Consider the following 56,083-nt stretch of genomic DNA (forward strand, 5'->3'; position numbering starts at 1 on the left):
CCCTCGGTCACCGATCCCTCCAGGCCGAGCGGGCTGCCGAGCGCGAGCACGGTGTCGCCCACCTGCATGTCGGCGCTCCGGCCGAGGGTGGCGGGCTTGAGGTCGTCGACGCCGGTGACCTTGACGACCGCCAGGTCCGTACGCGGATCGGTGCCGGTGATGGTGCCCTCGGCCTTCTTGCCGTTCGCGAAGATGACCGTGACGGTCTTGCCCTGAGCGGTGGCGACCACGTGGTTGTTGGTCACGATGTAGCCCTGCTCGTTGAGGACGACGCCGGAGCCCTCGCCGGTACCGGTGGTGATCGAGACGACGCTGTCCTTGACCGCCGCGACGATCTGGGCCAGCGACGACCGGTCGACGACCCGGGTGACGGACGAGTTGGCGCTCTGCACGGTAGCCGTGGCGTGGTCGTCGTCGAAGGCCAGCGCGGTCGCCGCACCGACCCCGCCGGCGGCGAGAGCGATCAGCACGGCGGCCGCCCCGGTCACCAGGATGCGGCGCCCCCGGCCGGCCCGGGCGGGATCGCGCTGCGGTTCGGTCCCGACGGAGGTTGCCCAGATCGGGGCATCGGCGCGCGGGGCGCCGTTCCACGGCTCCTGGCCGCCCGGGTAAGCCCCCGCGTAGGCCGGCTGCGGAGCGGTCTGCGGGTACTGCTGGCCCGGGTAGGCCTGGCCAGGGAACGGCGGCTGACCAGGCTGGGCGGGTTGAGCTGGCTGGGCGGGCTGGGCGCCCTGCTGCCACGGCGAACCGGGCCACTGGCCGGGCTGCGCCCCGGATACGGGCTGGGGCTGGCCGGGATGCGCCCCCGACACGGGCTGGGGCAGGCCGGGCTGAAGCTGGCCCGGCTGCGCCTCGGGCGCCGGGTGGGGCTGCCAGGACGCCGGCTGGCCGAGTGCGGGCTGCTGAGCCGTCGTGTCGGACTGTCCCCGCTCCGGGCTGCTACCTGCGGGAGAGGCGTCCGCGGGCCGGTGCGACGGCTCCTCGGGCGAGGAGTTCTCGTGCCGCTGCGGGTTGGTCTCGTACTCGTTCATGGGGACAACATTGCCCCCGACCGCTCCGACTGACCTGTGCTGACCCTGAAGGTTTTCTGTGAATGGCGAAGCGCCGGGAATCTCAGGATTCGTCGGGTACGAGCGCAGGCAACGAGACCCGGAAGACGGCACCCCGGCCGGGTTCGCTGAGGACCTCCACGGTGCCGTGGTGGGCCCGTACGATCGCCGCCACGATGGCCAGCCCGAGCCCCGTACCGGTGGCTTCCCGGTCGGTACGCCGGGTCCGCGCCTCGTCCGCCCGGTAGAACCGCTCGAAGACGTGTTCGCGCTGCTCAGGCGTCAGCCCCGGGCCGGTGTCGGCGACCTCGACGACCGCCCGGTTGCCGTCCGCAGTGGAGAGCGACAGGGTCACGGAGGCGTCCGGCGGGGTGTGCACGATGGCGTTGGTCATCAGGTTGCCGATCACCTGCCGCAGCCGCGCATCGTCCCCGTACGCGACCAGTTTCTCCGGCGCGTCCCGGATGTCCAGCTCGATCGTCCGGTCGGGCGCGGTGGCCTGCGCCGCCTGCACCGCGTCCAGCGCAAGCACAGGAAGCTCCACCGGCGCCAGCGTCACCGGCCGCTCCCGGTCCAGGCGTGCGAGCAGCAGCAGATCCTCGACCAGCAGCCCCATCCGGGCCGCCTCGTCCTCGATCCGCCGCAGGATCTTCGCCGTGTCCCCGGGATCGGCCACCGCCCCCTGCCTGTACAGCTCGGCGAACCCTCGGATAGAGGTCAGCGGCGTACGCAACTCGTGCGAGGCGTCCGCGATGAACTGCCGCATCTTCTCCTCGGAGCGCACCGCCCGGCTTTCCGACGCCAGGGCCGCGTCGGCGGCGTCGCGGGCCTGCGACTCCGCGGCGCGTGCGGCCGTCTCGGAAAGGGCGCGCGCGGTGAAGGCGGCCTCGATCTGCGCCAGCATGGCGTTGAGCGCCCGGGACAGCCGGCCCAGCTCAGTCTGCGGCTCGCCCTCGTCCGGCTCGGGGTCGGGCACCCGCTGGGTGAGGTCCCCGGCGGCGATGGCCGCCGCCGTGCGCTCGATCTGCACCAGCGGGATCAGGCTCTGGCGGACGATGGCGGCACCGATCGCCGCGAGAGCGAAGAGCACCCCGGCGCCCACCAGGGTGTCGACCCAGATGAGGCGGCTGATGGCGTCGTCGATGCCGACCAGCCGCTGCCCCACGTGCAGGACCGACCCGTTGCGCAGCTGGGTGACCAGCATGCGCCAGTGCTCGGTACCGTCCTTCGAAGGCGTGGTGTAGGGCTTGTCGAGGTGCTTGTTGACGTCCTCCACGCCGCTGACCATCGGGGGCAGCTGCTCGGGCGCCAGGCTGCCGTCGTACTCGGGCGAACCCACGCCCTGGACCGTGGTGAGCGCCACGTAGTACTCGCCCGGAAGCTTCAGCTCTTCGTAGGCCCGCAGGTTCTCGACGATGTGGGTCAGCTGCTCGAGCTGCGCATCGACGCGGCTAATCATGTAGCTGTGCAGGGCGTACGTGCTCGCCGCGCTGATCAGGGTCAGCGCCGCGAACACCAGGGCGAGCACGGACGCGACGAGCTTGGTGCGCAGCGGCACCCGGCGCAGCCCGGTCTGCAGCGGGACGTGACTGCGGACCCGGTCGGAGAGGGTCACCGGGGACTCAGGCTGCCGGTTTGCGCAGGACGTACCCGACGCCGCGGAGCGTGTGGATCAGACGGGGTTGCACGTTGTCCACCTTGCGCCGCAGATAGGAGATGTACGACTCCACGATGTTGTCGTCGCCCCGGAAGTCGTACTTCCACACGTGGTCGAGTATCTGCGCCTTGGAGAGCACGCGGTTGGCGTTCAGCATGAGGTAGCGCAGCAGCTTGAACTCCGTAGGCGACAGCTGCACGCGCTGGCCGGCGCGGTAGACCTCGTGCGTCTCCTCGTCGAGCTCGAGGTCGGCGAACACGAGGCGCGAGGGCTCCTCGTCACCGGCGCTGGTGCGGCGCAGCACGGCCCGGATGCGGGCGGTGAGCTCCTCCAGGCTGAACGGCTTGGTCACGTAGTCGTCGCCGCCGAGGGTGAGCCCCCGGATCTTGTCGTCGGTGCCGTCGCGGGCGGTCAGGAAGACCACCGGGGTGCGCTGGCCGCCCTCGCGCATCAGCCGGATGACCTCGAAGCCGTCGAGGTCGGGCAGCATGACGTCGAGGACGACGAGGTCGGGGGTGGCGTTCTTGGCCGCGCTGACGGCGGCGCTGCCGCTGGTCGCGGTGCTGACGTCGAACCCGGCGAAGCGCAGGCTGGCGGAGAGCAGCTCGAGGATGTTGGCGTCGTCCTCCACCACGAGGAGCTTCGCTTCGCTCTGCTTGCCCTGGGTCTGTGTGGCGGCCATGGCCTCCATCTTCACCCAGGCCGCTGCACCTCCGCTGCACGGTGCCTGAAAGTTTTCTGTGAGCGCTCTAGGCGGCGAGTCCGAAGGTGGCGGTGCGCACTCCCGCGGACGCCTGCGCCGCTCGCGCCAGCGACCGGCGGTCCGCACCCGGCTCCGGCCGCAGTGCCGCGGACCCGACGAGCGTCACGGTCAGCCCGCGCAATCCTGCCACGCGGCGTACCGATGCCCACAGCGTGTCGTCACCGATGAACGATGCCGACGGGACGCGTACCGGATGGCGATCGGCACGACCGGGACGCGGGCGTCCACCGCGGCCTGGAACACCGCGGGCCGGAAGCGGCCGGCCTCCGCGCCGCAGAAGGTCGTACCTTCCGGGAAGACCGCGACCGAGCGACCGGCCCGCAGCGCCGCGGTGATCTCCGAGACCGTCGCCGGCAGGCGCTTCGGCCGTGCGCGGTCGACGAAGATCACTCCGACCGCCCTGGCCGTCGCGCCGACCGCCGGCCAGGCGCGCACCTCGCGCTTGGCGACCAGCGTCATCGGCGCCACCGCGAGCAGCGCGAGCACGTCCAGCCACGACACGTGATTGGCCACGAGCAGGCTGCCCGGTCGCGGCGCCGGGCCGCGCCACACCAGCTTCACCCCCAGGGCCGCGAGCAAGGCGCGGGCGACGGTCCGCGGCGCGCGGCCACGCAGCAGCGGCATCACCATGAGACCGCTGATAAGTACGGCGGCTGCAGTCACCAACCGCACCACCGTGGCGACCCCGCTCACGGCGTCGTCTCCCCCGGGGCGGCACTGCGGACCGCACGCCGACACGGGCTGCCAGATCATCGCGTGGCTCCGAGGAAGTGCCGCCGGTAGCGGGGGTCCATCCGGTCCATGGAGAACAGCACGTAGAAGTCCGCGCAAGCGAAGTCCGGGTCGTACGCGGGCTCGCCGCAGACCCAGCTGCCCAGCCGCAGGTAGCCCTTGAGCAGCGGCGGCGCCGGCACCTTGGGGTCGCCGACGAGGGTGCTGCCGGCCAGCCAGTTACGTCGCGGCTGGACCCGCAGTGCGGGCGGCGACATGTGCCGGCTCTGCACCCGCGCCCAGACGCCCGCCGCGGTGTGGCCGCCGTCGTCCAGTGGGACCGACGCGCAGCCGCCCAGCCAGCGCAGGTTGTTGAGGTGCAGGTAGCGGGCGATGCCGGCCCACATGAGGTTGACCACGGCGCCGGAGCGGTGGTCGGGGTGCACGCAGGAGCGTCCGGTCTCCACGAGCTGGTCGCGCAGCAGGCGCAGGCCGCTCATGATGAACTCGCCGTCGCCGTAGCGGCGGCCGGCGCGCTCGGCGCCCCTCGGGGTCATCATCCGGTAGGTGCCGACCACGGCGCCGGTCGCGTCGTCGCGGACGATCAGGTGGTCGCAGAAGTCGTCGAACTCGTCCACGTCCCGCCCGTCGGGGGTGGCGCCGCGCAGGGTGGCGCCGAGCTCGGTGGCGAAGACGTCGTGGCGCAGGCGCTGCGCGGCCGCGACCTGGTCGGCGTCGTCGGCGATGAGGAGCGAGTAGCCGCTGGTCCCGGTGGGTGCGGCAGCGGTCATCAGTACCGTCATGAGAACTGTGTAAGGCTCGCGATTGCCGGTGGCGTGGCGCACCGGGTGGCGGCGGATGACCGCTGAGTGAACGACTTTGTGTCGTACGTCCGTGAGAGGGTCGCGGCATGCTGATCCCCGCCCGTTTTCACGGGCCGCCCACCTCGGGCAACGGCGGCTGGTCCGCCGGGGCCTTCGCCGTCGCCTCCGGCGCCGGCACCGACGGCCGGGCCTTTCAGGTGACCCTGCGTGTGCCGCCTCCGCTGGAGACCCCGCTGACCGTGGCGGACGGCAAGGTGCTGGACCCGTCCGGCACGCTCGTCGCCGAGGTCGAGCCGGACGCCGACGCCGGCCCGGGAGTTCCGCTCGCCGACCCGGCCGACGCCGGCCCCTTTCCCGGGCACATCGAGCACCCCTTCCCGACCTGCTACGTCTGCGGCCCGGACAATCCCGACGGCCTGCGGATCTTCCCGGGCCCACTGTCCGACGGCCGGCTGGCCGCGGCGTGGGAGGTCCCCGGCGACGTCACGGTGCAGACGATGTGGGCCGCGCTCGACTGCCCGGGCGGCTGGTCCGCACTGCAGAGCGGCAGGGTCTACCTGCTCGGCCGAATCGCGGTGGCGGTCGGCGCACTCCCGGCTCCGGGCGACCGCTGCGTGGTCGTCGGCGCGCCGGTCAGCACCGAGGGACGCAAGGCCGTGGTCGATTCCGCCGTGTATTCGCAAGACGGCACGCCGCTTGCACGCGCAAGGGCCACCTGGGTGGCGCTGAACCGGTAGGTTGATCCATCAGCCGACGGGGAGGAGTGCGCGTTGACCGCCGGGACTGGGGAGATCACCGTCTCCCACCTCACGAAGCACTACAAGAAGCTGCGTGCGGTCGATGACCTTTCCTTCACCGTACGGCCGGGCCGGGTGACCGGATTCCTCGGCCCGAACGGCGCCGGGAAGACGACCACGCTGCGCATGCTGCTCGGCCTGGTCACCCCTACCGCCGGCACGGCGACGATCGCGGGCCACAAGTACACGGAGCTGACCGATCCGATCCGCACGGTGGGGGCCGTTCTGGAGGCGTCCAGCGCGCACCGCGGCCGCAGCGCGCGCAACCACCTGCGGATGATCTGCCGCGCCGCCGGCCTGCCCGACACCCGGGCCGACGAGGCCCTCGCCATCGTGGGGCTGACCCCGGCGGGCGGGCGGAAGTTCAAGGGCTACTCGCTGGGCATGAAGCAGCGGCTGGGCATCGCCGCCGCGATGCTCGGTGACCCCCGGGTGCTGATCCTCGACGAGCCGGCCAACGGGCTCGACCCGGAGGGCATCCGCTGGATGCGTGACCTGCTCAAGGCGCTCGCCGGCGAGGGGCGGACGGTCCTGGTCTCCAGCCACCTGCTCGGCGAGATGCAGCAGCTGGCCGACGACGTGGTGATCGTGGCGGCCGGCCGGCTGGTCCGGCAGGGCCCGGTCGACGACGTCCTCGGTTCGCTGGGCACGGCCCAGGTGCGGGTCCGCACCCCCCAGCCGGAACAGCTGGTCGCCGCTCTCGACGCGCTGAACGCCACCTCGTCCCCCCAGCCCGACGGATCGCTGCTGGTCAGCGGCGCCAGCCCGGCGGCGATCGGGCATGCCGCGTTCACCGCCTCGGTCGAGCTGCACGAGCTGACCGGCGAGCGCGGCGATCTCGAGCAGGTGTTCCTGCAGCTCACTGCCGGGAAGGCGGGCATCCGATGAACCTGGTCCGCGCCGAACTGTTCAAGGTCCGCACCACCTCGCTGTGGTGGGTCATGGGTCTGATCCTGGTGCCGCTGTACGCGGCCAGCCTGCTGTTCAACTGGGCGACCGCCAGCGCGGGCTCGCCGCCGCCGGACTCCGGGGTCTCCGACAGTCAGCAAGCCCAGTTCGACGCCGTGATGCAGCCGATCAACGTGGCCACCAATCTCTACACGAGCGGGCAGTTCATGGGCGTGCTCATCGTCCTGCTGCTCTGCGCCATCATCGTGACCAGCGAGTTCTTCCACCTGACGGCGACCACCACCTTCCTGGTCACGCCCCGGCGGGAGGCGGTCATCCTGGCGAAGTTCGGGGCGGCGGTCGTCATCGGCCTGGTGGTGTGGGCGCTCACCACGCTGCTCAACCTGATCTTTGTGCCGCTCATCCTGAACTCGCTGGACTACGGCAGCCAGCTGGGCGAGCCGGCGGTCTGGCGGGCGATCGGGCTGAACGCGCTCGCGTTCGTGCTCTGGGCCGTCCTGGGCGTCGGCGCCGGCGTGCTGATCCGCAGCCAGATCGCGGCGACGCTGACGCTGGCCATTCTCTACACGGTCGGCACGTCGGCGGTGGGGCTGATCTTCTTCCTGCTCACCGAGCACGTCGCCAAGTGGTTCGAGAACCTCCAGGTGCTGATCCCGACCACGGCGTCGCAGCTCATGATCTCGGGCACCGAACTGCCCGCAAACCCGCCCCGCTGGGTCGGTGCGGCGGTGCTGATCGGCTATGCGCTGCTGGCGGGCGGCCTCGGGACGTGGATCACCAAGAATCGCGACATCAGCTGACGTAACCACCAGGTGACACATCTCTCTTGAGCCTCATCCGTTGGTCACAGTCCGGACGTGCGCATGGCTACGCCGATCCCACGGCGTAGCCTTGACGCCGAAATCCTTCGTCCTCGGTGACGAACGTCGCGTGCTGACAACATGGTGAAAGAGGCGAACACGGAAGTGTCGACCCAGCAGACTTCGCATGAGAATCCACTCGCGGACTTCGGTCCCAACGAGTGGATCGTCGACGAGATGTACCAGCGGTATCTGGCCGACCCCACGAGCGTCGACCCCGCCTGGCACGACTTCTTCGCCGACTACAAGCCGGCCACGGCAGCGGGCTCGATCGTCACGCCCGACGAGGCCACGGCCGCCAACGCGAAGGCTACGGCCGAGAAGGCCGGCACCGATGCTCCCGCCGCCTCGACCGTCGCGCCCGTCAAGCCGACCGTCCCGGCCACGCCCGCGCCGGCACCCAAGCCGGCCGCCGCGCCCGCCCCCGCCGCCCAGCAGGCCGCCCCGGCTCCGGCGCCCGCCAAGGCCGCCGCCAACGGCAGCGCCCCGGCCGGCGCGAAGGTCACCACGCTGCGCGGCGTGGCCGCCCGCATCGTGCAGAACATGGGCGCCTCGCTCGAGGTCCCGACCGCCACCTCGGTGCGCGCCGTCCCGGCCAAGCTGCTGGTCGACAACCGCATCGTGATCAACAACCACCTCGCCCGGGGCCGCGGCGGCAAGGTCAGCTTCACCCACCTCATCGGCTGGGCGCTGGTCCGCTCCGTCATGGCGCACCCGGAGATGAACAACTCCTTCGCCGAGATCGACGGCAAGCCCGCCCTGGTCCAGCCCGAGCACATCAACCTCGGTATCGCCATCGACCTCGCCAAGAAGGACGGCTCCCGCGCGCTCGTGGTGCCCTCTATCAAGAACTGCGAGCAGATGGACTTCCGGCAGTTCTGGCAGGCGTACGAGGACGTGGTCCGGCGCGCCCGCCGCAACGAGCTGACCATGGACGACTACGCCGGCACCACCATCTCGCTGACCAACCCGGGCGGCATCGGCACGGTGCACTCGATCCCGCGCCTGATGACCGGGCAGAGCGCGATCATCGGCGTCGGCGCGATGGAGTACCCCGCGCCGTACTCCGGCATGTCCGACGAGATGCTCACCGACCACGGCATCAGCAAGATCACCACGCTGACCAGCACCTACGACCACCGGGTCATCCAGGGCGCGCAGTCCGGCGAGTTCCTCAAGGCGGTGCACGAGTTCCTGCTCGGCGAGCACTCGTTCTACGACGACATCTTCACCTCGCTGCGGATCCCGTACGAGCCGGTGCGGTGGGTGCGCGACGTCGCCCGTACCTCCGAGGGCCAGATCGACAAGGCCGCGCGGGTGGTCGAGCTCATCCACGCGTACCGGGTGCGCGGTCACCTGATGGCCGACACCGACCCGCTCGAGTTCGAGATCCGTCGGCACCCTGACCTGGACATCCTCCAGCACGGCCTGACGCTGTGGGACCTCGACCGCACCTTCCCGGTCGGCGGCTTCGGCGGCAAGCAGAGGCTGAAGCTGCGCGACGTGCTCGGCGTGCTGCGTGACACCTACTGCCGCCGGGTCGGCATCGAGTACATGCACATCCAGGGTCCCGAGGAGCGGCGCTGGATCCAGGACCGGATCGAGATCAAGTACACGAAGCCGGACCAGGAGGAGCAGAAGCACATCCTCAACCGGCTCAACGCCGCCGAGGCGTTCGAGACCTTCCTGCAGACGAAGTTCGTGGGCCAGAAGCGGTTCTCCCTCGAGGGCGGCGAGTCGCTGATCCCGCTCCTCGACGCCGTCCTGCAGTCCTCGGCCGAGGCGGGCCTGGACGAGATGGTCATCGGCATGGCCCACCGCGGCCGGCTCAACGTGCTCGCGAACATCGTCGGCAAGCCGTACGAGAAGATCTTCAACGAGTTCGAGGGCCAGATGGACCCGAAGTCGGCGCACGGCTCGGGCGACGTGAAGTACCACCTCGGCCAGACGGGCAAGTACACGACACCCGACGGCGAGAACGCCACGACCGTCAGCGTGGTCGCGAACCCGTCCCATCTGGAGGCCGTCGACCCGGTGCTCGAGGGCATCGTCCGGGCCAAGCAGGACCGCCTCGACCTAGGTCTGCACGGCTACACGGTGCTCCCGATCCTGGTGCACGGCGACGCCGCGTTCGCCGGACAGGGCGTCGTGGCCGAGACGCTGAACCTCTCCCAGCTGCGTGGCTACCGCACCGGCGGCACGGTCCACGTGGTGGTCAACAACCAGGTCGGCTTCACCACCGCCCCGGAGTACAGCCGCTCGTCGCTCTACTCGACCGACGTGGCGCGCATGATCCAGGCGCCGATCTTCCACGTGAACGGCGACGACCCCGAGGCCGTCGTCCGGGTGGCCAAGCTCGCCTTCGAATACCGCCAGGCGTTCAACAAGGACGTCGTCATCGACCTCGTCTGCTACCGGCGACGCGGCCACAACGAGGGCGACGACCCGTCGATGACCAACCCGCGGATGTACCAGATCATCGACACCAAGCGCTCGGTCCGCAAGCTGTACACCGAGGAGCTGATCGGCCGCGGCGACATCACCGTGGACGACGCCCAGGAGCAGCTGCGCGACTACCAGTCGCAGCTCGAGAAGGTGTTCAAGGCGACCCGCGACTCCGCCGGTTCGCCGCCGCGGGTGCGTCCCACCCAGAGCGAGGAGCCGGAGCCCAAGGCGGACACGGCGGTCGACGCGGCCATGGTCAAATCCGTCGGCCAGGCGCACCTCGACCTGCCGGAGGACTTCACCCCGCACAAGCGGGTCCAGCAGCTCCTCGAGCGCCGCGCCAAGATGTCCACCGAGGGTGGCATCGACTGGGGCTTCGGCGAGCTCGTCGCGTTCGGCTCGCTGCTCGCCCAGGGCGTGACCGTCCGCCTGGCAGGGCAGGACTCGCGCCGCGGCACCTTCACGTCGCGGCACGCCTCGATCGTGGACGCCAAGACCGGCGACGACTTCCTGCCGCTGTCCACGCTGGCCACCGGCAACGCCCGCTTCTTCGTGCACGACTCGCTGCTCAGCGAGTACGCGGCGATGGGCTTCGAGTACGGCTACTCGGTGGAGAACCCGGACGCGCTGGTCCTCTGGGAGGCGCAGTTCGGCGACTTCGTCAACGGCGCCCAGTCGATCGTCGACGAGTTCATCTCCTCCGGCGAGGTGAAGTGGGGCCAGCAGTCATCGCTGGTGCTGCTGCTCCCGCACGGCCAGGAGGGCCAGGGCCCGGACCACTCGTCCGGCCGGCCCGAGCGGTTCCTGCAGCTCTGCGCGCAGGACAACATGCGGGTGGCCAACCCGACCACCCCGGCCAACTACTTCCATCTGCTGCGCCGCCAGGCGCTGTCCAGCAAGCGCAAGCCGCTGGTCGTCTTCTCGCCCAAGTCCCTGCTGCGCCACAAGCTCGCGGTGTCGTCGGTCGCCGACTTCACCAACGGCACGTTCCAGCCGATCCTGGGCGACGCGGGGGTCAACGGCAAGCCGCTGGAGGCCTCGGCGGTCAAGCGGGTCCTGCTCTGCTCCGGCAAGGTCTACTACGACCTGTTCCAGGCTCGCGCCGAGCGTGGCAACACCGACACTGCGATCATCCGGATGGAGCAGATCTACCCGCTGCCCGTCGAGGAGCTCAAGGCCGTGCTCAGCCAGTTCCCCGACGCCGAGGACTTCGCGTGGGTCCAGGAGGAGCCGGCCAACCAGGGCGCCTGGTCCTTCGTGGCGCTCAACCTGCTGGAGCACCTCGAGGGCGTCCGGCTGCGGCGCATCTCCCGCCCGGCGGCGGCCGCCCCCGCGGTCGGCTCGGCGAAGATGCACGAGGCCGAGCAGTCCGCCCTGGTCGAGGCGGCGCTTCCCCGCCCCTGATCTCGAATTGACGCAGCGCCCCGTCGGTCTCCGGCGGGGCGCTGCTGCATAGGATCCGCACATGTACTTCACCGATCGAGGCATCGAAGAGCTGGTCGAACGGCGCGGCCAGGAGACCGTGACGCTGGAGTGGGTGGCCGAGCAGCTGCGCACGTTCGTGGACGTCAACCCGGAGTTCGAGACCCCCATCGAGCGCTTCGCGACCTGGTTGGCCCGCGACGACGAGGACGATGAGGAGTAACGCGCGTCCCATCAGGCGCGTGGAGCTGGATCCGGACGCTCTGATCGACCGGAGCGCATGGTGGGCCCGGATACCGGCGGTGGCGGCGCTGCTGGAGCACGGCCTGAACATCCCGGCCGGAGTGACGTTCCTGGTCGGCGAGAACGGGTCCGGCAAGTCCACCCTCGTCGAGGCGCTCGCCGCCGCCCACGGGCTCAACCCCGAGGGAGGCTCGCGCGACGCCAGGCACAGCAGCCGGGTCACCGAGTCACCGCTGGGCGAGGCGCTGAAGGTGATCCGGACCCCGGGGCGGCGCGCGAACGCGTACTTCCTGCGCGCCGAGACGATGCACGGGCTGTACACGTACCTGGAGAACCTGCCGGGGTCCCCGGACGGTGACCTGCACGACCGCAGCCACGGCGAGGGCTTCCTCGAACTGCTCGCCCGCAAGTTCCGCGGCTACGGCTTCTACCTGATGGACGAGCCCGAGGCGCCGCTGTCCTTCACCGCGACGCTGGGGCTGCTCGCGCGGCTCGACGCGCTGCGGAACGACGGCGCCCAGGTCGTCGTCGCGACGCATTCTCCGCTGCTCACCGCCCTGCCCGGCGCGACGATCCTCGAGCTGGACGCGCAGGGCATCCGGCGTACGAGCTGGGCCGAGCTCGAGATCGTCTCGCACTGGCGACGGTTCCTGGACGGCCCGGAGGGATACCTGCGCGCCACCCTCGGCTGATCCTTTCCCCGGCCCTCGGCCTTCCTGGTTTTGCCCCTGAATCCCGGCCTTCCGGGCGTTGTCCACAGGGTCGGGCGACGCCCCGGCACGATCATGGTGAGGCCGGTAGGTTGGGAGCCGTGGCAAGCAGCGTCTACGTCGCCGGCCTGGGTGCCGGTGTCGGCAAGGGAACCGTCGCGCTCGGGTTGGTCGAGCTCCTGTCCCGGCAGGTCGCCCGCATCGGGGTGTTCCGCCCGCTGGTGCCCGGGTCCGGCAAGGACCCGCTGCTCACCCTGCTGACCAGCCGCTACCCGCTGGCCGCCGGCCATGACGACGCCTACGGCGTCACGATGACCGAAGCCGCCACGCTGGTGGCCGACGGCCGGCGGGAGGAGCTCATCTCCCGCATCGTCGAGCGCTACCGTGCCCTCGAGCGGCGGTGCGGGTCGGTCGTCGTGGTGGGCAGCGACTTCTCCGACGGGCAGGACGACAGCCACGACGAGCTGCCGCGCGAGCTGGCCTTCAACGCGCGCCTCGCCACCGAGTTCGGCAGTGTGGTGGTGCCCGTCGTCAGCGGGCAGGGGCGGAGGGCCGATCTCGGGGCCGCGGTGCGCTCGGCGTACCACTCGCTCGTCGATCTCCAAGCGACCGTGCTGGCCGTGATCGCCAACCGGGTGCCCGACGGTGTTCCCACGCCGGACGGCCTGCCCGTGCCGGTGTGGACGATCCCCGAGGTGCCGGCCGTGGCCGCACCGACCGTCGCGGAGGTCGCCGCCGCGCTCGACGCGACCGTCGTGACCGGCGGCGAGGCCGCGCTGGACCGAGACGTGCTCGACTACATCGTCGGGGCCGCGCACGTGCCCGCGGTGCTCGACCACCTCACCGACGGGGCGCTGGTCATCACCCCCGGCGACCGCGCCGACCTGCTCGTCGCCGCGAGCGCCGCCCACTCCGCCGGCAGCGTCACCCTGGCCGGCCTGGTGCTGACGCTCGGCGAGTTCCCCGACCCGCGTGCCGTGCGGGTGATCGAGCGGCTCAACACCGGGCTCGCGATGCTCGTCGTGCAGACCGACAGCTACACCACGATCAGCGCCGCGGGCCGCATCCAGGCCCGACTCAGCACCGGCACACCGCGCAAGGTCGAGGCGGCGCTCGGCGCGTTCGAGGAGCACGTCGACACCGCGGAGCTCACCCGGCTGCTCGACGTCACACGTTCGAGCCGAGTGACCCCGCTGATGTTCGAGAACGACCTCATCGACCGCGCCCGCGCCGACCGGCGCCACCTCGTGCTTCCCGAGGGCACCGACGAACGCATCTTGCGCGCCACCGCGACCCTGCTCCGGCGTGGAGTCGCCGACCTGACCCTGCTGGGCGATCCGGCCGAGATCACCCGGCGGGCCCGCGAGCTGGGCATGGAGATCGGCGCCGCCCGGCTGGTCGACCCGGCGACGAGCGGCCTGCGCGACGACTTCGCCGAACGCTACGCGGAGCTGCGCAAACACAAGGCCGTCACCCTCGACCTGGCCTACGACGTGGTCCGCGACGTCAACTACTTCGGCACCATGATGGTCGCCGCGGGCCTCGCCGACGGCATGGTCTCCGGCGCCAACCACACCACGGCCGCCACCATCCGGCCGGCCTTCGAAATCATCAAGACGGTCCCCGAGGTCTCGGTCGCGTCGAGCGTCTTCTTCATGCTCCTGGCCGACCGCGTCCTCGTGTACGGCGACTGCGCCGTCAACCCGGACCCGGACGCTGCTCAGCTCGCCGACATCGCCCTCTCGTCGGCCCAGACAGCCGCGGCCTTCGGCATCGAACCCCGCGTGGCGATGCTGTCCTACTCGACGGGCAGCTCAGGCGCGGGCGCCGACGTCGAAAAGGTGGCGGCGGCAACCGCCCTGGTCCGCGAACGCCGCCCCGACCTCCCGGTGGAAGGCCCCATCCAGTACGACGCCGCGATCGATCCCGCGGTGGCGGCCACCAAGCTCCCGGACAGCACGGTGGCGGGCAAGGCCACGGTCTTCGTCTTCCCCGACCTGAACACGGGCAACAACACGTACAAGGCGGTCCAGCGCTCAGCCAATGCGGTCGCGGTAGGCCCGGTCATGCAGGGCCTCCGCCGCCCGGTCAACGACCTCTCCCGCGGCGCGACGGTGAAGGACATCGTGAACACAGTGGCCATCACGGCGATCCAGGCGCGGTCATGAAGATCCTGGTACTGAACTGCGGCTCGTCGTCGGTCAAGTACCGCCTTTTCGAGCAGCCCTCGTACTCCTCGTCTCCCCCTTCCTCGCCGCCCACTTCTTCGCCGCCCTCCTCCTTGCCGCGCTCATCCTCCCCTGCCTCTTTTCCTGCCTCTGCCTCTTATCCCGGCCCTGGCTCTTCCTCCGGCGCCGGTGTTTTCGATGCCGGGTCGACGCTGGCGAAGGGGCTCATCGAGCGGATCGGCGAGGCCGGCGGCGAGGCAGCCGACCACACCGCCGCGCTGCAACGGGTGATGGAGTCGGTAGACCTGTCCGGCCTCGGCGCGGTCGGCCACCGGGTGGTGCACGGCGGCAACCTCTTCAGCGCCGCGACCGTCATCGACGACGAGGTGGTCACGGCGATAGAGGGCCTGGTGCCCCTGGCACCCCTCCACAACCCCCCGGCGCTGAGCGGCATCGCCGTCGCGCGCAAGCTGCTGCCCGACGCTCCGCAGGTGGCCGTCTTCGACACGGCATTCCACCAGAGCATCGCCCCGGAAGGCGTCACCTACGCCATCGACTCCGAGCTCGCGGCCCGCTGGCAGATCCGGCGCTACGGATTTCACGGTACGTCGCACGCGTACGTGGCCCGCCGTACGGCAGAGCTGCTCGGCCTGCCCCCGGACGCAGCCAACGTGATCACGCTGCACCTCGGCAACGGCGCCAGCGCCTGCGCGGTCCAGGGCGGCCGCAGCATAGCCACCTCGATGGGCATGTCACCCCTGTCCGGCCTCGTGATGGGCACCCGCAGCGGCGACATCGACCCCACGGTGATCTTTCACCTGCACCGCGTGGCAGGCCTGCCCATCGAAGAGATCGAAACCTCACTCACGCGCGGCGCCGGCCTCCAAGGCCTTGCCGCCGCCAACGACATGCGAGAAATCCAACGCCGCCGCGCCGAAGGCGACCCCGCGGCGACCCTCGCCTTCGACGTCTACTGCCGGCGCCTGCGGGAGTACGTGGGCTCGTACCTCGCGCTCCTGGGCCACGCGGACGCCATCACCTTCACCGCCGGTGTGGGCGAGAACTCCTCGGAAGTCCGCGCCGCGTCCTTGAAGGGCATGTCCGCCCTGGGCATCGAGGTCGACCCGACCCGCAACGAACGCGCCGACCCCATCATCTCCCCGGACGGCGCGCGGGTGAAGATCTGCGTGGTGCCCACGGACGAGGAAGCGGAGATCGCGGAGCAGGCACGAAAGGCACTGAGCACCTGATCCGCCTTATGGACCGGCTAGACGACGTGTCGGTAGCCAGATCGCCACCGCATGTCCGCCCCGTGCCCGCCTCCGCTACCGACCACCGCGTGCCCGCCCGGTGGCGGCCCGGCATGAGCCGCAGCCGACTCGCGAACCGGCTGGACGACGTCTGGATAGCCGTACCGACCTCCGCGTTGCCGCCCGGTGGCGGCTCGGGCGGCACTGGTCGGTCGCCGGCTGGAAGCGCGACGCTAGCTCAGCCGACAGCAAGCCATGCGATGACCGCGATCAGTACGACCGCGACCACAACTCCGCCGATGATCAGCGGAGTCTTCGAGGCCGCAGCAGGCTCCTCGGGGGCCTTCTGGGTGAAGGCACGAAACTGCTCGGTGTTGCCGCTCGGGTCGACGCTGTTGTCAGACATGCGGACGACCATAGCGAAGCCTCACGCCTCCGATCCAGGCCCATCCGGCCCCTACCAGGGCATTCGCATGGACAGCGGGGAATTCACCCGTCCGTGGGAGTGTCCGGAGGGGCAAAATCACCTGTTTGCCAGAACCGCGACGCCCTAGCCTGACGCAGTGAATGCGGATGATCAGCTCCGGGTGATCGACCAAGTCGTCCACGTCTGCGAGGACGCCGGCGTGAACATCTGGCTACGCGGCGGCTGGGCGATGGACTTCTTCCTCGGCGAGGTGACCCGGCCGCACCGGGACGTCGACTTCTTCTGCCCAGCTCACGATGCCGACCGGCTGGTCGCCCTGCTGCACGATCTCGGCTACCGCGACGATCCCGGACCGTCCGACGCCAACCCGCGCAAGGCGTCTTCCTCGGCTGCGGTACTTCTGACCGAAGCCAGAGACCTGAAGCCCGCACCCGACCAGCAGCGAGACCTCATCACCCCGGACGGGATAGACGTCGGCATCGCATTGTTCGCGCGGGACGAGGACGGTTGTCCGACGGTCGCCGGGGGCCCGTACGCGGGAGAGCGCTGGCCCACCGATCTCCTCGACGGACCACCCGCCTCCCTGAGGGACGTACGTTGCCGGATCGTCAGTCCACGTGCGCAGATCGAGATCAAGCGAATGATGCCGGTATGGGTGCCCGGCATGCCCCGCCGCGAGAAGGACGCCGCAGACATCGCCCGCCTGAGCGCGGCTCTGGCCAAGGGACCCCCGCGCGCTTAACGCCGGCCGCCACACCGCTGGTCGCCGTCAACCGCACTCCTCCGTCTCGCCCTCGCACCGCTGCCACCGCCACCGCCACCGCCACCGCCACCGCCACCGCCACCGCCACCGCCACCGCCACCGATGAGCTTGATGCCATCGCTCACATTTCGTGTTGGCCGTGCTTGTAGCGGTCGACGGCCCGGGACCGGGTCGCCGGCGTCCGACCAAGTCCGTGCCTGAGCCTGTCGGACAGAACATGTGTTCCGTCCGACGATCACCGGACGGTGGTCATGGGCGCGGGCACAATGGGCGGGTGGGACGCCGGGCCGCCGCGCTGTTGATCGCTGCTGTGACCGTTGCCGGCGTGCTCACCTCATGCTCGTCCGGAGCAGGAGACTCCGGCGGTTCGCCCGTTACGCCGATCGCTTCGACGCCGTCTCGTCCCAAGCAGCCGAGTACCACTCCTGACGCCGGCGAGAGCGGCCAGATCCGGGAGGCGCCGGGGCGGACGTTTGCTGTCGCCGTACGGAAATTGAAGCTCAGCCGGGGCAGCGACCGGCCGCTGCCGACCACAATCTGGTACCCGGCGAACGGCGACGGACCCTTCCCGGTCATCGTCTTCAGTCACGGGCTCACCAGCCAGCCCAGCGACTACGCCACGCTCCTGACGCGCTGGGCCCAGGCCGGCTTCGTCGTAGCCGGCGCGGCGTATCCGCACACCTCGTACGGGGTCTCCGAGTTCAACGTGCTGGACCTGGTGAACCAGCCCGCCGATGCCTCGTACGTCCTGACCAAGGTTCTCGCACTCAACGGCAAGAGCGGCGACCCGCTGGAGAACCGGCTGGACAAGGAGCACGTGGCGGCGGCGGGGCATTCGGGCGGCGGCATCACGACGCTCGGCATGCTTTCGGGCAACCGTGACAACCGCCTCTCGGCCGCGGTCGTGCTCGCCGGGCGGCAGGTGCTGCCTTCGCCGTTCTCCGGACCCGAGACCCCGGTGCTCTTCGTGCACGGCAAGCTCGACCGGACCGTCAGGTACGCCGACGGGCTCGCCGCGTTCGAGGCCGTGCCGTGGCCCAAGGCGATGCTGACCCTGCCCCAGGGCGGTCACGTGACGCCTCGAAGCGGCAAGGACTTCTCGCTGGTGGCCGCGACCACGACGGACTTCTGGCGCTGGGCGCTCTACGACGACGCGGCCGCCGGGAAACGGCTCGCCGGCACCAAGAACCTGATCGACCGCCTCTGAAGCCGCGTCGCCCCAAAGGCCGCGCGCCCGAAAGCGCGTGCCCCGGAAGCCGCGCCCGAAAGCGGGTGCCCCGGAAGCCGCGCGCTTCAGAAGCCGCGCGCCTCAGTCACATGGCCGGGTCGACCCCTCCCCGTCAGTGCAGGTGGTCGATGGCGACCTTGCCGAACACCTCCCCCGAGTTCAGCCTGGCAAAAGCATCGGTCACTGCCGAGAACCCATACGTCGAGTCGATGACCGGCCGGACATCCTTGGCTACGCACAGCTCCAACAACGCCGCGAGCTCCGGTGCCGTGCCCATCGTGCTGCCCAGGATCTCCAGCTGCATCATGAAGACCCGGCGCAGGTCGATCTTCGGGAACGGCCCTCCCGTGGCGCCGCAGACGACGATGCGGGCGCCCGGCGCCGCGCATTTCAGAGAGTGCTCGAATGTGGGCGCGCCGACCGACTCGATGACCACTTCCACGCGTTCGGGGAGGCGGGCGCCCGGTTCCACCGCCGTAGCGCCCAGCTCGGCGATTCTCTCGCGCTTGGCGGCGTCTCTGCTGGTCGCGTACACGCGTTTGCCGAGGGCTGTGGCCAGCACGACGGCGGCGGTGGCGACGCCGCCGCCCGCTCCCTGGACCAGCACCGATTCCGCGTCGGCGACGCGGCCGCGGGCGGTGAGCATGTGGTACGCCGTCAGCCAAGCCGTCGGCAGGCACGCCGCGTCGAGAAAGGAGATGCCGGCCGGCTTGGGCACCAGGTTCTGGGCCGGCACGGCCACGCGCTCGGCCAGCGTGCCCGGCCACCGCTCGGACAACAGCGAGAAGCCTCGGGGGTCCTGCGGGTCGTCGACGACCGGATAGACGACGACCTCGTTGCCCTGCGTATCCACTCCGGACGCGTCGCACCCGAGGATCATCGGTAGCCGGTCGGCCGGCAGGCCCACTCCTCGCAACGACCAGATCTCGTGGTGGTTGAGGGAGCTGGCTCGGATGTCGACCGTCACCCAACCCTCGGGCGGCGAGGGCTCGGGCAGGTCGCCGACCGTGAGGGCGGCAAGGGGTTCGTCCGGCTTCGTGGCACTGGCGTAGGCGGCGCGCATGCCAGGAACGCTAGTCACCGGTACGGGACCTCGCCACCCACCACGCTTCCCGCTGTGGATAACCGGCCGCTGCGCCGGTTGTGGACAACCAGGCGCAGGCCCGAGCGCGGATGTCCGGGCGATTACCCCCGATGTGGATAACGGCGGCTACCCGGCACAGATGCGAAAGAATCGATCGGCAGCAGGAACCCCCGGCCAACCAGCGAAGCCCGTCCGGCGATCAACGAACCGGCGGCCGGCCCCGAGGGACCGGCCGCGGTGCGAAAGCCGCCATACAACAGCCGCGGTACGAAAAGCCGCCACGCGAACAAACCGCCGCACGAACTACCCGCCGTAGGACAGCCGCACGCGAACTACCCGCCGTGCGACCAAGCCGCCACGCGAACCACCCGCCACGCGGACAAACCGCCGCGCGACTACCCGCTGCACGAAGAGGCCGCCACACGACCAAGCCGCCACACGACCAAGCCGCCGTACGAGAAAAAGAGGAGGCGTCAGGAATGAGCGGGAACGGAAGGCTCGGCCAGGCTCGTCGCGGGCGACGGCCGGACCGGAGCCGGCGACATCGGGATCGGCGACGTGGCCACCGGTGTCAGCCGGGCGACCCCGTCACGTTCCGCCGCTCGGGCAACCGCCGCCGCCACCGCCGGAGCGACCCGGGGGTCCAGCGCCGACGGCACGATCTGGTCGGCGCGGAGGTCGTCCGCGATCACCTCGGCGATCGCCTCCGCCGCGGCCACCTTCATCCGTTCCGTGATGCGGGTCGCCCGGGCGTCGAGGGCTCCGCGGAAGATGCCCGGGAACGCCAGGACGTTGTTGATCTGGTTGGGGAAGTCACTGCGGCCGGTCGCCACGATCGACGCGTACTTGTGGGCGATCGCCGGCAGGACCTCGGGCGTGGGGTTGGCCAGCGCGAAGATGATCCCTTCCGGGGCCATCCCGGCCAGCGCGGCCTCGGGGATGGAACCGCCGGAGACGCCGATGAGGACGTCGGCGCCGATCAGCGCCTCCTTGATTCCTCCCGTACGCCCGGAGTAGTTGGTCCCGTGCGCCAGCGCTTCCTTCACGCCGCTGAGCCCGGGCCGGTCGGCGTGGATGATGCCCTGGGAGTCGCAGACGATCATGTTGGCGCCCTCGATGCCCGCCGCGATCAGCGTGTCGGTGATGGCCACGCCGGCCGCTCCCGCGCCGCTGACGACGACGCGCAGGTCGGCGAAGCGGCGGCCGAGCAAGGTGACCGCGTTGCGCAGCGCGGCGAGGACGACGATCGCCGTGCCGTGCTGGTCGTCGTGGAAGACCGGGATGTCGAGGGCGTCGTCGAGGCGCCGTTCGATCTCGAAGCAGCGGGGTGCGCTGATGTCCTCGAGGTTGATGCCGCCGAACGACGGGCCCAGGGCCTTGACGACCGCGATGATGCCCTCGATGTCCTGCGTGTCGAGGCAGATCGGCACGGCGTCGACGCCGCCGAACTGCTTGAACAGGATCGCCTTGCCCTCCATGACCGGCATGGCGGCCTTCGGGCCGATGTTGCCCAGGCCGAGGACCGCGGAGCCGTCGGTGACCACCGCGACGGTGTTGCCGGTCCACGTGTAGTCGTGGTGCAGGTCCTCGTCGGCCGCGATCGCCTCGCAGACGCGGGCCACCCCCGGCGTGTACGCGAGGGACAGGTCGTCGCGGCTGGACAGGGGAACGGTGGCGGCGACGGCCATCTTGCCCCGCTTGTGCAGGTCGAAGACGGGGTCAGCGGCCAGCGCGGGTTCGATCTCAAAACTGAAGAAAGACACGAGGACTCCAGACAACGCATCGGAACGTCGGTGTGCCAGCCGGCCCTGATGCGCGAGTCTGCGCGGACCGACGTGCGATGCGGGGGTCACCCGGTGAAGCAACCGCAAGACTTCGGTGTGCTGCGGTTACTGGACATTAACTTAGCGGACCCGGGCGAGGCCAGTAGCGAAACATCACACGTCCGATGACATCCGCCACCCCGTACGCTCGCGAGTCGTCCGTGACGAAGTCGTTGTCACCGCGTACCCACCACCCCTGGTCCTGGACACGGACCGCGCGTTTCACGACCAGGAGGTCCGGTCGCGAGCGGAAGCGCGCGACCACGACGTCGCCCTCGCGGACGCGCCGGGTCCGCCGCACGATCAGGGCGTCTCCCGAGCGCAGGGTGGGTGCCATGGAAGGCCCCTGCACGAGTACGGCGAAGAGCGGCAGTTGCAACCTCATGGCATCAATCCCGCGTGGAGTATGGGTTCACGTGTAAGGGGTAGTGTCAGACCGGATCATCGCAAAACTCATGGAGGGGTCCCGATGCGACTTCCGCGTATCTTCACGCCGCGCACTGTCGTCAGCGCGCACTGCGACCTGCCCTGTGGGGTGTACGACCCCGCACAGGCTCGCATCGAGGCGGAGTCGGTGAAGGCCATCGCCGAGAAGTACCAGGCGAACACCGACCCCGAGTTCCGCACGCGCGCCATCCTCATCAAGGAGCAGCGGGCCGACCTGGTCAAGCACCACCTGTGGGTGCTCTGGACGGACTACTTCAAGGCGCCGCACTTCGAGAAGTACCCGAACCTGAACCAGCTGTTCAACGAGGCCACCAAGCTCGCCGGCGCCTCCGGGGCCAAGGGCTCCATGGACCCGGCCGTGGGCGAGCAGCTGCTGGCGAAGATCGAGGAGATCTCGAAGATCTTCTGGGAGACCAAGCAGGCGTGAGCGACACGAGGGAGCGACTCGCGGACTCCGAGCCGACGGTCCGCGAGCCGGCTCCACGGATACGGCCGGCGCGTCCCTCGGACGTGCCGGCCGTCGTCGCCATGGTGCATGAACTGGCCGAATTCGAACGTGAGCCCGAGTCGTGCCTGCTCACCGAGGAGAAGCTGGCGGCGGCGCTCTTCGGGGCCCAGCCCTCCATCTTCGGGCACGTGGCCGTCGACGCGCACGACGCTCCGTACGGCATGGCCCTGTGGTTCCTCAACTTCTCCACCTGGGAAGGGGTCCACGGGATCTATCTCGAGGACCTGTACGTCCGGCCGGGTCACCGTGGCACCGGAGCGGGCGCCGCGCTGCTGGCCGAGCTGGCCCGTATCTGCGTCGATCGGGGGTACAGGCGCCTCGAGTGGGTGATGCTCGACTGGAATCCCGCGGCCGACTTCTACGCCGCAATCGGGGCCACCGTCACCGAAAACTGGCTCCCCTACCGGCTGACCGGTGCCGCCCTGGGCCGACTCGCCGAGCGGGCATCGCCCGTCAGGCGCTAGAGTCTCGACCATCGGGAGGATGGGGTCGGTGACTCAGCTTCAGACAACTCATTCGGAGCCGGCGTTCGGTGACGACGTCGTGCTGCTCACCGTGCCCGCCGACGGCGGCTATCTGGGAGTGCTGCGCACGGCGACGGCCGGCCTCGCGGCCCGCCTGCACTTCGCGCTCGACGAGATCGAGGATCTGCGCATCGCGGTCGACGAGGCCTGCGCGATGCTGCTGGCGATCGCGACCCGCGGCGCCGACCTCGAATGCCGCTTCGCGGTGACCGACGACGCGCTGACCGTCGAGGTGACGGTCGCCACGGTGCGAGGCGCGCGGCTGCCGTCCGAATCGTCGTTCGCGTGGAAGGTACTCACCGCGCTGACCACGTCCGCCTCCGCGGAAGCAACCGGCCGGCACGCAACGATCCGGCTGCTCACCCGCCGCACCGAGAACTGACCCACCCGCCGACGAAACCGTCAGCGCGTCGTCGCCTCGGCGATGTAGTCCAGATGGCGCCGTCCGACTTCCATCGCCCCCGCCGCGTCCCGGTCTCGCACGCACACCAGCAGATCCCGATGATCCGCGTCGATCCGCGCCCAGTACCCCTCCGGCAGCGCCTCGACGACCTCTTCCCCGTACGTCACGTGGTACAGCGGCCGGGTCACCAGCTCGAACAGCGGATTGCACGTGGCCGCCACCACCGCCGCATGGAACGCGGAGTGTGCGGCCAGCATCGTGTCGAGTTCGTCGAAGTCGGGATCGAACATCGCGCCGCGTATCTCGACGAGGTGTGCATCGGTGCGCCGCTCCGCCGCCAATCCCGCGGCCGGGATCTCCACCGCTCGGCGCAGCTCGAGCAGGTCGACCAGCCCGACCTCGGCCGAGTTGGTGAGCATGGTCAGCCCGGTGGAGAGCGCCTCGGAGAGTTGCTCGGCGTCGGGGTGGGCGACGAAGCTTCCGCCCGTCACGCCCCGGGTGGTGACGATCAGGTGCTGGCTGGCGAGCAGGCGCAGGGCCTCGCGTACGGTGCTGCGGCTCACGCCGGACCGTACGCACAGCTCCGGCTCCGGTGGCAGTCGCTCGCCGGGCTGCAGCCGTCCCGACGTGATTTCTTCGCGCAGTTCGTCGGCCAATAACTGGTATGCCGGCGGGCGCACCGTCGATCCGGGCACTCGCTCACCCCCTTGTGATCTGCCCACACAGCGTAGGCCTTTCCGCGCTGGTGGGAAGGGCTATGACATCAGTCGAGCCCGAGCGCGGCCGTCGTGGCCGGGAGCAGGCAGAGCACCGCGACGCCGACCCCACACACCATCAACGCCAGGCCCGCCCACGACGGGCCCGTCTGCAGCAGGAATCCCCCGGTCGCGATGACGAAGAGCTGCACCACGATCGCCGGGCCGCGAGCCCGGGCCGAACGTCGCGCCAGCCCGCGCGCGATAAGGAAGACTGCGCCCGCGCCGAGGGCGGCCAGCACCGTGAGCGAAACGGCCACCGCGATGCTGCCGGCTTCTGCCGTCAGATCAAGGACGATCAGGTACGCCGTGAGCACAGCGAGCCCCCCGAACTCGGCAAAGAGCAGGCGTACCGCCCATACCAACGTTTCGGGAGATCGAACATCCTGAGGGGTCACCGCTGTACGATACCGGCCAGCTCGGCGAGGTTCCGGGAGGTACAGTGCCGCCCATGCGAGCGTTACTGGTGGTTAACCCCAAGGCCACCACGACGAGTGAACGCAGCCGGGATGTGCTGGTCCGGGCGCTGCGGAGCCAGGTCGAGCTGTCAGTGGAGTACACCCTCAAGCGCGGCCACGCGACCGCGCTGGCCCGCACGGCGGCTGAGAACGGCGTCGATGTGGTGGTCACCCTCGGCGGCGACGGCACGATCAACGAGGCCGTCAACGGCCTGATGACCGCCGACCCAGGCCTGACCCCCCGCGGTACGTCCCCGGCCTACCGGCTGCCGGCGCTCGCGGTGGTGCCCGGCGGTTCCACGAACGTCTTCGCCCGCGCGCTCGGTCTGCCGCGCGACTGGGTCGAGGGCACCGGTGTGATCCTGGACGGTCTGCGCTCGGGACGCCACCGGGTCATCGGCCTCGGGCGCGCCGACGACCGCTACTTCACCTTCACCGCCGGACTGGGTCTCGACGCCTCGGTGACACGCCGGGTGGAACAGGCGCGACTGCGTGGCCGTACGTCCACTCCAGCCCTTTATGTGCGCTCGCTCATCGGTCAAGTGCTCTCCGGCGAGGATCGCAAGGCGCCCCCGTTGTCGATCGAGCGCCCGGGCGAGGAACCGGAAACCGGACTGGGCACCGTCATCATTCAGAACACGGCCCCGTGGACCTATGTCGGGGACCGCGCGATCAACCCCAACCCCCAGGCGTCGTTCGACCGGGGACTTGACGTTCTGGCCCTTCGTAGCCTAGGAGTGGCCAGCACAACACGCACAGTTACCCAAATTACCTCGCGCCGCGGCGATCCCCATGGCCCCAACGTGCTTCGGATGCACGACCAGGCCGAGTTCACCGTGATCGCCGCCCGCCCCCAGGCCTTCCAGCTCGACGGGGACTACCTGGGCGAGCGCCAGAAGGTGCACTTCCTGTCCGTTCCCGAGGCGCTACGTGTGATCTGCTGACGATCGGGTAGGCGAGGTTCGGGCACCCCTCACGATCCGTTACAGAAACAACGGGCAAAAGGTCGGCAGTGCGGCGGGTACCGTACTACATTGATGGGAGCGTTCATGCGCCGGTCCCGGGGGAAGCCGCGGAACCGGACAAAAGGGTCGTGAGCTAGCTCACCCGCCCGGAGATTTTCCGAGCGCTACCCTTGACATCGCGGGAGTTCGTGAAAGCATTCACAAGCGATAAGAAGTAACCGGATGCCGCTCGCCCGCGTTCCTAATCCAGAAGGCGCGAAACGGCCTCCTGCACAAAGCTTGCTCACGCACTGGTGATCGTACGAACGCTGTCCGTCGGTCGTCACCGCGTTGCAGATAAAAGTAAGTCAGTAAGTCCGCACCATTTTCATTACCCCATCCGAAACAAGGAGTGTTGCCGCCATGGACTGGCGCCACGATGCGATCTGCCGCGACGAGGACCCGGAGCTGTTCTTCCCGATCGGGACGTCCGGCCCCGCGCTCCTGCAGGTCGAGCAGGCCAAGGCCGTGTGCCGCCGGTGCCCCGTGACCGAGTCGTGCCTGCAGTGGGCGCTCGAGTCGGGTCAGGACGCCGGCGTATGGGGCGGTATGAGCGAGGACGAGCGGCGCGCCGTGAAGCGTCGCGGCGGCCTTCGGGTCGGCGCTCCCACCGCCTGAACAATCCCCTCACAGCATTCACGCCCCGGGCCCAGTCGGTGCCGGGGCGTCGTGCTGTCCGGAGTCATCCAAAGTTCCCGACTGATTACGCCACGCAATCGCGAACCAGGGTCGGAATGAGATCACGAACCTTCGCGAAATCATCTCGAAATCATCGCAATCCTTGACACCATTAGTCTTCGCCTACTCACTCTCCGATGTGGACGGGCTTTGCTGCGGATCACCCGTTTCCCGCCCCGGCAACCCCGCACCCCGGTGATCATCGACACCACGCACTGTCACCCACGTCATAACCCGAACCCGAACCCGGATAAGACGCGAATCAGATTCGCAGGGCCGCGGGTGAGCCCCACCACGGCCATTCACCCCCAAACCGGCGTGTCGTCCGTCCCCGCGCACCTTCCGCAAAGCCCGTGACGCCTTCCCCGACCAACTGAACCGCCGCCAGCAGTAGGTTCAGCCAGCCCGCGCGAGACCACCGCCGGGCCGCGGCGCTCAGTCCGAGGCCACGCGAAGCCCGCCCGGCCACGCGAGTCACGGTCCGAGGCCACCCGAGGCACGGCCCGAGCCACGCGAGTCACGCCCCAAGACCACGCGAGTCACGGCCCAAGACCACGCGAAGCACGGCCCAAGACCACGCGAGGCACGATCACAAGGCCAGGCGAGGCACCGTCAGGCAGCGCGCAGAGCCGGCCTACGGCCCACAGCGTCGGCCACCCGCTCGACGACCAACTCCGCCACCTCGGCAGCGTCAGTCAACGGCTCAGCCACCACACCAACCCCAGCCTCCCGCGCAGAAGCCACCGCCGCGTCCCACAGCAGCCCGGGAGCAAGGAAATACGACACCAGACCGACCCGCTCATGCCCAGCCGCCCGAAGCTCCCGAACAGCATCACCCGGGAGCGGCGGCGCCGCCGAGGCGTACGCCACCCGGCACGGCACCTCGAGACGAGCCCCTAGCTCACCGGCCGCAAGTTCCACGGTTCCCCGAGCGGCGGCATTCCGTGTCCCGGCCGCAGCCAGCACCACCGCATCAAGACCCGCCCCGCCCCCGGGCAATCGGCTGACCAGCCCGTCGAGGAGCTGACCCGGCACCCGGCCCTCGACCGGCCCCAGAACATCCGCCAGCTCCACATCCAGCCGAACCCCGTCGGCCCGCGCCGCGGTGATCTCCCCGGGGACGTCGACCCTGCCGTGATAGGCGGAGGTGAGCAGCAGCGGCACCATCACCGCGCGCCGATACCCGGCGGCCGCGAGCGACGCGAGAACCTGACGCGGCCGCGGCACGCTGTGGTCGAGGTACGACGCCCGGACATCCCACTCCGGGTGCCGCGCTCGCACCGCCGCAGCCAGCGCCTCCGTGGCTTGCCCGGCCCGCGGATCCCGACTCCCATGCGCCACGAGCACGACTGCACCAGCCCTGGCAGGACAAAGCGACGACTCAACGGCACGCCCGGACAAGCGCGCCGGAGGGATCACTGGTGCAGGCCGCATTCGGTCTTCTCGAACATCGCCCAGCGACCCGCCCGCGGGTCCTCCCCCGCCTTGGTACGCCGTGTGCAAGGCCAGCACCCGATGGACCCGAACCCCTTCTTGAAGAGCTCGTTCACCGGCACGTTCCACCGCGACACATACCGGTCGACGTCAGCCTGTGTCCACGCCGCGATCGGGTTGACCTTGACCTTTCCCTTCTTGGCGTCGAACGCCACCACCGGGGTGTTGGCACGTGTCGGGGACTCGTCGCGACGCAGGCCCGTGGCCCAGGAGTCGTAGTCCGCCAACGCCCGCTCCAGCGGCTCGACCTTGCGCAGGAAGCAGCACTCGTCGGGGTTGCGCGCGAAGAGCCGCGGCCCGAACTCGCCGTCCTGCTGGCCGACCGTCATCCGCGGCCGGATCGAGCGCACGTTGACGTTCATGGTCTTGGCGACGATGTCGCGGATCTTCAGCGTCTCCGGGAAGTGCAGGCCGGTGTCGAGGAAGACGACGTCGACGCCCGGCGCGGCGCGCGAGAACAGGTGCGCCACGACCGCGTCGGCCATCGAACTGGTCACGCAGAAGCGGTCTCCGAAGGTCGCCGCGGCCCAGCGCGCGATCTCCTCGGCCGGCGCATCGGCCAGCAGTGCGGCGCCCTCGGCGGCCAGGGACGACAACTGGGCGGGAGATCGGCGGGCGGGGTCGGCCGGGGTGGCCGGGGACCCGAGGGTCACCAGGCCGAGGCCGGCGGCGGTCACGACAGTCATCGGTTCACTCCCTTGGAAAGCAGCCCGTTGAACTTGACCGTGAAGACTCGGGCGCAGGAGTGGCACTCCCACGCCCCGTGCGAGGCCTCGTTGGGATAGAGGTCCTCTTCGCCGCAGTAGGGGCAGTACAGCGGGGTACTCCTGGCGTCACTCATTTCAGCAACTCCTCGTCTGCCCGGACGACCCAGTCGGCGAACGCCTCGCCGTCGGTGCGCCCCTCCAGGTAGCGAAGAGCGAGCCTCTCGACGTACTCGGGAAGCTCTTCGGCGGTGGCCTTGAGGCCCCGCACCTTGCGGCCGAAGCCGGCCGTCTGGCCCTGCGCCATGCCCAGCGCACCGCCGAGGTGGATCTGGAACCCCTCGACCTGCTCGCCGTGGGCGTTCAGGACCAGCTGGCCCTTGAGCCCGATGTCGGCGACCTGGGTGCGGGCGCAGGCGTTCGGGCAGCCGTTGATGTGGATCGAGATGTCGGCGTCGAAGTCCTTGATCCGGTCCTCGAGGCGGGCCACGAGCTCCTCGCCGCGGGCCTTGGTCTCGACGATCGCGAGTTTGCAGTACTCGATGCCGGTGCAGGCCATGGTGCCGCGGCGCCAGGCCGACGGCCGGGCCTCCAGCCCGATCCCGCGCAGGCCTCGGACGAGCGGTTCCACCTGGTCGTCGGCGATATCAAGGACCAACAGCTTCTGGTACGGGGTGAGGCGCACCCGGTCTGATCCGTGTGCCGCCACCAGGTCGGCCAGCCGGCTGAGCTGCGTACCGGAGGAGCGTCCGACGACGGGGGCGGCACCAACGTAGTTTCGCCCGTCGACCTGCTTGTGCACGCCGATGTGGTCGATCGGCTTCTCGGGCAGCGCCGGCGGCGGCCCGTCGACCAGGGCGCGGCCGAGGTATTCCTTCTCGAGGATCTCGCGGAACTTCGCCACGCCCCAGTCGGCGAGCAGGAACTTCAGCCGGGCGCGGTTGCGCAGGCGCCGGTAGCCGTAGTCGCGGAAGATGCCGACGACGCCCTCCCAGACGTCGGGGATCTCCTCGAGCGGCACCCAGACGCCCAGCCGCTCGGCGAGCCGCGGGTTGGTGGAGAGCCCGCCGCCGACCCAGAGGTCGAAGCCCGGCCCGTGCTGCGGGTGTACGACGCCGAGCAGCGCGATGTCGTTCACCTCGTGCGGCGTGTCGGCCAGCCACGAGATGGACGTCTTGAACTTGCGCGGCAGGTTGGAGTAGCGGGGGTCGCCGAGGTAGCGCTCGACGATCGTGTCGATGGCCGGGGTGGGGTCGACGACCTCCTCGGTGGAGACGCCGGCGACCGGGCTGCCCAGCACGACGCGCGGGCAGTCGCCGCACGCCTCGGTGGTCTCCAGGCCGACCGCCTCGAGCCGGCGCCAGATCTCCGGCATGTCCTCGATGCGGATCCAGTGCAGCTGGATGTTCTGCCGGTCGGTGATGTCGGCGGAGTCGCGGCCGAACTCGGTGGAGATCTGCGCGATGGTGCGCAGCTGGGCGAGGTTGAGGCCGCCGCCGTCGATGCGCACCCGGAGCATGAAGTACTCGTCTTCGAGCTCGTGGGGCTCGAGCACCGCCGTACGGCCGCCGTCGATGCCCGCCTTGCGCTGGGTGTAGAGGCCCCACCAGCGGAAACGTCCGCGCAGGTCCTGGGGGTCGATGCCCGCGAAGCCGGTGTGGGCGTAGATGTTCTCGATCCGGGACCGGACGTTGAGCGGGTTGTCGTCCTTCTTGATCCGTTCGTTCGGGTTCAGCGGCTCGCGGTGTCCGAGCGCCCACTGACCCTCGCCGCGCGCCTTGCGGGGGCGGACGGCGGGTGCTGCGGGGGTGTTGCTGGGCGCCATGTCGGCGTTCCTCCGAAGAATCGTGGACACGCGGTGACGCTCACGGCAGGGCTCGCGACATCAGTGTCTGGAGGAAGCCGGCGCGTCGCGCGCGCCCGATAAAATCAGTCGGGCGGCGTCAGGAAGCCGGACACATCGCGCTGCGGACACGGCCGTAGTCGACGTGGCGCCGGGCCACGAAGCGGCGGTCTACTGCAGCGGTCATGCCGGTAAGCCTCTCACGGGCGGCCATTCTGGGCCAGTGCGGTCCAGATTTCGGGAGTGTGTCGGCGGCCACCCCCGGCCGGCGTTCATCTCCGCGTACCTCATTCAGGGTCTCCGATTCATGAAGGCGCGGTAGAACCGGACGTCGTGACCGTGACCTTCGTGCTCGAGGCCGACCCGAAAACCGTCGAGACGGCACATGACCGGGCATTCTGGCCGGTTCTGGTCCCGTCCGTGCTGCCGGCGCTCGCGATGGTCGTCGTCGGGGGGATCGGGCTCACCCGGCCGGCGCTGGGGTGGGACGAGCACGCCACCTGGTCGGCCGCGGAGCGCACGCCGGCGCAGATCGTCGACTTCGCCGGCACGATGGACGGCGTCATCGCGCCGTACTACCTCTTCCTGCATTTCTGGTCCGCCGCGTTCGGCGACTCGGTGGCGATGCTGCGGTTGCCCTCGCTGATCGCCGTCGTTCTGGGCGTGGGGCTGGTCGGTGAGCTGGGGCGGCGGTTGTTCGGTCCCGGTGTGGGGCTGGCGGGGGCGCTGATCGTCGCCGCCGTGCCTCAGGTGTCCCGCTATGCGCAGGAGGCACGCGCGTACGGGATCGCCTTCTTCTTCGCGGTTCTCGCCACCCTGCTGCTCTACGTGGCGCTGGGCAGACCCTCGTGGTGGCGCTTCGCCGCGTACGGGACGGCTGTGACGCTGCTGGGCTACACCCACATGATGGGGCTGCTGGTGCTGGCCGGGCACGCCGTCGCGGTGGCCGTCCGCTGGTGGGCCGGGCGCGACCGGCGGCCGGCGGTCCGCTGGCCGGTGACAGTCGCGGCCGCGATCGCGCTGGTGTCCCCGCTGATCCGGCTGGGCCTGAGCCAGCGTGGCACGCAGCTCGAGTGGATCACCCCGATGGACCTGCACCAGGTACTCATCGCGCCGGGCGTCATCTTCGGGGCGCCCACCACCGGCCTGCTGATCATCGGCCTCGCCTTCGCCGCGCGGTGGCACCAGCCGCTGCTGGTCGGCGAGATGGCCGCCCTGGCTGCGTTCCCGCCCGTCGTGCTCATCGCCGTCTCGTTCGTCACGTCGCCGCTGTGGGTGCCGCGCTACGCGCTGGTGGTGATCGTCCCGCTGGCCCTGCTCGCGGCGGTCGCGCTGCAGAGGCTGCGCCGGCGTACCGTCGCCGCCCTGTTGTTGATCGTCGCGACCGGGTTCGAGACCCATCAGCTCGTTCGCGAGCCGGACGCGCACGGCGGGATGGACTTCCGCCGGGCGGCGGCGATCGTCGCGGCCGGGCAGCAACCGGGCGACGGTGTCGTGTACGGCCGCATCGGCACCTGGTCCCTGCGCGCGGGCCTGGACTACGAGCTGCGCCACCACCCGAAGCCCGCCGACGTGCTCCTGCGCCGCTCGGCGGCCGAGGCGGGCGGCCTGGACGGGGTCGAGTGCCCGGAGCTGACCTGCTTCGACACCGCGCGGGTCTGGTACGTGGGCGCCCGCCGCGCCGGCGACCCGATGGCCGACATGGGTGACGTGCTGCGGGCCAAGTTCGCCGCGGAGTACCGGCGCACCGGCTATTGGCTTCTTCCGTTGGGCACTATCGCAACCTATGAGCGGCGCACAGCCTGAGCTGCGACTCTGGAGTTGTGCAGACGACGCTGACGCGTGCGGCACCGCCGCTGCCGGCACCCGCCGTACGCGACACGGTCCGGGTGGATCGTGTCGCCGGGCTGCTCTGCTGGCTGGCGCCGGCGATCGTCACCGCGTTCGTCGTGGCGTACCGGGCGGCGGAGCCCCAGCTGTGGCGGGACGAGCTCGCCACGTGGAGCGCGGCGACGCGGACGGTGCCGCAGATCTTCGCGCTGGGCCGGCACATCGACGGCGTCACCGTGCCGTACTACCTGCTCGAACACGTGACGATCGGCCTGTTCGGCGACTCGACGCTCGCGCTGCGACTGCCGTCGCTGCTCGCCGCCACGGCCACCGCCGCGGTCACCGGTCTGCTCGCCCGCCGGCTGTGGGACGCGCGGGCCGCACTCCTCGCCGGGCTGGTAGTCGCGGCCGTGCCGGTGGTGTCCCGCTATGCGCAGGAGGCGCGCGTCTACGCCTTCGCGGCCCTGTTCGCCGCCCTGTCGACTCTGCTGCTGCTCCGGGCCCTGGAGCTGCCGCGGCGGCGGCGCTGGCTGGCGTACGGAACAGCGGTCCTGGGTCTGGGGTGGTCGCACCAGGTCGCGCTCCTGCTGCTGCTGGGGCATGCGGTGGCGGTGGTGGCGACGAACCGGCGACTGCTGCTGCGGTGGCTGCCCGCGGCGACGTTCGCGATGGGTGGCGCGCTGCCGTTCATCCTGCTCGGCCTCGGGCAGCACGGCCGGCAGCTGAACTGGCTCTTCGCCGCGGAACCGGCCGACCTCGCGACCGTCGCCCAGACGATCTTCCTGTCCGGTGTGCTCGGCGGGGCGGTCTGCGCCCTGGCGGTGGCCACCCTCCGCGACCGTACGGCGGTGGCGTTGTTCCTCTCGGCGCTGCTGCCGGTGCTCGTCCTGTACGCCGTCGACCAGCTGGTCACACCCATGTTCGTGGGCCGCTACCTGTTCTTCGTGGTGCCCCTGTTGTGCGCCCTGGCGGGGCAGACCCTGGCGCGGCTCCGGTTGCCGCTGGGGCTGGCGGTCGTGGTGGTGCTCGCGCTGATCGGCCTTCCCGTGCAGGACGAGATCCGGCGCAGCCACTCCCCCTTCGACTACCGGCAGGCGGCGCGGGTGATCGAGGCGAACGCCCGCCCGGGGGACGGCATCGTCTACGCGCCGCGCCAGGGCTGGCAGTTCACCGACATCGCCCTGCGCTACCACCTCGGCGACGGCGTACCGCGGGACGTGCTGCTGGAGGCCGACGAGGTGGCGAACGCCTCGCTGTGGGCCACCGAGTGCGCGGACCCGGCGGCTTGCCTGCGGGGCGCGGGGCGCGTGTGGACGGTGAGCGCGGACAATTTGGAGACCGGTCGCCGGGCGGGGCTGACGGACCAGCTCACTCCCGCGGAACGGGCGGCGCTGGCGGCCGGGTACGACCAGGTGATGGAGACCCGTCTGGAGGGTTTCACCATCGCTCTCTACATCCGCCGATAGCACCCATGAGCGGACCGTGATTGGATACGGTCACCCCGACAGCGCCGACGAGGAGGACGACACCATGGCCGACGAGATCCGTGCCGAGATGGTGGCCAACGTGTGGAAGATCGTGGCCGCAACCGGCGCCGAGGTCGCGGAGGGGGACACCCTGGTGATCCTCGAGTCGATGAAGATGGAGATCCCGGTGATCGCCGAGTCCGACGGCGTGGTGCAGCAGCTCGCCGTGAACGAGGGCGACGTGGTGCAGGAAGGCGACCTCATCGCCGTCATCGGCTGAACGCGGGCGACGAATCAGCGGCCGGAGAGCCAGCGGCGCAGCCGGCCGGCCCGGCCGTTGCGCTGCCGCGGGATCAGCGGCCCGGTGTAGTTCTCCTCCGCCTTGATGATGGCCGCCGCGCGCTCGCGGACCGCCGGCGCCACGTCCGGCGTGGCGAGCGCCAGGTGCGCGAGCGACCAGGCGAGCCCGGCCGTGGCCGCGGCCTCGTCGAGGCGGCGGGCCACCAGCGCGGCCACGTCCGGCCGCGCCGACGGGTCGACCCAGGCGTAGGTGACCAGCGCGAAGAGCGCCGCCTCCGTGATCCGGTCGAGGCCACCCGTCGCCAGCTCCACCAGGAGGTGCCGGCGGGTCGAGTCGGCCCATGGCTCCTCGGTGCTGTGGTGCAGCATCCCGAGGCAGGCCCAGGCCTGCGCGCACCGGCCCCACAGGACCGGGTCGTGGGCGGCGAGGGCCCGGCCGACCTCGTCGTCCGGCGCCGGCGGCGGGTGGGCGACCAGCGCCAGCAGGTCCTCCGGTTCGACGAGCACCAGGCCCAGCGCGGCGTCGTACGCGGCCGGCGGGTGCGCCCACAGCGGGTGGGCCACCCGGTGCAGCCGCTCCACCGCCGCGGCGCTCGGCGGGTCGCACACGAAGGGCTCGCGGTCCGGGTCCGGCGGCGTGTCGACGGCTGACGGCACCCGGCTCAGCCACGGGTGGTCGGCGCAGCATTCGGCCAGGTCGGCGTGCTCGTGGGTGTCGTCGATGTGGTCGCGCTGGAAGTCGGCGAGCCGTACGAGGTGGGCCAGGTCGCCGTCGGCCCGGTAGCGCAGGCGGTAGCCGGTGTGCACCGCGCAGTCGTCCTCGGGATTCTTGGCGAGCGCCCGGTCGATCCAGTCCAGCGCGTCGTCCAGCCGCCCGTGGTCGGCGAGGGTGCCGGCGATGTCCGCATAGACGGAGAGGTCGTCGGGGTCGTACATCACCGCCCGGCGCAGGGCCGCGAGGGACTCCGGGATGCGGCCCGCGCTGCGGTACGCGTACCCGAGCCAGATCTCCGCCAGTTTCGACGGCCGCAGCCGCGCTCCCCGAGCCGCCCACTCCACCGCCTGCGTGGCCTCGCCGAGCCGGCGCGCCAGCGCCGAGCCGGCGCCGAGCAGCATGGCGTGATCGGCGTGGGCCCGCACGGCGTGCCGCACGAGCGTCAGGTACGGCCGCAGCGCCGCCTGGCCCGCCTCGGGCGCCGGATCACCGACCGCCGTGCACAGCTGCATGACGATCCGGGCGAGCAGGCCGGGCTCCATGCGGGCGCCGAGCTGGGGATCGCTGACCCACGGCACGCCCGCCCAGTCCACGTCGGGGGTGTGCCCGCTGGCCGCCGCGAGCAGGGGCAGGCCGTCCTCGGGGCGACCGGCGGCGGCGAGCAGGTGCGCCCGGGCGACCACCGTGCCGACGAAGGCGTGCTGTTCGAGCGGGAAGAGCTCGAGGCCGCCGTCCGCGCGGGCGGCCAGGTGGCTGAGCAGCTCGTGGATCTCGGGGAGGGTCGGCGCGTGCGCGATCGCGCCGGCCAGGTGATCGGCGGCGTGGTGCATCTCGCCACGCTCGAGGGCGGCACGCGCCTGCTCGAGGTCGCGATCGGCGGAGCGCCGGGGGTCGTCCATGGCCCATGCCTTCCCTCACCGCGCGCGAGGCCTGGGCGGCGACGGTGCCGGGCCTTGCGCGCGTCGATGGCACGCGGTGTGCCACCGACGCGAGCCTAGGCGACGACGCTCGATATGTCAGTCCCGTCCACCTGCGCGGTAATGCTCATTGCGTTGCGATACGACCTTGAAACGTGCAAGAATGAGCACCGTTCGAGCGAGAGTGCGCAGCATGGGAGGTCCAGTGACGGGTCCAGAGACGGGTCCAGTGACTCAGCGAGGCCAGGGCATGGCGGCCGACATCGCGGAGCAGCCGGCGGGCTACGCGCGGCTGCTCGAGGGTGAGCCGGCAGCGGCCATCGCCACGGTGGCCGCCCGGATCGCGGAGCAGCGGCCCAAGCACGTGGTCTTCGTGGGCCGCGGCACGTCCGACCACGCCGCGCTCTACGGCGCCTACCTCACCGAGATCCGCCTCGGCATCCCGGTCGGGCTTGCTTCACCCAGCGCGATCACGCTGTACGGCGCCCGCCCCGACCTGACCGGCGCGCTCGTCGTCGGCGTCAGCCAGAGCGGCGGCTCGCCCGACCTCACCGAGGTCCTGAAAGTCGCCCGGGAGAGTGGCGCCCTCACCCTCGCCGTGACCAACAACCCGGCCTCCACACTGGCCTCGACCGCGGAGCTGTCCGTCGACGTGGCCGCCGGGCACGAGCGTGCGGTCGCGGCGACCAAGACGTACACCGCCGAGCTGCTGACCCTGCTCCTGCTCGTCGAGGGCATCCGCAACGGCGACGGCATGCCGGCCGCCGACGAGCGCGCCGCGCTGGAGAAGCTGCCGCAGCTCGCCGAGGAGACACTCGGCGAGCGCGGGTCCGAGGAGCTGGCCCAGCGTTACCGGTTCGCGTCGCGGATGGTCACCACCGGCCGGGGGTACGCGTACCCGACGGCCCGCGAGACCGCGCTGAAGCTGATGGAGACCTCGTACCTCCCGGCGCTGGCCTTCTCCGGGGCGGACCTGCTGCACGGCCCGCTCGCGATGACCGACCCGGACGTCCCCGTGCTGGCCGTCGTGGGCAGCGGCCCCGGCGGCGGCTCGATGGCCGACGTGGTCACCCGCCTCGGCGAGCGCCGCGCGGACGTCGTCACCGTGGGCTCCCACGACATCCCCGGTGCGGCGGGCCGCCTGGCCGTGCCCGAGGTCGACGAGCGGTACGCCCCGCTGCTCGACATCCTCCCGCTGCAGAAGCTCGCGCTCGCGCTGGCGCTGGCCCGCGGCGAGGACCCGGACGCACCCCGCGGTTTGATGAAGGTCACCGCAACACTCTGAAACGTCGCCGCGCGTGGGCATGGCAGGCTTGGTCCGTGTCCACGCTGCGCGATCTCGCCGAAGAGCACACCGGCCTCGGCCCGGCCGACATCGACCACCTCACCCGGCTCGCGGGCGACTGGCAGCTCCTGTCCGACCTGTCCTTCGCCGACCTGCTGCTCTGGGTGCCCGTACGGGCCGAGTCCGGCAAGCCGGGCGCGTTCCTGTGCGTCGCCCAGGTGCGCCCGACCACGGCGCCGACGGCGTACCAGGACGACCAGGTCGGCAAGATCGTCGGTGGCCCGGAGGTCGCCCACCTCGACATCGCGTACGCCCAGGGCCGCATCTGGCGCGAGGGCGATCCGGTCTGGTACGGCGACACCCCGGCCCGCCACGAGGCCATCCCGGTGCGGCTGCGCGGCGAGGACGAGAACATCGAGGTCATCGCCGTCATCGGCCGCGACACCAACCTCTCCACCGCCCGTACGCCCAGCCAGCTCGAGCTCAACTACCTGACCACCGCGGACGATTTGGCGCAGATGGTGGCCGACGGCACGTTCCCGCCACCGCGGCATGTGGGCGAGCACACGTCGGCGCCCCGCGTCGGCGACGGCCTGATTCGCCTGGACGCGGGCGGCAAGGTCACCTACGCCAGCCCGAACGCGCAGTCGGCGTACCGCCGGCTCGGCTTCAACGCCCACCTCGTCGGCGAGGACCTGTCGGTGCTGTCCAGCCGGCTCGCCGCCGACCCGCTGGAGGGTACGGACGCGGCCGAGCGCATCCTCACCTCGCTGCGCGGCGAGGCACCGCCCCGCCAGGAGGTCCAGGCTCGCGGCGCCACGGTGCTCATGCGCGCCCTGCCGCTGAAGCCGGCGGGCGTGCCGATCGGCGCGCTGGTGCTGGTCCGCGACGTGACGGACGTCCGCCGCCGGGACCGGGCGCTGATGACCAAGGACGCGACCATCCGCGAGATCCACCACCGGGTCAAGAACAACCTGCAGACCGTCGCGGCCCTGCTGCGCCTGCAGGCCCGCCGGGTCGACGCCCCCGAGGCGCGGATGGCCCTCGAGGAGTCCGTACGCCGGGTCGCCTCGATCGCCCTGGTGCACGAGACCCTCTCGATGTCCAGCGACGAGGCGGTCGAGTTCGACGGCATCGTGGACCGCGTCGCGACCGCCGCCACGGAGGTCGCCGCCACCGAGATCACCGTGAAGATGCGCCGCGAGGGCACGTTCGGCGTGCTGCCCGCCGAGATCGCCACCTCGCTCGTCATGGTCCTCAACGAGCTGCTCATCAACGCGGTCGAGCACGGCTTCCCGTCCCCCGCCGAGGACGGCGAGCCGTCGGTCACCCCGTCCGGGCCGGCGGGCGAGGTGGTGGTTTCGGCGCACCGCTTCCGCAAACAGCTGCACGTGACCGTCGCGGACAACGGGCAGGGCCTGCCGGACGGCTTCGTCGCGGACGCGAGCGGGCGCCTCGGCCTGCAGATCGTCCGCGCGCTGGCGACCGGCGAGCTGCGCGGCACCATCGAGCTCCGCAACCGCGCCGGCGGCGGCACCGAGGCCGTCCTCGTGGTCCCGCTCGGCAAGCGTTAGAGCCTCCGAGGTGGGTATGCATCGGGGTATGACCGATCCGAACGACGACCTCAGCAGCGTCGCGGACCCCGGCGCGTCGGGCCCGGACGCCACGACCGAACCCGGCCAGGATGCCGGAGGCGACCTCTCCTACGACGAGGTGCACCAGGCGGACGAAGGGGGCCCCGGAGTGCCGGGCGAGTCCGCGGACAGCCCGGCGGCACAGGGAGCACCGGTCGGCCCACCCGACTGACCCACTAGGATCGGCGGGTTGGACCGCGCGACAACAGGAGAACCACATGGCCAAGAAGGCTCGCAAGAAGAAGGCCCGGAAGAAGAGCTCCGCCAACCACGGCAAGCGTCCCAACTCCTGAGCCGTGGGGTGACGACGAAGGGGCCCGCAGCATTCGCTGCGGGCCCCTTCGGTCTGTCGGGCTGTGCCTACGGCAGGTACTCGTGGCTCTCGACCTCGACCACGTACTCACTCAGCTTCAGCCGGAGCCGCTCGCGCAGCTCCCGCGGCGCGGTCTCGTCGCCGCAGCAGCGAGCGACGAGCGCCTTCACCTCGTGCTCGATGCCGTACTCGCGCAGGCAGTCGGAGCAGTCGTCGAGGTGACGCTGGATCAGCTTGCGGCGTTCGTCGCTGCACTCCAGGTCGAGATACAGGTAGACCTCGCTGATGACGACGCTGCAGTCGGTCTTGTGGTCCTCGTCGCTCACGTCGCTCACGCCTCCTGTGCGGCGGGCGTGCCGGAGCTGCGGGTGATGCCCCGGTCGATGGCGTACTGCTCCAGCAGCTTGCGCAGGTTGCGGCGGCCACGGTGCAGGCGGGACATGACGGTTCCGATGGGCGTACCCATGATGTCGGCGATCTCCTTGTACGAGAAACCCTCGACATCGGCGAGGTAGACGGCCAGGCGGAACTCCTCGGGCAGCTGCTGCAGCGCGTCCTTGATGTCGCTGTCGGGCAGCCGGTCCAGCGCCTCGGTCTCGGCCGAGCGCAGGCCCACGGACGTGTGCGACTCGCTCGACGCGAGCTGCCAGTCCGAGATCTCCTCGGTCGGCGCCTGCACGGGCTGCCGCTGCTTGCGCCGGTACGAGTTGATGTATGTGTTCGTCAGGATCCTGTACAACCACGCCTTGAGGTTGGTGCCCTCCTCGAACTGGTGGAACGCGGAGAACGCCTTGAGGAACGTCTCCTGCACCAGGTCTTCGGCGTCCGCCGGGTTGCGCGTCATGCGCAGTCCCGCGGCGTACAACTGGTCGACGAACGGCAGCGCGTCCCGCTCGAAGCGCGCTCTGCGCTCGTCGGTCCGCTCGCCGCGTCCTACCCGCTCTGTTGGCGTCACCCGCACGTCTCCCCTCGACCGCCCCGCCGAGGATACGGGTAGTGCCCCGTCAGCAGTTTCAAAAACCGCCGGTGTGCTCACGCTCACCGATGGGGGGACAAGCGCCGGTGACACCGCGGGCCATACGGGTGAATGCAGGAGCTGCTGCACCCTGCGCACCTGTAGGCCGTCGCGCTCGGCGAATCCGGCTCGCACCTCAACTACCCCTTCCGACGTACTGCCTTCCGGGTGGTGTAACCGCAACTTGCATGTCCGCATTCCGACTTACCGCGCCCAGTGGTGCCGGCGCAACCACTCGGCCACGACCGCGGCGGTGCCGGGCAGGTCGCGGCGGAGGTCGTGGACGGCTCCCGGGCGTACGGCGACCTCCACGGCGCCGGTGGCCCCGGGCGTGCCGAACGGGTCGCGGTCACCGTTGACGACCAGCGTCGGCAGGGCGGCCGGCAGCTCGTCCGCCCGGCTGCGTTCCGGCTTGCCCGGTGGATGCAGCGGGAAGGCCAGCGCCAGGACGCCGGCGGCACCGAGCGCCGAGGCGGTGCGGCAGGCGACCCGGGCCCCGCTGGAGCGGCCGCCGACGATCAACGGCAGGTCGTCGTCGCGGACCTCGCCCACGACGGCGGTCCACGCCTCGTCGAGGTGGCCGGCGGGTGCCGGCGCGCGGCGGCCGGCGACCCGGTAGGGCTGGGTCACCAGAACCACCCGTACCCCGCCGGCGACGGCGGCGTCGCGCACGGCGGTCAGGTCGGGCGCGTCGACGTCACCCCCGGCGCCGTGGCCGAGCACCAGCATGCTGACGGGCGGGCCGGCGGGGTCCACGACCTGGACCCGCGCCGTTCCCCGCGGTGTGTCGAACTCGAAGCTGCGCACAGCTCCTATGGTTACCGGCTGACCGGCTCCAGGGTGAGCAGGCGGCGATCTTCCTCGTCCGGCCCGTCGTCGACCGGGTCGCCGTCCGGCTGGACCCGCTCGCGCCAGGCGATGAGCATCGCGCGCCGTTCCCGCGGCGTGGTGCCGCCCCAGACCCCGTGACAGTCGCCCACCTGGAGCGCCCACGCGAGGCACGGCCCCTTGACGTCGCAGCTCCCGCAGAGCGTCACAGCGCCCTCGGTGGGCTCGTTCGGAGCCGGGAAAAAGGTTTCCGGATCGACGCTGCGGCAGGCGCCGCGGGTCCGCCAGGCCTCGTCGGACCTGCGTTCCCGGATCGCCCCGAGAAGCCTCGGGTCACGCCTTGCGATGGCGACTTCGTGTGGACGCGGCATACGAGCACGTGTCATCAGCCCACCTCCCCCGTGGGTACCGGTAAAGCCGTGGCGACGCGTCCGCACCGTGCGCACCGTCACCACATCCGGCGCTGGTTTCTATCGCACGGAGGAAGATCAGAACAAGGGTCTTGTCTATCTCGAAACACAATTGCCAGTGAGAAATGCCGGCAATAAGGGCAAAGATCCCTCACGTTTTGCCGGGAACCGGCAATTCGGGCGCCCTTTTCGATCTTCAATTGTGACCCGTCAGAACAGGGTCGCCGCCTTCTCGAGAGCCGCTTCGGGGGCCGCTTCGGGGGTCGTCAGTTGCGGACCGTTGTGGCGCACGTTGCCGACGTCCGGGCGTACCGCGCGCACCTCGATCGCCTCCAGCGCGGCCTCGGACAGGGGGCGCAGTAGGTCGCCAGGGTCGCCGCCGCCGGCCAGCCACGGCTCCCAGCGCTCCCCCGGCAGGATCAGCGGCATGCGGTCGTGCACCGCCTTCAGCCCGCCGAGCGCGGCCGTGGTCAGCACGCTGCAGGTCAGCGTCTCGCCGCGCCACATCGTCCAGATGCCCGCGAAGGCCAGGACCGACGAGTCGAGCGGGGTCATGTAATACGCCTGGCGCTGCTTGTCGGTGCGCACCCACTCGTACCAGCCGTCGGCCGGGACCAGGCAGCGGCGGCGCTCGAAGGACGCCGCGAACGCCGGGGAGGTGGCCACGGTCTCGGACCGGGCGTTGATCATGCGAACGCCGGCGCGCAGATCGGTGGCCCACGGCGGCACCAGACCCCAGCGGGCGGTGTCCACCACGCGCGCCTCGTGGCGCTGCGACATGCGGATCAGCGGCACCGGGTCGGTCGGTGCGACGTTCCAGCTGGCGGCGGGCGCCTCGGCCACGGCAACGGCGTCGAAGAGCTCGCCGAGGTCGGCCTCGCTCTTCGTCGTCGCGTATCGCCCGCACATGCTCCCAGACCCTACGCCCGGGCCGATGCGCTCGCTGACCCGTCTGGCCGTACCGAAGCAAAGTCCCCGAAAGGGCACGGCAGAATGGTGCCGTGACCGCAGAAGCCCGGCCGTGGACCGCGCCCCTCGCCCAGGGACCCGTGGCCGCCACCGTGCGGCTGCCCGGCTCCAAATCGATGACGGCGCGCGCCCTGGTGCTCAGCGCCCTCGCGGACGGTCCCTCCCGGATCCAGCGGCCGTTGCGCGCCCGCGACACCACGCTGATGGCCGACGGGCTGCGGGCGCTCGGTACGGCGATCGACACGTCCGGGCCCGACGCCTGGGCAATCGAGCCACGGCCCCTGCGCGGTCCGGCCACGGTGGACGTGGGCCTGGCCGGCACCGTCATGCGGTTCGCGCCGCCGGTGGCCGCGCTCGCCGACGGTACGGTCACCTTCGACGGCGACCCGCACGCCCGCAACCGCCCCCTGCGCCCGATCGTGGAGGCGCTGCGGTCCCTCGGCGCCGACATCGACGCCTCGCCCAGCGGCGGCCTCCCGCTCGTCGTGCGCGGCACCGGCGCGCTCGAGGGCGGCACGGCGGTCATCGACGCCTCGGGCTCCAGCCAGTTCGTGTCCGGCCTGTTGTTGTCGGCCGCCCGCTGCACCAAGGGCCTCGTGCTGCGCCACGACGGGCCGCCCGTGCCGTCGGCGCCGCACCTGCGGATGACCACGCACATGCTGCGGGCCGCCGGAGCCGTCGTCGACGACAGCGCCCCCGACGTCTGGACCGTCGAGCCGGGCCCGCTGAGCGGGCAGAGCTGGCAGATCGAGCCCGACCTCTCCGGCGCGGCGCCGTTCTTCGCGGCCGCCGTGGTCACCGGCGGCACGGTGACGCTGGCGGGCTGGCCGCGCGACAGCTGGCAGCCGGTCGGCGTGCTCGGCGGCCTGCTCACCGAGCTCGGCGCCGACGTGAGCCAGGGCGACGACGGGCTCACCGTGCGCGGCACCGGCCGGCTGAAGGGCATCGACGCCGACCTGTCCGAGGTCAGCGAGCTCACCCCGGTCGTCGCGGCGCTGGCCGCGCTCGCCGGCTCGCCGTCGTCGCTGCACGGTGTCGCGCACATTCGCGGCCACGAGACCGACCGCATCGCCGCCCTCGCCCGCGAGCTGGACAAGGTGGGCGCCGGGGTCGTCGAGCACCCCGACGGGCTCGACATCACCCCCGGCCCGCTGCGCGCGGCCACCTTCGAGACGTACGCGGACCACCGCATGGCCCACGCCGCCGCCGTGATCGGCCTCGCCGTGGAGGGCATCACCCTGACCGACGTAGCGTGTACGTCCAAGACCCTGCCCGAGTTCCCCGAACTCTGGGCCGGCCTGGTGACGGGGGGCTGACGCTGCCGGCGCGCAAACGGGAGTACGACGAGGACGACGTCCGGATCCGTCCGGGCAGATCGTCGCGCCCGCGTACCCGCACCCGGCCCAAGCACGAGGACGCCATCGACGCGCTCGTGATCACCGTCGACCGCGGCCGCTACGGCTGCGTGCGTGAGGACGCCGAGAGCGAGGCCGAGATCATCACGGCGATGCGCGCCCGCGAGCTGGGCCGCAAGTCCGTCGTCGTGGGCGACCGGGTCGCGCTGGTCGGCGACGTCTCCGGGGACCCGGGTGCGCTGGCCCGCATCGTGCGGATCACCGAGCGCACCTCGGTGCTGCGCCGTACGGCGGACGACGACGACACGACGCCCGAGGGCCGGCTGGAGCGGGTCGTCGTGGCCAACGCCGATCAGCTGGTGATCGTGAGCGCGCTGGCCGACCCGCCGCCGCGTACGGGCTTCATCGACCGGTGCCTGGTCGCCGCGTACGACGCCGGGGTCGAGCCGCTGCTGTGCCTCACCAAGGCCGACCTCGCCGGGCCCGCCCAGGTGCTCGACTACTACGCCGAGCTCGACCTGCCGTACGTCCTGGTCCAGCCGGACAGCGACCTCGCCGAGCTGCGCGAGCACCTCGCCGACCGCATCTCCGTGATGGTCGGGCACTCGGGTGTCGGCAAGTCCACGCTGGTGAACCGGCTGGTCCCGGACGCGCTGCGGGCGGTCGGCGTGGTCAGCGCGGTGGGCAAGGGCCGGCACACCTCGACCAGCGCGGTCGCGCTGCGCCTGCCGCGGGTCCGCAAGAAGGGCGACCCGGGCTGGATCATCGACACGCCCGGGATCCGGAGCTTCGGCCTGGCTCACGTGAGCGCCGAGAGCCTGCTGCACGGCTTCCCCGACCTCGTCGAGGGCACGGTCGATTGCCCGCCCAACTGCGGCCACACAGCGGCCGACCTCAACTGTGCCCTGGATGCCTGGGTCACGGCGGGCAAGGCCGATCAGCGGCGGCTGGCGTCGTACCGGAGGCTTCTCAGCAGCCGCGCCGGCGAGCTGGACGTCCGCGACCAGCCTCAGTGACGATCGGCTAGTTTGCCCGCATGGCTTCTTATGCCGACGACCTCGCGCTCGCCCACCTGCTCGCCGACACCGCCGACTCCATCTCCACGGCCCGGTTCCGGGCCCTCGACCTGCACGTCGAGTCCAAGCCGGACCTCACCCCGGTCTCGGACGCCGACACCGCCGTCGAGCAGGCGATCCGGGCGACGCTGGCCCGCGCCCGCCCGCGCGACGGCGTCATCGGCGAGGAGTTCGGCAGCTCGACCGCGCCGGCCGGGGCGGGGAACCGGCACTGGGTGATCGACCCGATCGACGGCACCAAGAACTTCATCCGCGGCGTGCCGGTGTGGGGCACGCTCATCGCGCTCATGGATGGCGAGCGGCCGGTCGCCGGGCTGGTGTCCGCCCCGGCGCTGGGCCGCCGCTGGTGGGGCGCGCTCGGGCACGGCGCGTACGCGGGCAAGCACCAGCGGGCCGCCACCAGGATCTCGGTCTCCGGCGTCCGCAAGCTCGGCGACGCCAGCTTCTGCTACTCGAGCCTGTCCGGCTGGGAGGAGGCCGGCTACCTCGAGCCCGTGCTCGACCTCATGCGGGCCACCTGGCGCAGCCGGGCCTACGGGGACTTCTACGGCTACATGCTGCTGGCCGAGGGCGCGCTGGACGTCATGGTCGAGCCCGAGCTTTCGCTGTGGGACGTCGCCGCGCTGATCCCGATCGTCACCGAGGCCGGCGGCGCCTTCACCGACCTGGCCGGGCAGCGGGCGCCGGGCGACGGCAGCGCCATCGCCACGAACGGCCACCTGCACGAGGAGATCCTGGGCCGGCTGGCGCGCGGCCGGGCGGCCTGACGGGCCGTTCGACCTCCGGACGCCTCGGAAGCTGGTCTATCCTCGCTCAGGTGATGTCCGCGGGCTGGCTCTTCCTCGCTGCGATGATCGCCGCGTACGGGGTGGCGAACCTGCTCCAGTCCATGGCGGCGACGCGCACCAGCGTCCATCACACCTTCGATCCTCAGCTGCTCGTGCGACTCGCCTGTCACCGTACGTATCTGCTCGGGCTGTTCTGTCAGGTCCTGGGCTTCGTCCTCGCGTTCCTGGCGCGCCGGGACCTGCCGTTGTTCCTCGTGCAGGCGAGCGTGGCGGCGGGCCTCGGCGTCACGGCGATCCTCGGCGTCGTGGTGCTGAAGTGGACCCTGCCGGTCGCCGAGGTGGCGCTGCTCGCGGTGCTGCTCGGCGGCATCACCGCGCTGGTTCTGTCGGCCCAGCCGGCGCATTCCCGCCAGCTCGGGACCGCGGGGGTGATCGGCCTGGCGGTCGCGGTCGGGGTGATCGCCGTGCTCGGCTTCTTCGCGGTACGGCTGCACGGCGCGATGGGATCCGTCGCGCTCGGCTCGCTGGCGGGCATCGCGTTCTCGGCGGCGGCGATCGCGGCCCGTCCGCTGGCGGTCGAGCAGTCCGTCGGGGGTTTCTGCACCGACCCGCTGCTCTATCTGCTGATCGCCCATTCCATCGTCGGTCAGCTCCTGCTCGGCCTGGCGATGCAGCGCGGGTCGACCACCGCCGCGGTCGCCGCGATGGACGCCGCCGGGGCGGTGCCGGCCGCCGTCGTCGGCCTGCTGCTGCTCGGCGACCGGATCCAGCCCGGGCGCGAGTGGCTGGCCGCGGCCGGCTTCGTCGTCACGCTCGCCGCGGTGATCGCCTTGACCAGGTACGCCGAGCCGCAGCACCACCACGCGACCGCCCGGCCGCCGTCCGGCAGGCGTGCCGAGCGCACCCGCCTCCACCCGGCCGCCCGTTGAGATCTGTGCATGAGCCGCAGCGCGTGGGGTACATCGAGCGCATGACCATGCTTCGCTTATGCACCAAATACCGCAAATCACCCTAAAGTACCGAGAGCTCGCGGAATGCGAAAGCCGTACGCGTTGTGCACCATGAGGGTAATTCACGACCCACCTCGAGCTGCACATGCGGAGGTGGAGGCACCCAAGTCCCCACCGTCGTGAATTATCCTCATTGGAGTGATCATGCCGAGCGAGGTCCAACACCTGGTCGACGGCGGACAGGCCTACCCGGTCGTCCGGCTGGCCGGGGTGCTCGACGCCGACTCCGGCCCCGCCGTGCGCTCCGCCCTGCTCGAGGTTCTCGCCGGACAGCCGGAGGCGCTCGTCGTCGACGTCCGCGACCTGGCCGTGGGACGCCCGGAGGCGGTGGCCGTGCTGCAGGACGTCGCCCGGGAAACCTCGGACTGGCCCTGCGCCCACCTGGCCCTCTGCGCCACCGGCGACACCACGCCGTGGCACGACACGGGCCTGCCGATCTGGCCCACCACCGACGAGGCGTTCGCGGCGCTCGGCGCGCCGGCCCCCGAGCACTTCCTGACGGCCGCCCTGGAGCCGGTCATGGGCGCGGCCCGGCGCTCCCGGGAGCTGGTCACCGAGGCGTGCGCCCGCTGGGAGCTGGCCCACATGGCCGGCCCGGCATGCATCGTCGTCACCGAGATGGTCAACAACGTGATCGCTCACGCCCGTACGGCGATGACGGTCCTCCTGGGCCTGCACGGCGGCCGGATGACCGTGGCCGTCCGCGACCGCTCCCCCCACCTGCCCCGCTTCTCCGGCGACCCCGTGCCGGTCACCTCGTACGGGGGCCGCGGCCTGCTCCTGATCGACTCGGTGGCGAACAACTGGGGCAGCCTGGCGGTCCCCGACGGCAAGGTCGTGTGGGCGTCTCTGAACGGCACCGACGAGCAGGCCGACGATGTGCCCTGCACAGGCATGGCCGGCCACACCCGGGGGTAAGCAGCGGGTATGCGAGACGACGACTTCCCGACCGAGGTCTCCGACCCGGAGGCGTCCGGCCTGCCCGACACCGCGGACGACGATTCGAACGCGTACGACGAGGTGGACAGCCCCCGCTGGTCCGACGGCCCCGACCCGGCGGCGCTTCCCGGCGTCGGCCCGGGTGGCTCCAACCGCTTCGGCGACACGGCGGAGGAGCAGCGCGAGGGCGAATCGCTCGACCACCGCCTGCGCCAGGAGGAGCCCGACGTCGGCGCCGAGGACCCGCTCCCGCCGCGCCGCGACCCGTACGACGAGACCGTCGACGACCCGGAGCAGCGCCGCCTGGACGCGGACGTCTGGGGCGAGAGCCCGACCTCGGACCCGAACTCCCCGGTCTCCCTCTACGACGACGGCCAGCTCGACGACGACTCCCCGCGGCCGGTGGGCCGCCTCGTGGAGCCGGATGAGGGCTACGGCACCGACGACGAGCCGGACAGCGTCGCCTACGACGCGGGCTCGGCCGGCGGCGGCCCCTCGGCCGAGGAAGCCGCCATGCACCAGACCAACGCGCCCAACTACAGGTGAGGGAGGGCCTGGCTCAGTCCAGGCCCTTTTCTATCGCGTAGCGGGTGAGTTCGACGCGGTTGTGCAGTTGGAGCTTGCCCAGGGTGTTTTGGACGTGGTTCTGCACGGTCCGGTGGCTGAGCACCAGCCGCTCGGCGATCTGCCTGTAGGACAAGCCCTTGGCCACCAGCCGGAGCACCTCGGTCTCCCGCTCGGTCAGCTTCGGCGCCATCCCGTCGTCTCCCGCGGGCTCGACCGCGAGCCGCCGGAACTCGCCCAGGACCAGCCCCGCGAGCCCCGGCGTGAAGACCGTGTCCCCCGCCGCGGTCCGCCCCACCGCGTCCAGGAACTCCGCCTGCCCCGCCGACTTCAGCAGGTAACCGGACGCCCCCGCCTTCACCGCGTCGAGGACGCTCTGTTGCTCCCCGCTGGCCGACAGCATCAGCACCCGTACGCCCGGCACGGCCGACAGGAGCCCGTTGATGACTTCCACGCCGGAGATGTCCGGCAGTTGGAGGTCGAGGACCACCACGTCGGGCCGGGCGGCGCCGGCGATGCGGACCGCCTGCCGACCCTCGCCGGTGGTCGCGACCACCTCGTAGCCGGCCGCCGCCAGGTCACGCGCCACGCCGTCGCGCCACATCGGGTGGTCGTCCACCACCATCACCCTGATCGCCACGCGATCACCCTACGACGAGCAGTGAGCGCCGCGGGCGCCCCTACGGCGTGCGGGGGACGGTCAGTTCGACCTCGGTGCCCTGGCCGGGCGCCGAAGTGATGCGGACCGTGCCGTCCAGGTCCGCGATGCGTCCGCGGATCGACTGGGCGACCCCGAGGCGGCCCTGGGACTCCGCCTCGGTGAGCCGGTCGGGCTCGATGCCGCACCCGTCGTCCCGCACGCTCACCGTCACCGACGAGGGTTCGTCCTCGACCAGCACCCAGACCTTCGTGTCGGGCGCGCAGTGCCGGGTCACGTTGTCCAGCGCCGCCGCCACGGCCGCGGCGATCTCGGTCGCGCTGCGGGACGGCAGGCGGACCGCTCCGGCGGGTGCCGCGACCGACACCGTGGTCGACGCGTACGGGTCCAGCAGCGTCATCAGGTCGACGTCGGCCCCCTCGTCGACGGGTTCGGCGGTGCGCCCGGTGACCAGGGTGCGCAGCGCCGCCTCCTGTTCCCCGGCGAGCCGCGCGATCTCTCCCGCCTCGCCGTCGAGGCCCGCGCCGCGGCGTTGGACCAGCGCGAGGACCTGCAGGACGGAGTCGTGGATGTCGCGGGCGAGGCGTTCGCGTTCCCGGGTGGCCGCCTCGAGCTGGATGGCCCGTTCGAGGCGGCGCTGGGAGACCTCGGCGATGCCGACCAGGTAGCCGACGGCCAGGGCGGCCAGCAGCATCAGCACCGTGCCGGTGAAGGCGGCCTGGTCGTAGTGGTTGCGCACCGCCAGGTCGGTGGCACCCATGGCGAGCGCCGCCACGATGCCCCAGCGGCGCCCGCCGGCGACGGCCCAGGCGATGACCGGGGCGACGTGCCAGGCGACGGCCAGGGTGGGTTTGCCGTCCTTGAGCGCCTCCGGGCCGACGATCCAGGCGCTGGAGGCCATCACGGCCATGGTGACCAGCAGGTCGGCGACGAGCAGCGGCGCCTTGCGGCGGGCCGGTACGGCGTACGCGTACGTGGTGAAGACCGTCCAGCCGGCGGTGAGGGCGAGCACCGGCCAGGCGAACATCGGGCGCTCGTACGCCCCGACGTTGCGGACCACCAGGATGGCGACGTAGACGAGCGCGGCGATGCGGTACACGGCGATCGCGCGCCACAGCGGGGTCTGCAGCCCGCTCGATTCCGCCATGGGGCTGACCCTACTCACCCAGCGAAATGATCAGGATTCGCTTACCGTCGGAGGCATCGCTGAATTGCTCGTCTCCGAGGCGTTCGACCGCAGCCGGGTCACCGCACTGCGGCATGTCGTCGCGACCCGGGCCGGTGAATCCGGGCTGGGCGGCGACCGGCTGGCCGATTTCGTCGTCGCCGTCAACGAGTTGCTGACGAACGCCGTTCGGCACGGCGGCGGCACCGGGCACGTCGCGGTGTGGTGTGCCGAGAACTTCGTGATCTGCGAGGTCACCGACCACGGCGCGGGCCTGGGGGCGATCCGCCCGGACAAGCCTGCTCCCGACGAGCCGGGCGGCTGGGGCCTTTATCTCGTCCGGGAGCTCACCGACACATTCGAGATCAAAACCGGCCCCGAGGGCACAGCGGTACGTATCTCCAGCCGTACAGGGAATGAGAAAATCTGAATGTTCTTGTAGTTTCACGGACGAGTACTTGACCTTTCCGCGGGAATCTTCTTAAGTCCTCCTGACGCAACAGCCTCACCGCCCCCGGAGGTCCCCCCGTGCCGCGACACAGCGCGCAGCAGCAGCCCGCCTGGCTGCGTCCCCGAATCGTCGTCACGCTCGCGGTCGCGACCGCCGGTCTGGCCACCGCCATCTGGCTGCCGACCCGTAACGACACCGCGGACGCGTCCGAGCGGAACCGCTCGGGCTGGGACCGCAACCGGACGTCGTCGTCCGATCGGTTCTCCGATAATTTCCGCGGCGACGAGGGCAGCACCGTGGACCCGGGCAAGTGGGTCCTGAACACGGGCCGGCTGGACAACGGGCTGACCTTCCGGGAGAGCACCCGCAACGCCCAACTGGACGGCGACGGCAATCTCGTGATCACCGCCCGCGAGGGCGACCGCAGCGGGCTCACCTCGGCGCGGCTGGTCAGCCGTGCCACGTTCCGCCATGAGTCGGGCCGGGTCGAGGCGCGCGTCCGGGTTCCCGAGGGCGACGGCCTGCGGCCGGTGTTCGCCCTGTACGGCTCGGGACGTCCGGATTCCGGCACGATCGACCTGCTGGCGGACCCGGTCACGGACGACGACTTCCACACGTACGAGGTGAGCTGGACGCCGGAGTCGATCACGCTGTCGGTCGACGGCGAGACGGTCCGCAAGGTGGCGGCCCCGCGCACCGAGACCGCTCAGCCGTTCCGGCTCGTGCTGACGCTGGTGGTGACCGACGCCGACGAGGCCGACCTGCCGGCGCGCATGGCCGTGGACTCGGTGAAGGTCGAATCCGCGGATGCGGCCGAGGAACCGTCGACGCCGCCGACGCCGTCATCGTCGGCGTCGGAGGACCCGGCCGGCCCGCCGTCCGAGGACCCGACGACGCCTCCGTCGGAGGACCGGACCACGCCGCCGGCCGAGGAGTCGACCAGCCCGCCGGCGACCACCACGCCGCCGACCCAGGCGCCGACGACCCCGCCCACCACCGCGCCGGCGGCGAAGCCGTGGAAGGCGTTCACCGTCTACGTGAAGGGCGACGTCGTCAAGTTCAAGGGCGACCGCTACCAGGTGCTGGAGGCGCACACGTCGCTGCCCGGCTGGGAGCCGACCAAGCTGCCGAACTTGTTCAAAAAGCTGTAAGAAGTGTTATCCGGGGGTTCCGGAACCAGTCTCTCTTGACTGGTAGCAGTGCATTTGTAAACACTGCTTAAATATTAACAAACCTCTTCCCCCGGAGGCACATCCCCATGCGCAGAGCGAGGATCCTGCTCGCCGCGGCGATAGTCGCGGTCTCGGTCTCGGGCGGCCTGGTCGCCGTCTCCCGCAACGACACGGCCGCCGCGGCGATCGGCGGCATCACCTGGTCCGATGAGTTCAACGGCGCGTCCGGCGCCTCGGTCGACCCCGCCAAGTGGAAGTTCGACATCGGCGGCAGCGGCTTCGGCAACAACGAGCAGCAGTACTACACGAACTCGACGAACAACGTGCGCCAGGACGGCCAGGGTCACCTGGCGATCACCGCCCGGCGCGAGAACCCGGCCAACTACCAGTGTCACTACGGCACCTGCCAGTACACGTCCGGCCGCATCCTGACCGCGGACAAGTTCAGCCAGACGTACGGCCGCTTCGAGGCCAGCATCAAGATCCCCAAGGGCCAGGGCATCTGGCCGGCGTTCTGGATGCTCGGCGGCAACAGCTGGCCGAACACCGGCGAGATCGACATCATGGAGAACGTCGGCAACACGCCCAACACGGTCTACGGCACCGTGCACGGCCCCGGCTACTCCGGCGCGGAGGGCATCGGTGGCAACCGCACCCTCGGCGCCCCACTCGGCGACGCCTTCCACAACTACCGGGTCGACTGGTCCCCCAACCTGATCGTCTGGTACCTCGACGGCGCCGAGTACTTCCGCGTCACCCCGTCGAACCTCGGCGGCGACAAGTGGGTGTTCGACCACAACTTCTTCATGATCCTGAACGTCGCGGTCGGCGGATACTGGCCGGGCTACCCGGACGCCACCACGCAGTTCCCGCAGACGATGCTCGTCGACTACGTCCGCGTCTCGGCGTGGAACAACGACGGCGGCGGCAGCGGTGCGGCACTGAAGTCGACCTTCAGTGGCCGGTGCATCGACATCCCCGGTGCGAACCCGGTGGACGGGGCCCGGCTCCAGATGTACGACTGCAACAACTCCGCCGCCCAGAAGTGGTCGTTCGAGGGTGACGGCACGCTCCGCGCGATGGGCAAGTGCATGGACCCGGCCGGCGGCGCGCTCGGCAACGGCACCGCGATCCAGCTGGCGACCTGCAATGGGAACCCGGTGCAGAGATTCACCCTCTCCGCCGGGGGCGACCTGGTGAACGTCTCGGCCAACCGCTGCATCGACGTCAAGGACTGGAACAGCGCCAACGGCGCCCAGCTCCAGCTATGGGACTGCGGCGGCACCACCAACCAGAAGTGGGCGAAGGCCTGATCCGACGGAAGGCCGGTGACCCGCGGAGGGCTGCCGGCCTTCCGGCTGTCAGGAGGTGACCGAGAAGCGGTCGCCGTAGACGCGCCAGGTCAAGGGCGCGTTCAGGTCGAGGTTGTCGGCGCGCAGGAACGCGCGCTGGGCGGTCTCGACGCGGGTGACGTCGCTGTGGGCCTCTTCGGTGCGCATCTCCGCGACCCGGGCGTCGAGGAAGGCGTTCAGCCAGGCGGTCTCGTCGCCGCCCTGCATGGGGGTCTTCGCGACGCGCATCGCCGCCGCCCGGATCTCGCGCAGCCCCGACATGCCGTGCATGACCGCCGCGTCGTAGTAGGCGAACTGGCCCAGCGCCCGCAGCCCGTCCGAGGTCGCCAGCGTGACCGCGGGATCGAAGTACATCCGGTCCCGCTCGTCCTCCTGCGTCTTCTGGAACACCGGGTCGGCCGCGGCCGCCTTCCAGGCGGCGGTGAAGCCCGGATCGAGGCCGGCGTGCGAGGCCGAGCCGTCCACGGCGCGCAGGGCCGGGAGGTACTTGGCGAGCTTGTTGCCGGGCATGCGCCGGGTGTACTCGGTGACCACCGCCAGCATGTCGGAGGTGCCGGAGCAGAAGCCGACGATGCCTGCCGTGTAACCGCGCCCGTCGCCGATGTCCTCGATGTAGCCGAACTGCCGGCGCCAGTCGAGCGTCGAGTTCTCCGCGCTGGAGACGAGCTCGAACGCGCGTTCCCTCTTGCGCGCGTCGGTCAGCCCCGCGGCGGCGGCGGGCACCGCGGTCGGCGCGCTCGTCACGGGTGTCGCCTTGACCGCCGGGCCCGGCCCGTACACCTGGAGCTCCCGCAGGGAATAGCCCGACGCCCAGGCCCGCTGGGTGGCCAGCAGGCGCAGGAAGCGCCCCGATCCGCTGAGCCGCTTCAGGTCGTCGGTCCCCCCGTCGCCGCCGGTCACCCGGGTCAGGTCGGTCCAGCGGGTGCCGTCGGGCGAGAGCTGCAGACGGTACGCCCGCGCGTACGCCGGATCCCACACGAGCCGCACCCGGGTGACCGCCTGCTGCCGGCCGAGGTCGAGGCGCAGCCACTGCGTCCCGGCCGGCGTCGAAGTCGCCCAGCGGGTGGTGGTGTCGCCGTCGACGGCCATGATCGCGGTGCGCGCCGTGTCCTTGGCGCTCGAGCCGAGAACCGGGTGGTTGCGCGAGAGCAGCACGTCCGGCGCTGCGTCCGCGGTCACCGAGATGACCAGCGGAACCGTGCACAGCGCCGCGACACCCACGCCCAGCGCGACCGCTTTCGCCCGTATTCCCACCCTTCGAAGGTAGGGGCGCGGGCTCAGCGGCGTTTGCGGTTCCGGGAAATCAGGACGACCGCCAGCACGATGCCCGCGACCACGGCCAGGCAGCAGAGACCACCGACGATCGGGAAGAAGCCGAAGCCGCTGCGCCGGCGGCGATACTTCGCCGCCTCCACCGCGAGCCCGTCGACGCCCTTGCTCGCCGCCCACGCGTGCACCGGCACCACGAGGGTCAGGACCGCGCCCGTGACGGCCGCACTGAGCCGGGCCCACCACTTCACTGCAGAAGACATGCGCCCAAGTCTGGCCGAGCCGCGCAAGACCCGCCTCCCGGGACTAGGACTTTCAGGGCAGGGTATGCACGGAAACACCGATGACGAGGGGGCGTGAGTGGACGCTGAGCTGACCGCACTGGCGGAGGCGCACGGGGTGGCGACCTGGTACGAGGACTGGCATCGCGAGCGCCGCGACGTGTCTGCCGAGTCGGTCACCGGGGTGCTGGGGCTGCTCGGGGTCGACGCGACGACGCCCGGGTCGATCCGGCGGGAGCTGGCCGCCGTCCGAACCGCGCGCGACGAGCAACGCCTGCCCGGAACCGTGGTCGTCAAGCACGGTGCGGCCCGGCCGCTGCCCGGCTCCGGCACCGTCCTGCTGGAGGACGGCACGTCGCGGGAGGTCACCGGGATCCCGGACGACCTTCCGCTCGGCTGGCACCGGCTGCGTACCGGCGGGCAGGAGGTGACGCTGGTCGTGGTGCCGCCCCGGCTGCCCGAGCCGCCGGAGACCTGGGGCTGGATGGTCCAGCTCTACGCGCTGCACTCGGACGCGTCCTGGGGCATGGGCGACCTCGGGGACCTGCGCACGTTCGTCGAGGGCAGCCACGGTGCCGGGCTCATCCTGCTCAACCCGCTGCACGCGATCACGCCGACGGTGCCCGTACCGTCGTCGCCGTATTCGCCGTCCAGCCGGCGCTTCTCGAACCCGCTGTATCTGCGGGTCGCCGACACGGATGCCTACCGGCGTGCGGATCCGTCCCTGCGGGAGCGGGTGGACGCGCTCAAGCCGGACCCCACGCCGAACGGGTTGATCGACTACAGCGCGGTGTGGGCGGCGAAGCGGGCCGCCCTCGAGCTGCTCTGGCCGGCGGCCGGCGAGGTGGATCTCGACGCCGACCCCGGCCTCACCGACTTCGCCGTCTTCTGCACCCTCGCCGAGGAGCAGGGCCCCAACTGGCAGGAGTGGCCCGAGCAGTTCCGCCGGCCGGACACGGCGGAGGTGCGCGCGGCACGCAAGGGTGACCGCGTCGCCTTCCACGTGTGGTTGCAGCAGCTGCTCAATGAGCAACTGGACGCGGCCAACGAGGCGGCCCGGGCTCAGGGCATGCCGGTCGGCGTGGTGCACGACCTCGCCGTGGGCATCGATCCGAGCGGCGCCGACGGCTGGCTGCTGCAGGACGTCCTGGCCGCCGGGGTGCACGCGGGCGCGCCCCCGGACGCGTTCAACCAGCTCGGGCAGGACTGGGGCCTGGCCGCGTGGCGGCCCGACCAGCTCATCGAGACCGGGTACGCGGCCTACCGCGACATGCTCCGCCGCATCTTCCGGCACGCCGGCGGCCTGCGAGTGGACCACGTAGCCGGCCTGTGGCGGCTCTGGTGGGTGCCACCGGGCATGGGGCCGGACGAGGGCACGTACGTGCACTACGACCCGGACGCGATGCTCGGCATCCTCGCCCTGGAGGCGCACCGGGCGGGAGCAGTGGTGATCGGCGAGGACCTGGGCACGGTGCTGCCGGTGATGACCAAGACGCTGGAAGAGATGAACATGCTCGGCTCGGCGGTGCTGTGGTTCACCCGGGACTACAAGAACGACCCGGACGAGGGCTACCTGCCCGCCGCGCGCTATCCCCGCAACGCGCTGGCCAGCATCTCCACTCACGACCTGCCGACCGCCGGCGGCTTCCTGGCCGGGGAACAGGTCCGGGTACGCGCCGAGCTGGGCCAGCTGGCCGGTCCGGTGGAGGACGAGCGCGCGTACGCGGAGAAGGACCGCGGTCAGCTCCTCGCCCGCCTCACCGAGGAGGGCCTGGTCACGGCGTCGAGCACGCCTGAGGAGATCGTCGTCGCGATGCACGAATTCCTGGCGCGGACCCCGTGCCGCTTCGTGACCGCGGCGCTCTACGACGTCCTGGGCGAACTCGACCAGCCGAACCTGCCCGGCACGACGGACGAGTACCCGAACTGGCGAATGCCGTTGCGCACTAGCCTGGAACAGATCGTGGCGGACCCGCGGATGGCGCGGATCGCCGAGGTGCTGAGCGCGAGGAAGGGCGGTGCCCGATGAGCTTCCTGGACAAGGCGAAGGAGTTCGCCGACAAGCACGACAAGCAGGTCGACCAGGTGCTCGAGAAGCTCGGGGACGAGGTCGACAAGCGCACCGACCACAAGTACACCCAGCACATCGACCGGGGCGTCGACGAGGCCCAGAAGCGCACGGGAGACGGAGACACCCGGCCCTGAGGTTTCCCCGCGCCGCTGCCGGGAAGCTCATGGGCGTTCGCTAACGGAAGGACGACACCATGGGCTTCATGGACCAGGCCAAGGACTTCGCCGACAAGCACGACGAGCAGGTGGACCAGGGCCTCGAGAAGGCCGGCGACCAGGTCGACCAGCGCACCGGCAACA

At 71.1% G+C, this 56,083-nt stretch carries 57 protein-coding genes (2 of these 57 cut by a window edge); 33 read left to right on the top strand and 24 right to left on the bottom strand.

Features of this window, described 5'->3' with window-relative positions; translation table 11 throughout:
* The 5 genes from AB0368_RS13240 to AB0368_RS13260 form a co-directional block, all read right to left on the bottom strand.
* Positions 1 to 1,031, bottom strand: the 5' portion of a protein-coding gene (locus tag AB0368_RS13240) for a trypsin-like peptidase domain-containing protein (protein ID WP_366154080.1). The gene continues 577 nt to the left of window position 1, outside the view; 1,031 of the gene's 1,608 nt are visible here — the first part of the coding sequence; the start codon lies at positions 1,029 to 1,031; its stop codon lies off the left edge, out of view.
* 82 nt (positions 1,032 to 1,113) lie between these two features.
* Positions 1,114 to 2,664, bottom strand: coding sequence for a HAMP domain-containing sensor histidine kinase (locus tag AB0368_RS13245; RefSeq protein ID WP_366154081.1), 1,551 nt, complete (start codon positions 2,662 to 2,664; stop codon positions 1,114 to 1,116).
* 7 nt (positions 2,665 to 2,671) lie between these two features.
* Positions 2,672 to 3,388, bottom strand: a complete 717-nt coding sequence (locus AB0368_RS13250) for a response regulator transcription factor (RefSeq protein ID WP_366154082.1) — start codon at positions 3,386 to 3,388, stop codon at positions 2,672 to 2,674.
* A 189-nt stretch (positions 3,389 to 3,577) separates the two neighbouring features.
* Complete coding sequence (locus AB0368_RS13255; RefSeq protein WP_366154083.1) at positions 3,578 to 4,162, bottom strand: lysophospholipid acyltransferase family protein; 585 nt, start codon at positions 4,160 to 4,162, stop codon at positions 3,578 to 3,580.
* 56 nt (positions 4,163 to 4,218) lie between these two features.
* Positions 4,219 to 4,983 carry a GNAT family N-acyltransferase gene (locus AB0368_RS13260; RefSeq protein WP_366154084.1) on the bottom strand — a complete coding sequence of 255 codons (765 nt, stop codon included), beginning with the start codon at positions 4,981 to 4,983 and terminating at the stop codon, positions 4,219 to 4,221.
* Between the two features lie 107 nt (positions 4,984 to 5,090).
* Here AB0368_RS13260 and AB0368_RS13265 point away from each other — a divergent pair, with 107 nt between their 5' ends.
* The 8 genes from AB0368_RS13265 to AB0368_RS13300 all read left to right on the top strand — a co-directional run bounded on the left by AB0368_RS13265 (position 5,091) and on the right by AB0368_RS13300 (position 15,808).
* On the top strand, positions 5,091 to 5,741 hold the full coding sequence (locus AB0368_RS13265) for a hypothetical protein (protein ID WP_366154085.1): 651 nt from the start codon (positions 5,091 to 5,093) through the stop codon (positions 5,739 to 5,741).
* Positions 5,742 to 5,774: 33 nt separating this feature from the next.
* Entirely contained in the window at positions 5,775 to 6,689 is a 915-nt protein-coding gene (locus tag AB0368_RS13270; protein WP_366154086.1) for an ABC transporter ATP-binding protein, read from the top strand.
* Positions 6,686 to 7,510 (top strand): ABC transporter permease, encoded by an 825-nt coding sequence (locus AB0368_RS13275; protein ID WP_366154087.1) that lies wholly within the window; start codon positions 6,686 to 6,688, stop codon positions 7,508 to 7,510. The genes AB0368_RS13270 and AB0368_RS13275 overlap by 4 nt, the downstream gene beginning before the upstream one ends.
* A gap of 165 nt (positions 7,511 to 7,675) precedes the next feature.
* Entirely contained in the window at positions 7,676 to 11,419 is a 3,744-nt protein-coding gene (locus AB0368_RS13280; RefSeq protein WP_366154187.1) for a multifunctional oxoglutarate decarboxylase/oxoglutarate dehydrogenase thiamine pyrophosphate-binding subunit/dihydrolipoyllysine-residue succinyltransferase subunit, read from the top strand.
* A 61-nt stretch (positions 11,420 to 11,480) separates the two neighbouring features.
* Positions 11,481 to 11,660: a DUF6104 family protein gene (locus tag AB0368_RS13285; protein ID WP_366154088.1), complete on the top strand. Its 180-nt coding sequence runs from the start codon at positions 11,481 to 11,483 to the stop codon at positions 11,658 to 11,660.
* A 19-nt stretch (positions 11,661 to 11,679) separates the two neighbouring features.
* Positions 11,680 to 12,372, top strand: a complete 693-nt coding sequence (locus tag AB0368_RS13290) for an AAA family ATPase (RefSeq protein ID WP_366154089.1) — start codon at positions 11,680 to 11,682, stop codon at positions 12,370 to 12,372.
* A gap of 110 nt (positions 12,373 to 12,482) precedes the next feature.
* Entirely contained in the window at positions 12,483 to 14,558 is a 2,076-nt protein-coding gene (pta, locus tag AB0368_RS13295; RefSeq protein WP_366154090.1) for a phosphate acetyltransferase, read from the top strand.
* Positions 14,555 to 15,808: an acetate kinase gene (locus tag AB0368_RS13300; RefSeq protein ID WP_366154091.1), complete on the top strand. Its 1,254-nt coding sequence runs from the start codon at positions 14,555 to 14,557 to the stop codon at positions 15,806 to 15,808. Before pta ends, AB0368_RS13300 begins: the two co-directional genes overlap by 4 nt.
* A 238-nt stretch (positions 15,809 to 16,046) precedes the next feature.
* Here the strand turns inward: AB0368_RS13300 and AB0368_RS13305 are convergent, their stop codons facing one another.
* Complete coding sequence (locus AB0368_RS13305; RefSeq protein WP_366154092.1) at positions 16,047 to 16,214, bottom strand: hypothetical protein; 168 nt, start codon at positions 16,212 to 16,214, stop codon at positions 16,047 to 16,049.
* Between the two features lie 157 nt (positions 16,215 to 16,371).
* On the opposite strand from AB0368_RS13305, the gene AB0368_RS13310 reads away from it, so the two are divergent.
* Positions 16,372 to 16,977, top strand: coding sequence for an aminoglycoside adenylyltransferase (locus tag AB0368_RS13310; protein WP_366154093.1), 606 nt, complete (start codon positions 16,372 to 16,374; stop codon positions 16,975 to 16,977).
* A gap of 514 nt (positions 16,978 to 17,491) precedes the next feature.
* On the top strand, positions 17,492 to 18,205 hold the full coding sequence (locus AB0368_RS13315; protein ID WP_366154094.1) for a chlorophyllase: 714 nt from the start codon (positions 17,492 to 17,494) through the stop codon (positions 18,203 to 18,205).
* A 133-nt stretch (positions 18,206 to 18,338) separates the two neighbouring features.
* On the opposite strand, the gene AB0368_RS13320 is transcribed toward AB0368_RS13315, so the two are convergent.
* The 3 genes from AB0368_RS13320 to AB0368_RS13330 all read right to left on the bottom strand — a co-directional run bounded on the left by AB0368_RS13320 (position 18,339) and on the right by AB0368_RS13330 (position 21,518).
* A complete protein-coding gene (locus tag AB0368_RS13320; RefSeq protein WP_366154095.1) occupies positions 18,339 to 19,289 on the bottom strand; it encodes a zinc-binding dehydrogenase in 951 nt (316 codons plus the stop codon).
* Positions 19,290 to 19,783: 494 nt separating this feature from the next.
* Positions 19,784 to 21,073 (bottom strand): NADP-dependent malic enzyme, encoded by a 1,290-nt coding sequence (locus AB0368_RS13325; protein ID WP_366154096.1) that lies wholly within the window; start codon positions 21,071 to 21,073, stop codon positions 19,784 to 19,786.
* Positions 21,074 to 21,209: 136 nt separating this feature from the next.
* Positions 21,210 to 21,518 carry a S26 family signal peptidase gene (locus AB0368_RS13330; protein WP_366154097.1) on the bottom strand — a complete coding sequence of 103 codons (309 nt, stop codon included), beginning with the start codon at positions 21,516 to 21,518 and terminating at the stop codon, positions 21,210 to 21,212.
* An 84-nt stretch (positions 21,519 to 21,602) separates the two neighbouring features.
* On the opposite strand from AB0368_RS13330, the gene sodN reads away from it, so the two are divergent.
* The 3 genes from sodN (at position 21,603) to AB0368_RS13345 (ending at position 22,994) form a co-directional block, all read left to right on the top strand.
* Positions 21,603 to 22,007 carry a superoxide dismutase, Ni gene (gene sodN / locus AB0368_RS13335; protein WP_106125956.1) on the top strand — a complete coding sequence of 135 codons (405 nt, stop codon included), beginning with the start codon at positions 21,603 to 21,605 and terminating at the stop codon, positions 22,005 to 22,007.
* A 101-nt stretch (positions 22,008 to 22,108) separates the two neighbouring features.
* Entirely contained in the window at positions 22,109 to 22,552 is a 444-nt protein-coding gene (locus AB0368_RS13340) for a GNAT family N-acetyltransferase (RefSeq protein ID WP_366154188.1), read from the top strand.
* A 28-nt stretch (positions 22,553 to 22,580) separates the two neighbouring features.
* Positions 22,581 to 22,994, top strand: coding sequence for an ATP-binding protein (locus tag AB0368_RS13345; protein WP_364711433.1), 414 nt, complete (start codon positions 22,581 to 22,583; stop codon positions 22,992 to 22,994).
* 20 nt (positions 22,995 to 23,014) lie between these two features.
* Here AB0368_RS13345 and AB0368_RS13350 read toward each other — a convergent pair whose 3' ends face one another.
* Both AB0368_RS13350 and AB0368_RS13355 read right to left on the bottom strand, forming a co-directional pair.
* Entirely contained in the window at positions 23,015 to 23,710 is a 696-nt protein-coding gene (locus AB0368_RS13350) for a GntR family transcriptional regulator (protein ID WP_366154098.1), read from the bottom strand.
* A gap of 68 nt (positions 23,711 to 23,778) precedes the next feature.
* The gene (locus tag AB0368_RS13355) at positions 23,779 to 24,168 is read right to left on the bottom strand and encodes a hypothetical protein (RefSeq protein WP_366154099.1); all 390 of its coding nucleotides are present in this window, start codon (positions 24,166 to 24,168) and stop codon (positions 23,779 to 23,781) included.
* Between the two features lie 53 nt (positions 24,169 to 24,221).
* Here AB0368_RS13355 and AB0368_RS13360 point away from each other — a divergent pair, with 53 nt between their 5' ends.
* Both AB0368_RS13360 and AB0368_RS13365 read left to right on the top strand, forming a co-directional pair.
* Positions 24,222 to 25,172 (top strand): diacylglycerol kinase family protein, encoded by a 951-nt coding sequence (locus AB0368_RS13360; RefSeq protein WP_366154100.1) that lies wholly within the window; start codon positions 24,222 to 24,224, stop codon positions 25,170 to 25,172.
* A 423-nt stretch (positions 25,173 to 25,595) separates the two neighbouring features.
* Entirely contained in the window at positions 25,596 to 25,850 is a 255-nt protein-coding gene (locus AB0368_RS13365) for a WhiB family transcriptional regulator (protein ID WP_043524653.1), read from the top strand.
* Between the two features lie 672 nt (positions 25,851 to 26,522).
* On the opposite strand, the gene AB0368_RS13370 is transcribed toward AB0368_RS13365, so the two are convergent.
* The 3 genes from AB0368_RS13370 to AB0368_RS13380 form a co-directional block, all read right to left on the bottom strand.
* Positions 26,523 to 27,251 carry a CbiX/SirB N-terminal domain-containing protein gene (locus AB0368_RS13370; protein ID WP_366154101.1) on the bottom strand — a complete coding sequence of 243 codons (729 nt, stop codon included), beginning with the start codon at positions 27,249 to 27,251 and terminating at the stop codon, positions 26,523 to 26,525.
* 74 nt (positions 27,252 to 27,325) lie between these two features.
* Entirely contained in the window at positions 27,326 to 28,090 is a 765-nt protein-coding gene (locus AB0368_RS13375; protein WP_366154102.1) for a phosphoadenylyl-sulfate reductase, read from the bottom strand.
* Positions 28,091 to 28,241: 151 nt separating this feature from the next.
* Positions 28,242 to 29,933 (bottom strand): nitrite/sulfite reductase, encoded by a 1,692-nt coding sequence (locus tag AB0368_RS13380; RefSeq protein WP_366154189.1) that lies wholly within the window; start codon positions 29,931 to 29,933, stop codon positions 28,242 to 28,244.
* Between the two features lie 351 nt (positions 29,934 to 30,284).
* On the opposite strand from AB0368_RS13380, the gene AB0368_RS13385 reads away from it, so the two are divergent.
* From AB0368_RS13385 to AB0368_RS13395, 3 genes are all read left to right on the top strand, one after another.
* Positions 30,285 to 31,757 (top strand): glycosyltransferase family 39 protein, encoded by a 1,473-nt coding sequence (locus tag AB0368_RS13385; RefSeq protein ID WP_366154103.1) that lies wholly within the window; start codon positions 30,285 to 30,287, stop codon positions 31,755 to 31,757.
* Between the two features lie 17 nt (positions 31,758 to 31,774).
* Positions 31,775 to 33,247: a glycosyltransferase family 39 protein gene (locus AB0368_RS13390; RefSeq protein ID WP_366154104.1), complete on the top strand. Its 1,473-nt coding sequence runs from the start codon at positions 31,775 to 31,777 to the stop codon at positions 33,245 to 33,247.
* A 64-nt stretch (positions 33,248 to 33,311) separates the two neighbouring features.
* Complete coding sequence (locus tag AB0368_RS13395) at positions 33,312 to 33,527, top strand: biotin/lipoyl-binding carrier protein (protein ID WP_366154190.1); 216 nt, start codon at positions 33,312 to 33,314, stop codon at positions 33,525 to 33,527.
* A 14-nt stretch (positions 33,528 to 33,541) separates the two neighbouring features.
* Here AB0368_RS13395 and AB0368_RS13400 read toward each other — a convergent pair whose 3' ends face one another.
* Positions 33,542 to 35,161 carry a tetratricopeptide repeat protein gene (locus AB0368_RS13400; RefSeq protein ID WP_366154105.1) on the bottom strand — a complete coding sequence of 540 codons (1,620 nt, stop codon included), beginning with the start codon at positions 35,159 to 35,161 and terminating at the stop codon, positions 33,542 to 33,544.
* Between the two features lie 268 nt (positions 35,162 to 35,429).
* Here AB0368_RS13400 and AB0368_RS13405 point away from each other — a divergent pair, with 268 nt between their 5' ends.
* From AB0368_RS13405 to AB0368_RS13415, 3 genes are read left to right on the top strand one after another with little or no spacing between them, the layout of a single operon-like run.
* Complete coding sequence (locus AB0368_RS13405; protein WP_366154106.1) at positions 35,430 to 36,464, top strand: SIS domain-containing protein; 1,035 nt, start codon at positions 35,430 to 35,432, stop codon at positions 36,462 to 36,464.
* Between the two features lie 35 nt (positions 36,465 to 36,499).
* Positions 36,500 to 38,038: a histidine kinase N-terminal domain-containing protein gene (locus AB0368_RS13410; protein ID WP_366154107.1), complete on the top strand. Its 1,539-nt coding sequence runs from the start codon at positions 36,500 to 36,502 to the stop codon at positions 38,036 to 38,038.
* Between the two features lie 28 nt (positions 38,039 to 38,066).
* Positions 38,067 to 38,270, top strand: a complete 204-nt coding sequence (locus AB0368_RS13415; RefSeq protein ID WP_366154108.1) for a hypothetical protein — start codon at positions 38,067 to 38,069, stop codon at positions 38,268 to 38,270.
* A gap of 188 nt (positions 38,271 to 38,458) precedes the next feature.
* On the opposite strand, the gene rsrA is transcribed toward AB0368_RS13415, so the two are convergent.
* The 5 genes from rsrA to AB0368_RS13440 all read right to left on the bottom strand — a co-directional run bounded on the left by rsrA (position 38,459) and on the right by AB0368_RS13440 (position 41,573).
* Entirely contained in the window at positions 38,459 to 38,737 is a 279-nt protein-coding gene (gene rsrA, locus AB0368_RS13420) for a mycothiol system anti-sigma-R factor (protein WP_366154191.1), read from the bottom strand.
* A gap of 5 nt (positions 38,738 to 38,742) precedes the next feature.
* The gene (locus tag AB0368_RS13425; RefSeq protein WP_366154109.1) at positions 38,743 to 39,561 is read right to left on the bottom strand and encodes a sigma-70 family RNA polymerase sigma factor; all 819 of its coding nucleotides are present in this window, start codon (positions 39,559 to 39,561) and stop codon (positions 38,743 to 38,745) included.
* Positions 39,562 to 39,630: 69 nt separating this feature from the next.
* Positions 39,631 to 40,233, bottom strand: a complete 603-nt coding sequence (locus AB0368_RS13430) for an alpha/beta family hydrolase (protein WP_366154110.1) — start codon at positions 40,231 to 40,233, stop codon at positions 39,631 to 39,633.
* An 11-nt stretch (positions 40,234 to 40,244) separates the two neighbouring features.
* Positions 40,245 to 40,640: a WhiB family transcriptional regulator gene (locus AB0368_RS13435; protein ID WP_366154111.1), complete on the bottom strand. Its 396-nt coding sequence runs from the start codon at positions 40,638 to 40,640 to the stop codon at positions 40,245 to 40,247.
* Positions 40,641 to 40,874: 234 nt separating this feature from the next.
* On the bottom strand, positions 40,875 to 41,573 hold the full coding sequence (locus AB0368_RS13440) for an SOS response-associated peptidase (RefSeq protein ID WP_366154112.1): 699 nt from the start codon (positions 41,571 to 41,573) through the stop codon (positions 40,875 to 40,877).
* A 92-nt stretch (positions 41,574 to 41,665) separates the two neighbouring features.
* Between AB0368_RS13440 and aroA the strand changes: the two genes are divergently transcribed.
* From aroA to AB0368_RS13470, 6 genes are all read left to right on the top strand, one after another.
* Positions 41,666 to 42,949 carry a 3-phosphoshikimate 1-carboxyvinyltransferase gene (aroA, locus tag AB0368_RS13445; RefSeq protein WP_366154113.1) on the top strand — a complete coding sequence of 428 codons (1,284 nt, stop codon included), beginning with the start codon at positions 41,666 to 41,668 and terminating at the stop codon, positions 42,947 to 42,949.
* Between the two features lie 2 nt (positions 42,950 to 42,951).
* Positions 42,952 to 44,004 (top strand): ribosome small subunit-dependent GTPase A, encoded by a 1,053-nt coding sequence (gene rsgA, locus AB0368_RS13450; protein WP_366154192.1) that lies wholly within the window; start codon positions 42,952 to 42,954, stop codon positions 44,002 to 44,004.
* Positions 44,005 to 44,024: 20 nt separating this feature from the next.
* Complete coding sequence (gene hisN, locus AB0368_RS13455) at positions 44,025 to 44,831, top strand: histidinol-phosphatase (protein ID WP_366154114.1); 807 nt, start codon at positions 44,025 to 44,027, stop codon at positions 44,829 to 44,831.
* 50 nt (positions 44,832 to 44,881) lie between these two features.
* Complete coding sequence (locus AB0368_RS13460; protein WP_366154115.1) at positions 44,882 to 45,781, top strand: hypothetical protein; 900 nt, start codon at positions 44,882 to 44,884, stop codon at positions 45,779 to 45,781.
* Positions 45,782 to 46,006: 225 nt separating this feature from the next.
* The gene (locus AB0368_RS13465; RefSeq protein ID WP_366154116.1) at positions 46,007 to 46,780 is read left to right on the top strand and encodes an ATP-binding protein; all 774 of its coding nucleotides are present in this window, start codon (positions 46,007 to 46,009) and stop codon (positions 46,778 to 46,780) included.
* A gap of 9 nt (positions 46,781 to 46,789) precedes the next feature.
* Positions 46,790 to 47,347 (top strand): DUF5709 domain-containing protein, encoded by a 558-nt coding sequence (locus AB0368_RS13470; RefSeq protein ID WP_366154117.1) that lies wholly within the window; start codon positions 46,790 to 46,792, stop codon positions 47,345 to 47,347.
* A 13-nt stretch (positions 47,348 to 47,360) separates the two neighbouring features.
* Here AB0368_RS13470 and AB0368_RS13475 read toward each other — a convergent pair whose 3' ends face one another.
* Together AB0368_RS13475 and AB0368_RS13480 are read right to left on the bottom strand one after the other, a co-directional pair.
* A complete protein-coding gene (locus tag AB0368_RS13475) occupies positions 47,361 to 47,990 on the bottom strand; it encodes a response regulator transcription factor (protein WP_366154193.1) in 630 nt (209 codons plus the stop codon).
* A gap of 55 nt (positions 47,991 to 48,045) precedes the next feature.
* Complete coding sequence (locus tag AB0368_RS13480; protein ID WP_366154118.1) at positions 48,046 to 49,170, bottom strand: DUF5931 domain-containing protein; 1,125 nt, start codon at positions 49,168 to 49,170, stop codon at positions 48,046 to 48,048.
* Here AB0368_RS13480 and AB0368_RS13485 point away from each other — a divergent pair.
* From AB0368_RS13485 to AB0368_RS13495, 3 genes are all read left to right on the top strand, one after another.
* Positions 49,169 to 49,618, top strand: coding sequence for an ATP-binding protein (locus AB0368_RS13485; RefSeq protein ID WP_366154119.1), 450 nt, complete (start codon positions 49,169 to 49,171; stop codon positions 49,616 to 49,618). The two genes, AB0368_RS13480 and AB0368_RS13485, sit on opposite strands and share 2 nt — an antisense overlap.
* Before the next feature lie 98 nt (positions 49,619 to 49,716).
* A complete protein-coding gene (locus AB0368_RS13490) occupies positions 49,717 to 50,790 on the top strand; it encodes a family 16 glycosylhydrolase (protein WP_366154120.1) in 1,074 nt (357 codons plus the stop codon).
* A gap of 107 nt (positions 50,791 to 50,897) precedes the next feature.
* Positions 50,898 to 52,124 (top strand): family 16 glycosylhydrolase, encoded by a 1,227-nt coding sequence (locus AB0368_RS13495; protein WP_366154121.1) that lies wholly within the window; start codon positions 50,898 to 50,900, stop codon positions 52,122 to 52,124.
* A 48-nt stretch (positions 52,125 to 52,172) separates the two neighbouring features.
* Here the strand turns inward: AB0368_RS13495 and AB0368_RS13500 are convergent, their stop codons facing one another.
* Both AB0368_RS13500 and AB0368_RS13505 read right to left on the bottom strand, forming a co-directional pair.
* Complete coding sequence (locus AB0368_RS13500; RefSeq protein ID WP_366154122.1) at positions 52,173 to 53,417, bottom strand: chitosanase; 1,245 nt, start codon at positions 53,415 to 53,417, stop codon at positions 52,173 to 52,175.
* Between the two features lie 23 nt (positions 53,418 to 53,440).
* Complete coding sequence (locus AB0368_RS13505; protein WP_366154123.1) at positions 53,441 to 53,695, bottom strand: hypothetical protein; 255 nt, start codon at positions 53,693 to 53,695, stop codon at positions 53,441 to 53,443.
* 97 nt (positions 53,696 to 53,792) lie between these two features.
* Between AB0368_RS13505 and malQ the strand changes: the two genes are divergently transcribed.
* The 3 genes in view from malQ to AB0368_RS13520 are tightly spaced (at most 59 nt apart) and all read left to right on the top strand, a layout consistent with a single transcriptional unit that may run on beyond the window.
* Entirely contained in the window at positions 53,793 to 55,742 is a 1,950-nt protein-coding gene (malQ, locus tag AB0368_RS13510) for a 4-alpha-glucanotransferase (protein ID WP_366154124.1), read from the top strand.
* Positions 55,739 to 55,918, top strand: coding sequence for an antitoxin (locus AB0368_RS13515; RefSeq protein WP_366154125.1), 180 nt, complete (start codon positions 55,739 to 55,741; stop codon positions 55,916 to 55,918). Before malQ ends, AB0368_RS13515 begins: the two co-directional genes overlap by 4 nt.
* A 59-nt stretch (positions 55,919 to 55,977) precedes the next feature.
* Positions 55,978 to 56,083, top strand: the 5' portion of a protein-coding gene (locus tag AB0368_RS13520; RefSeq protein ID WP_366154126.1) for an antitoxin. Its footprint extends 74 nt past the window's final position; the window shows 106 of its 180 coding nt (coding positions 1-106); it begins with the start codon at positions 55,978 to 55,980; its stop codon lies off the right edge, out of view.

The organism is Actinoplanes sp. NPDC051475 (genome assembly GCF_040689425.1).
GTDB lineage: Bacteria > Actinomycetota > Actinomycetes > Mycobacteriales > Micromonosporaceae > Actinoplanes.

What these genes read in the sequence shown, in the direction of transcription:
- AB0368_RS13505 (WP_366154123.1), bottom strand. Translation starts at nt 53,695, where the DNA reads ATGTCTTCTGCAGTGAAGTGGTGGGCCCGGCTCAGTGCGGCCGTCACG.
- AB0368_RS13515 (WP_366154125.1), top strand. Translation starts at nt 55,739, where the DNA reads ATGAGCTTCCTGGACAAGGCGAAGGAGTTCGCCGACAAGCACGACAAG.
- AB0368_RS13415 (WP_366154108.1), top strand. Translation starts at nt 38,067, where the DNA reads ATGACCGATCCGAACGACGACCTCAGCAGCGTCGCGGACCCCGGCGCG.
- AB0368_RS13495 (WP_366154121.1), top strand. Translation starts at nt 50,898, where the DNA reads ATGCGCAGAGCGAGGATCCTGCTCGCCGCGGCGATAGTCGCGGTCTCG.
- AB0368_RS13375 (WP_366154102.1), bottom strand. Translation starts at nt 28,090, where the DNA reads ATGACTGTCGTGACCGCCGCCGGCCTCGGCCTGGTGACCCTCGGGTCC.
- AB0368_RS13480 (WP_366154118.1), bottom strand. Translation starts at nt 49,170, where the DNA reads ATGGCGGAATCGAGCGGGCTGCAGACCCCGCTGTGGCGCGCGATCGCC.
- AB0368_RS13340 (WP_366154188.1), top strand. Translation starts at nt 22,109, where the DNA reads ATGGTGCATGAACTGGCCGAATTCGAACGTGAGCCCGAGTCGTGCCTG.
- AB0368_RS13465 (WP_366154116.1), top strand. Translation starts at nt 46,007, where the DNA reads ATGCCGAGCGAGGTCCAACACCTGGTCGACGGCGGACAGGCCTACCCG.
- AB0368_RS13435 (WP_366154111.1), bottom strand. Translation starts at nt 40,640, where the DNA reads ATGACACGTGCTCGTATGCCGCGTCCACACGAAGTCGCCATCGCAAGG.
- AB0368_RS13285 (WP_366154088.1), top strand. Translation starts at nt 11,481, where the DNA reads ATGTACTTCACCGATCGAGGCATCGAAGAGCTGGTCGAACGGCGCGGC.
- sodN (WP_106125956.1), top strand. Translation starts at nt 21,603, where the DNA reads ATGCGACTTCCGCGTATCTTCACGCCGCGCACTGTCGTCAGCGCGCAC.
- AB0368_RS13365 (WP_043524653.1), top strand. Translation starts at nt 25,596, where the DNA reads ATGGACTGGCGCCACGATGCGATCTGCCGCGACGAGGACCCGGAGCTG.
- AB0368_RS13360 (WP_366154100.1), top strand. Translation starts at nt 24,222, where the DNA reads ATGCGAGCGTTACTGGTGGTTAACCCCAAGGCCACCACGACGAGTGAA.
- AB0368_RS13475 (WP_366154193.1), bottom strand. Translation starts at nt 47,990, where the DNA reads ATGGTGGTGGACGACCACCCGATGTGGCGCGACGGCGTGGCGCGTGAC.
- AB0368_RS13305 (WP_366154092.1), bottom strand. Translation starts at nt 16,214, where the DNA reads ATGTCTGACAACAGCGTCGACCCGAGCGGCAACACCGAGCAGTTTCGT.
- AB0368_RS13400 (WP_366154105.1), bottom strand. Translation starts at nt 35,161, where the DNA reads ATGGACGACCCCCGGCGCTCCGCCGATCGCGACCTCGAGCAGGCGCGT.
- AB0368_RS13440 (WP_366154112.1), bottom strand. Translation starts at nt 41,573, where the DNA reads ATGTGCGGGCGATACGCGACGACGAAGAGCGAGGCCGACCTCGGCGAG.
- AB0368_RS13405 (WP_366154106.1), top strand. Translation starts at nt 35,430, where the DNA reads ATGGCGGCCGACATCGCGGAGCAGCCGGCGGGCTACGCGCGGCTGCTC.
- AB0368_RS13485 (WP_366154119.1), top strand. Translation starts at nt 49,169, where the DNA reads ATGGGGCTGACCCTACTCACCCAGCGAAATGATCAGGATTCGCTTACC.
- AB0368_RS13320 (WP_366154095.1), bottom strand. Translation starts at nt 19,289, where the DNA reads ATGCGCGCCGCCTACGCCAGTGCCACGAAGCCGGACGAACCCCTTGCC.
- AB0368_RS13380 (WP_366154189.1), bottom strand. Translation starts at nt 29,933, where the DNA reads ATGGCGCCCAGCAACACCCCCGCAGCACCCGCCGTCCGCCCCCGCAAG.
- AB0368_RS13300 (WP_366154091.1), top strand. Translation starts at nt 14,555, where the DNA reads ATGAAGATCCTGGTACTGAACTGCGGCTCGTCGTCGGTCAAGTACCGC.
- hisN (WP_366154114.1), top strand. Translation starts at nt 44,025, where the DNA reads ATGGCTTCTTATGCCGACGACCTCGCGCTCGCCCACCTGCTCGCCGAC.
- AB0368_RS13250 (WP_366154082.1), bottom strand. Translation starts at nt 3,388, where the DNA reads ATGGCCGCCACACAGACCCAGGGCAAGCAGAGCGAAGCGAAGCTCCTC.
- AB0368_RS13395 (WP_366154190.1), top strand. Translation starts at nt 33,312, where the DNA reads ATGGCCGACGAGATCCGTGCCGAGATGGTGGCCAACGTGTGGAAGATC.
- AB0368_RS13275 (WP_366154087.1), top strand. Translation starts at nt 6,686, where the DNA reads ATGAACCTGGTCCGCGCCGAACTGTTCAAGGTCCGCACCACCTCGCTG.
- AB0368_RS13265 (WP_366154085.1), top strand. Translation starts at nt 5,091, where the DNA reads ATGCTGATCCCCGCCCGTTTTCACGGGCCGCCCACCTCGGGCAACGGC.
- AB0368_RS13330 (WP_366154097.1), bottom strand. Translation starts at nt 21,518, where the DNA reads ATGAGGTTGCAACTGCCGCTCTTCGCCGTACTCGTGCAGGGGCCTTCC.
- AB0368_RS13260 (WP_366154084.1), bottom strand. Translation starts at nt 4,983, where the DNA reads ATGACGGTACTGATGACCGCTGCCGCACCCACCGGGACCAGCGGCTAC.
- AB0368_RS13470 (WP_366154117.1), top strand. Translation starts at nt 46,790, where the DNA reads ATGCGAGACGACGACTTCCCGACCGAGGTCTCCGACCCGGAGGCGTCC.